The sequence below is a fragment of the Mycobacterium sp. pV006 genome (genome assembly GCF_041287115.1).
Lineage (GTDB): Bacteria > Actinomycetota > Actinomycetes > Mycobacteriales > Mycobacteriaceae > Mycobacterium.
On the sequence record NZ_JBGGKT010000011.1, the window covers coordinates 55,989 to 112,074 of the forward strand.

General features: G+C 69.1%; 51 protein-coding genes (2 of these 51 only partly in view). 21 read left to right on the plus strand and 30 right to left on the minus strand.

All coding sequences use genetic code 11. The features are described 5' to 3' along the window. The 3 genes in view from ACAG25_RS17575 to ACAG25_RS17585 are tightly spaced (at most 48 nt apart) and all read right to left on the minus strand, a layout consistent with a single transcriptional unit that may run on beyond the window. Positions 1-136 carry the beginning of a DUF899 domain-containing protein gene (locus ACAG25_RS17575; RefSeq protein WP_370489746.1) on the minus strand. The gene continues 533 nt to the left of window position 1, outside the view, so 136 of the gene's 669 nt are visible here — the first part of the coding sequence; it begins with the start codon at positions 134-136; its stop codon lies off the left edge, out of view. A 26-nt stretch (positions 137-162) separates the two neighbouring features. Continuing rightward, positions 163-1,044, minus strand: a complete 882-nt coding sequence (locus ACAG25_RS17580) for an LLM class flavin-dependent oxidoreductase (RefSeq protein WP_370489840.1) — start codon at positions 1,042-1,044, stop codon at positions 163-165. A gap of 48 nt (positions 1,045-1,092) precedes the next feature. Further along, positions 1,093-2,208, minus strand: coding sequence for a TDT family transporter (locus ACAG25_RS17585; protein WP_370489747.1), 1,116 nt, complete (start codon positions 2,206-2,208; stop codon positions 1,093-1,095). Between the two features lie 117 nt (positions 2,209-2,325). Here ACAG25_RS17585 and ACAG25_RS17590 point away from each other — a divergent pair, with 117 nt between their 5' ends. Genes ACAG25_RS17590 through ACAG25_RS17600 form a run of 3 tightly spaced genes read left to right on the plus strand, consistent with a single transcriptional unit; the run spans position 2,326 to position 5,181 of the window. Continuing rightward, a complete protein-coding gene (locus ACAG25_RS17590; RefSeq protein WP_370489748.1) occupies positions 2,326-3,651 on the plus strand; it encodes a sensor histidine kinase in 1,326 nt (441 codons plus the stop codon). Next, positions 3,639-4,283 carry a response regulator gene (locus ACAG25_RS17595; RefSeq protein ID WP_370489749.1) on the plus strand — a complete coding sequence of 215 codons (645 nt, stop codon included), beginning with the start codon at positions 3,639-3,641 and terminating at the stop codon, positions 4,281-4,283. The genes ACAG25_RS17590 and ACAG25_RS17595 overlap by 13 nt, the downstream gene beginning before the upstream one ends. A gap of 19 nt (positions 4,284-4,302) precedes the next feature. Continuing rightward, a complete protein-coding gene (locus ACAG25_RS17600) occupies positions 4,303-5,181 on the plus strand; it encodes a hypothetical protein (protein WP_370489750.1) in 879 nt (292 codons plus the stop codon). Here the strand turns inward: ACAG25_RS17600 and ACAG25_RS17605 are convergent. The 12 genes from ACAG25_RS17605 to ACAG25_RS17660 form a co-directional block, all read right to left on the minus strand. Then, positions 5,178-6,191, minus strand: a complete 1,014-nt coding sequence (locus tag ACAG25_RS17605) for a nitronate monooxygenase (protein WP_370489751.1) — start codon at positions 6,189-6,191, stop codon at positions 5,178-5,180. The genes ACAG25_RS17600 and ACAG25_RS17605 overlap by 4 nt on opposite strands. A 32-nt stretch (positions 6,192-6,223) precedes the next feature. Then, a complete protein-coding gene (locus tag ACAG25_RS17610) occupies positions 6,224-6,691 on the minus strand; it encodes an RrF2 family transcriptional regulator (RefSeq protein ID WP_370489752.1) in 468 nt (155 codons plus the stop codon). 13 nt (positions 6,692-6,704) lie between these two features. After that, the gene (locus tag ACAG25_RS17615) at positions 6,705-7,355 is read right to left on the minus strand and encodes a hypothetical protein (protein WP_370489753.1); all 651 of its coding nucleotides are present in this window, start codon (positions 7,353-7,355) and stop codon (positions 6,705-6,707) included. Positions 7,356-7,420: 65 nt separating this feature from the next. Then, positions 7,421-8,017 carry a cysteine hydrolase family protein gene (locus ACAG25_RS17620; RefSeq protein WP_370489754.1) on the minus strand — a complete coding sequence of 199 codons (597 nt, stop codon included), beginning with the start codon at positions 8,015-8,017 and terminating at the stop codon, positions 7,421-7,423. Positions 8,018-8,099: 82 nt separating this feature from the next. After that, positions 8,100-8,831, minus strand: coding sequence for a 3'(2'),5'-bisphosphate nucleotidase CysQ (locus ACAG25_RS17625; RefSeq protein ID WP_370489755.1), 732 nt, complete (start codon positions 8,829-8,831; stop codon positions 8,100-8,102). Next, positions 8,828-10,696 carry an adenylyl-sulfate kinase gene (gene cysC / locus ACAG25_RS17630; protein WP_370489841.1) on the minus strand — a complete coding sequence of 623 codons (1,869 nt, stop codon included), beginning with the start codon at positions 10,694-10,696 and terminating at the stop codon, positions 8,828-8,830. Before cysC ends, ACAG25_RS17625 begins: the two co-directional genes overlap by 4 nt. Positions 10,697-10,710: 14 nt before the next feature. Then, positions 10,711-11,640 (minus strand): sulfate adenylyltransferase subunit CysD, encoded by a 930-nt coding sequence (cysD, locus tag ACAG25_RS17635; RefSeq protein WP_370489756.1) that lies wholly within the window; start codon positions 11,638-11,640, stop codon positions 10,711-10,713. A 154-nt stretch (positions 11,641-11,794) separates the two neighbouring features. Then, complete coding sequence (locus tag ACAG25_RS17640) at positions 11,795-12,286, minus strand: beta-class carbonic anhydrase (RefSeq protein ID WP_370489757.1); 492 nt, start codon at positions 12,284-12,286, stop codon at positions 11,795-11,797. A 53-nt stretch (positions 12,287-12,339) separates the two neighbouring features. Next, positions 12,340-14,226: a glycosyltransferase family 39 protein gene (locus ACAG25_RS17645; RefSeq protein ID WP_370489758.1), complete on the minus strand. Its 1,887-nt coding sequence runs from the start codon at positions 14,224-14,226 to the stop codon at positions 12,340-12,342. Then, positions 14,223-15,479, minus strand: coding sequence for a glycosyltransferase (locus ACAG25_RS17650; RefSeq protein ID WP_370489759.1), 1,257 nt, complete (start codon positions 15,477-15,479; stop codon positions 14,223-14,225). Before ACAG25_RS17650 ends, ACAG25_RS17645 begins: the two co-directional genes overlap by 4 nt. A gap of 36 nt (positions 15,480-15,515) precedes the next feature. Further along, positions 15,516-17,063, minus strand: a complete 1,548-nt coding sequence (locus ACAG25_RS17655; protein ID WP_370489760.1) for a sensor histidine kinase — start codon at positions 17,061-17,063, stop codon at positions 15,516-15,518. Next, a complete protein-coding gene (locus ACAG25_RS17660; protein ID WP_370489842.1) occupies positions 17,041-17,745 on the minus strand; it encodes a response regulator transcription factor in 705 nt (234 codons plus the stop codon). Before ACAG25_RS17660 ends, ACAG25_RS17655 begins: the two co-directional genes overlap by 23 nt. 193 nt (positions 17,746-17,938) lie before the next feature. On the opposite strand from ACAG25_RS17660, the gene ACAG25_RS17665 reads away from it, so the two are divergent. From ACAG25_RS17665 to ACAG25_RS17680, 4 genes are read left to right on the plus strand one after another with little or no spacing between them, the layout of a single operon-like run. Continuing rightward, on the plus strand, positions 17,939-18,916 hold the full coding sequence (locus ACAG25_RS17665; protein WP_370489761.1) for an ABC transporter permease: 978 nt from the start codon (positions 17,939-17,941) through the stop codon (positions 18,914-18,916). After that, positions 18,913-19,809, plus strand: coding sequence for an ABC transporter permease (locus ACAG25_RS17670; protein WP_370489762.1), 897 nt, complete (start codon positions 18,913-18,915; stop codon positions 19,807-19,809). The genes ACAG25_RS17665 and ACAG25_RS17670 overlap by 4 nt, the downstream gene beginning before the upstream one ends. Then, positions 19,806-21,650 carry a dipeptide ABC transporter ATP-binding protein gene (locus ACAG25_RS17675; protein WP_370489843.1) on the plus strand — a complete coding sequence of 615 codons (1,845 nt, stop codon included), beginning with the start codon at positions 19,806-19,808 and terminating at the stop codon, positions 21,648-21,650. The genes ACAG25_RS17670 and ACAG25_RS17675 overlap by 4 nt, the downstream gene beginning before the upstream one ends. Positions 21,651-21,661: 11 nt before the next feature. Continuing rightward, positions 21,662-23,377 (plus strand): ABC transporter family substrate-binding protein, encoded by a 1,716-nt coding sequence (locus ACAG25_RS17680; RefSeq protein WP_370489763.1) that lies wholly within the window; start codon positions 21,662-21,664, stop codon positions 23,375-23,377. Here ACAG25_RS17680 and ACAG25_RS17685 read toward each other — a convergent pair. From ACAG25_RS17685 to ACAG25_RS17695, 3 genes are all read right to left on the minus strand, one after another. Next, entirely contained in the window at positions 23,367-24,596 is a 1,230-nt protein-coding gene (locus ACAG25_RS17685) for an alpha/beta fold hydrolase (RefSeq protein ID WP_370489764.1), read from the minus strand. The genes ACAG25_RS17680 and ACAG25_RS17685 overlap by 11 nt on opposite strands. A gap of 153 nt (positions 24,597-24,749) precedes the next feature. After that, the gene (locus tag ACAG25_RS17690; protein ID WP_370489765.1) at positions 24,750-27,389 is read right to left on the minus strand and encodes an AAA family ATPase; all 2,640 of its coding nucleotides are present in this window, start codon (positions 27,387-27,389) and stop codon (positions 24,750-24,752) included. Then, positions 27,386-28,534 carry an exonuclease SbcCD subunit D gene (locus ACAG25_RS17695; RefSeq protein WP_370489766.1) on the minus strand — a complete coding sequence of 383 codons (1,149 nt, stop codon included), beginning with the start codon at positions 28,532-28,534 and terminating at the stop codon, positions 27,386-27,388. The genes ACAG25_RS17690 and ACAG25_RS17695 overlap by 4 nt, the downstream gene beginning before the upstream one ends. 116 nt (positions 28,535-28,650) lie before the next feature. On the opposite strand from ACAG25_RS17695, the gene ACAG25_RS17700 reads away from it, so the two are divergent. Further along, the gene (locus ACAG25_RS17700; RefSeq protein WP_370489767.1) at positions 28,651-29,163 is read left to right on the plus strand and encodes a histidine phosphatase family protein; all 513 of its coding nucleotides are present in this window, start codon (positions 28,651-28,653) and stop codon (positions 29,161-29,163) included. Between the two features lie 88 nt (positions 29,164-29,251). On the opposite strand, the gene ACAG25_RS17705 is transcribed toward ACAG25_RS17700, so the two are convergent. Next, a complete protein-coding gene (locus ACAG25_RS17705) occupies positions 29,252-29,788 on the minus strand; it encodes a DUF3558 domain-containing protein (RefSeq protein WP_370489844.1) in 537 nt (178 codons plus the stop codon). Further along, the gene (locus ACAG25_RS17710; protein ID WP_370489768.1) at positions 29,788-30,387 is read right to left on the minus strand and encodes a DUF3558 domain-containing protein; all 600 of its coding nucleotides are present in this window, start codon (positions 30,385-30,387) and stop codon (positions 29,788-29,790) included. The genes ACAG25_RS17705 and ACAG25_RS17710 overlap by 1 nt, the downstream gene beginning before the upstream one ends. Before the next feature lie 118 nt (positions 30,388-30,505). Between ACAG25_RS17710 and ACAG25_RS17715 the strand changes: the two genes are divergently transcribed. From ACAG25_RS17715 to ACAG25_RS17725, 3 genes are read left to right on the plus strand one after another with little or no spacing between them, the layout of a single operon-like run. Continuing rightward, the gene (locus tag ACAG25_RS17715) at positions 30,506-32,233 is read left to right on the plus strand and encodes an ABC transporter ATP-binding protein (protein WP_370489769.1); all 1,728 of its coding nucleotides are present in this window, start codon (positions 30,506-30,508) and stop codon (positions 32,231-32,233) included. Beyond that, a complete protein-coding gene (locus tag ACAG25_RS17720; protein WP_370489770.1) occupies positions 32,230-34,128 on the plus strand; it encodes an ABC transporter ATP-binding protein in 1,899 nt (632 codons plus the stop codon). Before ACAG25_RS17715 ends, ACAG25_RS17720 begins: the two co-directional genes overlap by 4 nt. Before the next feature lie 59 nt (positions 34,129-34,187). Then, positions 34,188-36,353 (plus strand): molybdopterin-dependent oxidoreductase, encoded by a 2,166-nt coding sequence (locus ACAG25_RS17725; RefSeq protein WP_370489771.1) that lies wholly within the window; start codon positions 34,188-34,190, stop codon positions 36,351-36,353. Here ACAG25_RS17725 and ACAG25_RS17730 read toward each other — a convergent pair. Genes ACAG25_RS17730 through ACAG25_RS17740 form a run of 3 tightly spaced genes read right to left on the minus strand, consistent with a single transcriptional unit; the run spans position 36,350 to position 37,667 of the window. Continuing rightward, positions 36,350-36,550 (minus strand): hypothetical protein, encoded by a 201-nt coding sequence (locus ACAG25_RS17730; protein ID WP_370489772.1) that lies wholly within the window; start codon positions 36,548-36,550, stop codon positions 36,350-36,352. The genes ACAG25_RS17725 and ACAG25_RS17730 overlap by 4 nt on opposite strands. Before the next feature lie 29 nt (positions 36,551-36,579). Further along, positions 36,580-37,011: a D-aminoacyl-tRNA deacylase gene (gene dtd, locus ACAG25_RS17735; RefSeq protein WP_370489773.1), complete on the minus strand. Its 432-nt coding sequence runs from the start codon at positions 37,009-37,011 to the stop codon at positions 36,580-36,582. A 20-nt stretch (positions 37,012-37,031) separates the two neighbouring features. Next, positions 37,032-37,667, minus strand: a complete 636-nt coding sequence (locus ACAG25_RS17740; protein ID WP_370489845.1) for a DUF305 domain-containing protein — start codon at positions 37,665-37,667, stop codon at positions 37,032-37,034. 54 nt (positions 37,668-37,721) lie between these two features. Between ACAG25_RS17740 and ACAG25_RS17745 the strand changes: the two genes are divergently transcribed. Genes ACAG25_RS17745 through ACAG25_RS17755 form a run of 3 tightly spaced genes read left to right on the plus strand, consistent with a single transcriptional unit; the run spans position 37,722 to position 40,286 of the window. Then, positions 37,722-37,928 (plus strand): heavy-metal-associated domain-containing protein, encoded by a 207-nt coding sequence (locus ACAG25_RS17745; RefSeq protein ID WP_370489774.1) that lies wholly within the window; start codon positions 37,722-37,724, stop codon positions 37,926-37,928. Between the two features lie 4 nt (positions 37,929-37,932). Continuing rightward, the gene (locus ACAG25_RS17750; RefSeq protein ID WP_370489775.1) at positions 37,933-38,076 is read left to right on the plus strand and encodes a hypothetical protein; all 144 of its coding nucleotides are present in this window, start codon (positions 37,933-37,935) and stop codon (positions 38,074-38,076) included. After that, positions 38,073-40,286, plus strand: a complete 2,214-nt coding sequence (locus ACAG25_RS17755) for a heavy metal translocating P-type ATPase (RefSeq protein WP_370489776.1) — start codon at positions 38,073-38,075, stop codon at positions 40,284-40,286. Before ACAG25_RS17750 ends, ACAG25_RS17755 begins: the two co-directional genes overlap by 4 nt. On the opposite strand, the gene ACAG25_RS17760 is transcribed toward ACAG25_RS17755, so the two are convergent. Continuing rightward, the gene (locus ACAG25_RS17760) at positions 40,287-41,708 is read right to left on the minus strand and encodes a DUF222 domain-containing protein (protein ID WP_370489777.1); all 1,422 of its coding nucleotides are present in this window, start codon (positions 41,706-41,708) and stop codon (positions 40,287-40,289) included. Between the two features lie 76 nt (positions 41,709-41,784). Further along, a complete protein-coding gene (locus tag ACAG25_RS17765) occupies positions 41,785-42,942 on the minus strand; it encodes an adenylate/guanylate cyclase domain-containing protein (protein WP_370489778.1) in 1,158 nt (385 codons plus the stop codon). On the opposite strand from ACAG25_RS17765, the gene ACAG25_RS17770 reads away from it, so the two are divergent. From ACAG25_RS17770 to ACAG25_RS17780, 3 genes are read left to right on the plus strand one after another with little or no spacing between them, the layout of a single operon-like run. Next, positions 42,941-43,444 (plus strand): DNA-deoxyinosine glycosylase, encoded by a 504-nt coding sequence (locus ACAG25_RS17770; protein WP_370489779.1) that lies wholly within the window; start codon positions 42,941-42,943, stop codon positions 43,442-43,444. The two genes, ACAG25_RS17765 and ACAG25_RS17770, sit on opposite strands and share 2 nt — an antisense overlap. 4 nt (positions 43,445-43,448) lie before the next feature. Continuing rightward, on the plus strand, positions 43,449-43,886 hold the full coding sequence (locus ACAG25_RS17775) for an HIT family protein (protein WP_370489780.1): 438 nt from the start codon (positions 43,449-43,451) through the stop codon (positions 43,884-43,886). A 3-nt stretch (positions 43,887-43,889) separates the two neighbouring features. Continuing rightward, a complete protein-coding gene (locus tag ACAG25_RS17780; RefSeq protein WP_370489781.1) occupies positions 43,890-44,348 on the plus strand; it encodes a nitroreductase family deazaflavin-dependent oxidoreductase in 459 nt (152 codons plus the stop codon). On the opposite strand, the gene ACAG25_RS17785 is transcribed toward ACAG25_RS17780, so the two are convergent. Beyond that, positions 44,345-45,394, minus strand: coding sequence for an LLM class flavin-dependent oxidoreductase (locus tag ACAG25_RS17785; protein ID WP_370489782.1), 1,050 nt, complete (start codon positions 45,392-45,394; stop codon positions 44,345-44,347). The two genes, ACAG25_RS17780 and ACAG25_RS17785, sit on opposite strands and share 4 nt — an antisense overlap. A gap of 7 nt (positions 45,395-45,401) precedes the next feature. Further along, on the minus strand, positions 45,402-46,256 hold the full coding sequence (locus ACAG25_RS17790; protein ID WP_370489783.1) for a uracil-DNA glycosylase: 855 nt from the start codon (positions 46,254-46,256) through the stop codon (positions 45,402-45,404). Positions 46,257-46,328: 72 nt separating this feature from the next. Here ACAG25_RS17790 and ACAG25_RS17795 point away from each other — a divergent pair, with 72 nt between their 5' ends. Together ACAG25_RS17795 and ACAG25_RS17800 are read left to right on the plus strand one after the other, a co-directional pair. Continuing rightward, positions 46,329-47,564 (plus strand): MFS transporter, encoded by a 1,236-nt coding sequence (locus tag ACAG25_RS17795; protein WP_370489846.1) that lies wholly within the window; start codon positions 46,329-46,331, stop codon positions 47,562-47,564. Positions 47,565-47,574: 10 nt separating this feature from the next. After that, on the plus strand, positions 47,575-48,936 hold the full coding sequence (locus tag ACAG25_RS17800) for an FAD-binding oxidoreductase (RefSeq protein WP_370489784.1): 1,362 nt from the start codon (positions 47,575-47,577) through the stop codon (positions 48,934-48,936). A gap of 71 nt (positions 48,937-49,007) precedes the next feature. Here the strand turns inward: ACAG25_RS17800 and ACAG25_RS17805 are convergent, their stop codons facing one another. Together ACAG25_RS17805 and ACAG25_RS17810 are read right to left on the minus strand one after the other, a co-directional pair. Next, a complete protein-coding gene (locus ACAG25_RS17805) occupies positions 49,008-50,744 on the minus strand; it encodes an ABC transporter ATP-binding protein (RefSeq protein ID WP_370489785.1) in 1,737 nt (578 codons plus the stop codon). Next, complete coding sequence (locus ACAG25_RS17810) at positions 50,741-53,323, minus strand: ABC transporter ATP-binding protein/permease (RefSeq protein WP_370489786.1); 2,583 nt, start codon at positions 53,321-53,323, stop codon at positions 50,741-50,743. The genes ACAG25_RS17805 and ACAG25_RS17810 overlap by 4 nt, the downstream gene beginning before the upstream one ends. Positions 53,324-53,462: 139 nt before the next feature. On the opposite strand from ACAG25_RS17810, the gene ACAG25_RS17815 reads away from it, so the two are divergent. Together ACAG25_RS17815 and ACAG25_RS17820 are read left to right on the plus strand one after the other, a co-directional pair. Then, complete coding sequence (locus ACAG25_RS17815) at positions 53,463-54,704, plus strand: cytochrome P450 (protein WP_370489787.1); 1,242 nt, start codon at positions 53,463-53,465, stop codon at positions 54,702-54,704. After that, on the plus strand, positions 54,704-55,294 hold the full coding sequence (locus ACAG25_RS17820) for a TetR/AcrR family transcriptional regulator (RefSeq protein ID WP_370489788.1): 591 nt from the start codon (positions 54,704-54,706) through the stop codon (positions 55,292-55,294). The genes ACAG25_RS17815 and ACAG25_RS17820 overlap by 1 nt, the downstream gene beginning before the upstream one ends. Positions 55,295-55,301: 7 nt before the next feature. On the opposite strand, the gene ACAG25_RS17825 is transcribed toward ACAG25_RS17820, so the two are convergent. Continuing rightward, positions 55,302-56,086: the 3' portion of an acyltransferase family protein gene (locus ACAG25_RS17825; RefSeq protein ID WP_370489789.1), read on the minus strand. Its footprint extends 370 nt past the window's final position; only the last 785 of its 1,155 coding nucleotides appear in the window; its start codon lies off the right edge, out of view; its stop codon occupies positions 55,302-55,304.

Here is a 56,086-nt window from a genome sequence, read left to right on the forward strand (position 1 = left end):
CCACCATCGGCAGACGTCGCCGTGCCGCGCTGACGGCGTCTTTCAGCCGCGTGAGTTCCTTTTCCCGGACCAGCAGTTCGGCGCGGGCGTTTTCCCACTCGTCACGAGACACGATCGGCGGCAACGCGGTTCCCATGTCTGCGAGCTTGCCACCGTCCGTCGTCAATTGAGGTCGGAAACGACTTCCGCGACCTGCCGCACCTGGTCGAGGTCGGTGCTGGTCGGGATCAGGTGGATCTCGTCGGTGCCGACGGCGGCGAACTTGTCCAGCACCGCCCGCAACTCGTCGGCGGTTCCGGCCCAGCCGGTGGTCGGGGCCATCGCCTCGACGATCTCGGCGGGGATCCAGTTCATGTAGCGCAGCAGGTGCCGGCGCACCTGCTCGCGTGGGGCGTCGCCATCACCGACGGCGAACCAGAACGATGTCGCCAGATGCGGTCGTCCGCGCCGCTCGGCGCGCCAGGCCTCGCGCGCGACGTCGAACAGTTCGTTCTGCTTCACGACGTCGAGGTCGAGGGTGGTGCCGGCCAGCCCGTCGGCCCACGTGGCCGCGCTGCGCAGAGTCTTGGGTCCCATCGTGCCCACCACCAGGGACGGACCGCCCGGCTGCACGGGAGGCGGCCCGACCGGCAGCGTGGAATCGGTGACCTTCTCCCCCGCCCACACACGTTTCATGACCGCGACGCGGTCGGCCATCTGGCGCATGGTCTGGGTGGCCGGATCGGCGCCGGCGGCCCGGTAGTCCTCGTGGCGCCCGCCGACGCCCAGGCCGACCGTCAGCCGGCCGTCGCTGAGCACGTCGCCGGTCGCCAGCGCTTTCGCCAGCATCACCGGATCGTGCAACTGCGGGATCACGACGGTGGTGACCAGGCGGACCCGGTCGGTCCACGCCGCCAGCGCGCCCAGCAGGGTCAGGCTCTCCGGGTTGTCGAACGCCATGCGCTCGCCCCAGCACAGCGACGAGAACGGACCGTCGTCGACGACACGGGCCCACTGCCGCAGCGTCGCGCGGTCCAGGTCGGGCTCCATCACCGGCATCGTCATCCCGATACGCACGTCGGCGATTCTGACACGGGCACCGGGGAGTCAGGCTCAGCGCGGCGGATCCTTGCGGGCCCGGATCGGTTCGGTGGCCGGCGGCGTGAACAACGCCCCGCGCATTCCGCCGCCGAACGTGCGCACCGCCACCAGCAGCCAGGTGGCCAGCAACCCGACGTAGGCGACCGCTGCCGCCACCCGGAACGCGGGCAGCCCGGTGTGCAACGCCAACTGCGTCGTCCCGGTGACGAAGGTGCCGACCGGGAACGTCAGACTCCACCACGTCAGCGCGAACGGCATGCCCCGGCGCAGGGTCCGCACCGTCAGCGACGTCGCCAGGCTGATCCACAACACCGCGAAACCCCACACCGGAACGCCGTAGAGCACGGCGAAGACCTGCAACCCGTCGGCGATCTGCGGGTCGACCGCAGACGGCGCGTCGGCGGCGAGAAGTCCTGCCACGGTGATGGATTGGCCGAGCGGCCCCAGCACGATCCACAACGTCGGCACCCGCGCGGTGCCGGACGTACCGTAGTGCGCCAGCCGGCTCCACACCATCGTGATGATGATCAGCGACGCGATCAACGACAACCCGAACATCGCCAGACACCCGTAGAGCATCGTCGCCCGGCCCGGGCCCTCAGCCATGTGCGGGATGAGCATGGCGCCGGTGGCGGCCGACACCATGGGCGGGACGACCGGCATCAGCCAGCCGCCGAACGCCGAATCCGGTTCGACCCGGTATTGGGTGAACATCAGATGCGGGATGCTCATCGCGGTGAACAGGCCGCCCGCGGTGCCGGCGCCCCACAACCACCACGCCAGCTCCACTGCGACCTCGGCACCGATCAGATCAGGTCCGACCAGCAGCGACCCCGCGGCCACGGTCAGCAGCGCCATCGGGGCGGCGCCGTAGAAATGCGCCATCTGGGGATTGCGGACATGGCTACGCGCCACCGTCGGATTGCGGACCCAGTGCGCGATCATCGCGACGACGAGGACCACCAGCCACAGCGCGGAGATGGCCCACACCACCGACGCGAACCCGCGGAGTCCCGGCACCTGCACCGGTAACGTCGCTCCCGCCGTGGCCACGATCCCGGTGCCCATCACCGAGGCGAACCAGTTGGGCCCGAGGTAGCCGAGGAATGAGGGCCGATCGCTGGTCATCGGGACAGTATGGCCACCGCCGGCGGCGAACCCCGCAGACCCACCGGGGGTTATCCCCCGGGCAGATGTCCGGAAAACGTTGTTTCCGTGATGTCGCGGCATCCCTAGGTTGGGGACATGGCCGCAGTTTCCGACATGCACGCCGACACCGTCGAGTTCGCTCCACCCTCGCCCGTGCCCGAGGCGCCACCGCGCGTCCGCCGCATCGGGGTGGTGCCGAGCGCGTCGCTGCTCGTGGGAGGCGCGCTGGGCACCGTCTGGTTTTGGATTCCGCTGGGGATCTTCGTCCTCGGGATCTCCTCGATACCCAGCGTCGTCGGATTCGCTTTGGCCGCAGTCATCTTCGTGTATCTGATCCGCGGAATCGATCGTGCCGAGCGGGTGCGCAGCGAGGCGGTGTTCGGCATGGGGCTGGGGGCTCCGGTGCATCGTCCGTCGACGCATACCGGGTTTCAGGGTTGGGCCCACCAGCTGTGGATCGACGTCAGCAGTGCGTGGTTCTGGAAAGCCGCCGCGCACCACTACCTACGGATGCTCTACGACATCGCGGTCACGGCGCTGATCGCCGGGCTGCTGGTGTTCGCGTTCGTCGCGCCGGCGGCGGCCGTCGTGATCGGCAACAGCGACGCCGATGCCGGGTTGTCCTTCATCCCGACACCGGTGGCGGTCCTGCTCGCCGTGGTGGCGTTCGCGGCTGCGGCGGCCCTGCTGGTGTTCGGCCCCGAACTCGACGCGCGCATCGACCGCTGGCTGCTGACGCCCTCGCCGACAGCGGCGCTGCGCCACCAGGTCACTGCGCTGGCCGACGCGCGCGCGGGTGCGGTCACTTCGGCGCAGACCGAACGGCACCGCATCGAACGCGACCTGCACGACGAGGTCCAACCGCGCCTGGTCTCGCTGGCGATGACCATCGGCCTGGCCCGCACCAAACTCGACACCGATCTACCGAAAGCCAGGGAGCTGATCGCCGAGGCCCACGAGGACGCCAAGAGCGCCCTGGTGGAACTCCGTAACGTCGTGCGTGGCATCGCTCCCACCATCCTGGCCGACCGGGGCCTGGACGCGGCGCTGTCGGCTGTCGTCCAGCGCGCCACCAACGCCGGTGTCCCGACCACGTTGAGCGTGCATCTGCCGCATCGCCTGCCCGAGGAGGTGGAGGCGTGCGCGTATTTCGTTGTCGCCGAGGCACTGACGAACGTCACCCGACACTCGGGAGCGACACACGCGACGGTCACGGTGCGCCTGGACGAAGCGGCCGACGAACTGCATGTCACGGTGTTCGACGACGGCCGCGGCGGCGCGCAGATCAGTGACGACGGCTCCGAGGCCACCGGTCTGCGCGGGCTCGACGAACGCGTGCGGGCCGCCCGCGGCACGTTCTCGGTGTCCAGTCCCGTCACCGGACCCACGATCGTCACCGCGGTGCTGCCATGCGCATCGTGATCGCCGAGGATTCGGCGCTCTTGCGGGGCGGGATCGTGCGCATCCTGGCCGACGCCGGTCACGACGTCGTCGCGGAGGTCTCCGACGCCACCGACCTGCTGCGCCTGGTCAACGAACACCGGCCCGATCTGGTCATCGTCGACGTCCGGATGCCGCCGACCTTCACCGACGAAGGCATCCGCGCCGCGGCGCTGTTACGCACCCAGAACCCCGAATCGCCCGTGCTGGTGCTCTCCCACTACGTCGAAGAGCGCTACGCCGCCGATCTGATCGCCTCGGACACACGGGGATTCGGTTACCTGCTGAAGGACCGGGTCGCCGATGTGCCCGCGTTCCTCGACGCGGTGCAGACGGTCGGGTCGGGAGGCACCGTGCTCGACCCCGAGGTGGTGTCGCAGATCCTGGTGCGCTCGCGCAGCCGCGCGGCACTGGACGTACTGACACCGCGCGAGCGCGAAGTCCTGCAGTTGATGGCCGAGGGCAGGACCAACTCCGCCATCGCCGCAGAACTGCACATGTCGGTGGGCTCGGCGGAGAAGCACATCGCCTCCATCTTCGCCAAGTTCGACCTCGCACCCGACGACAGCGAGAACCGCCGCGTTCTGGCGGTTCTGCGCTACCTCGAATCGTGATGTGTTGAAAGGATTTCCCGTGACGAACACCATCACACCGGCTGACGCCGCTCCCCCGCCACAACTGTCCCCGGGTACGCGCACCACCGTGCGCGCCGGCCTCGTCGTGCTCGCCGCCATCCTGCTCGTCGGTGTCCTCGTCGCGCTCGCCGGTGTGGCCTTCGGACTCACCAGATTCCGCGTCGTCGCGCAGTCCTCGACGCTGCCGGCGTCGTTGCGCACGCTGGAGATCGACATCGACACCGCACCGGCGGCCGTCCGCATCACCTCGGACCGGTCGGCTCGCGAACCGCGGGTCGACATGCGGATGGTCAACTCGTCGCGCTCGGATGCCGAGCCGCTCAGCGTCAGCGCCGACGGGACCGCCGCCCGAGTCAGCATCACTCCCGCGTCCTCAGAATGGTTGCGCCAGGCCCGTGCCGGCGAGATCACCGTCGTGCTGCCCGACGAACTCGCTCGCCGGTTGGCCGTCACCGTCCGCCAAGACGTCGGGGTGGTGTTCGCCGAGGCCGACCTCGACCGGTTCACCGCGCAGACCCGCGAAGGTGCCGTGGTGCTCAACGGATCCGCCCGCCAGGTCGACATCGACAACGAACACGGCGAGATCGTCAGCCGCCGCCCGATCGCGGTGTCCGAATCGTTCCGGGCGTCCACCGCCACCGGCGAGGTGAGCGTCAAGTTCGGTGAGGTGCCCGAAACCGTCGACGCCGAAGCCGGGCGCGGCGATGTGGTGCTGTCGTTACCCGCACCCGGCCCGTACCTGGTCAACGTCAGCACCGGTCGCGACCGCGGGGACACCGTGGTGAAGGTCCCGCAGACCCGAAACGTCGACGAAGCAGTGGCAGTGGTGACGGCGCGGTCGGACACCGGCAACGTCGTCGTCGACGAAGTCGACTAGTGCAGGACCGCCATGATCGCGCGCACCGGGCCGGACTGGATCTGCGTAAATCCGGTGCCCGCCCAGATGTTGAGCGCCTGCGCGTCGTTCGCCCGGGCCGCGGCCGCCCGCAGCGGACTGGTCAGATAGTGCACCTCGGGATAGGCCAGCGGCGCGTGCACGTCGTGTTCGTCGATGAAGCGGTTGCGCAGGCCACGAGCGTAGCGGCCCGAGAATGCTTTCGTGACAGCTGTTTCGGTGAAGGCACCGTCTCGCAGCGCCGCCCGGTGCACCGGGGTGCTACCGGCCTCGTCGCTGCACAGAAACGCCGTGCCGAGCTGCGCGGCGATCGCCCCCGCCTGCCGCACACCGTCGATGTCGGCGGCGGTCATCAGACCCCCCGCGGCCACGACGGGCAGATCGAACTGCGCGGTCAATGCAGCCACCAGCTCGTGGAGCGACTGCTCCGAGGGTGACGCCGTGGGATCGAAGGTCCCGCGGTGACCGCCTGCTGAGGGCCCTTGTGCCGCAAGTACATCGACGCCACAGTCGACGGCCTGCCGCGCCTCGTCGATGGTGGTCACCGTCGCCACGGTGGTGATGCCGGCAGTAGACAGCCGGCGCCGCTCGTCCACGGTGGGCAGGCCGAACGTGAAGGACACCACGGCGGGTTTGGCGTCGAGCAGCACCTCGATCTTGGCGTCCCAGTCCTCGTCGAAGTAGTGGGGCGTGCCGAGTTCGACACCGTAACGCTGCGCCTCACCGGCCAGCCGGGCCGCGTAGGCCTCGACCTCGGCGGGCGGCGCGGACCCGGGCCGGGGCACGAAGAGGTTCGCCCCGATCGCACCGGAGGTGAGTCGCAGTGTGGCCTCCAGCCGCTGGGCGAACGCAGGTGCGGTCAGATAGCCGGCGGGGACGAACCCGAGACCGCCGGCCTCGGTGCCGGCCGCGGCGAGTTCGGGCGTCGACGGCCCACCGGCCATCGGCGCGACGGCGATGGGAACGGTCAGATCCCGGAAGTCGAACGCCACCTGCTCTTGCTACCACGACGGGCGTGTCGCGCCTAGTGTCCGCGGGCCTGTTGTTGTCGGCGGTAGTCGTCGGCGAGGGCGCCCACGTGATCAGGCAGCGTTCCGGACGCGACGTCAGCGAGGCTGGTCTGCTCGAGCACCGAGCGCATGCTGGCCCGCAGCGCCCGCCAGACATCGGTCAGGGCAGCGGTGGGCCCGGAATAGGGCAGATCGCCGAGGCCGATGTCGCGCACGCTGGCCAGCGGGCCGTCGATACACCGCAACACGTCGGCGAGGCTGATGTCGTGGGCAGGGCGCGCCAGTTCGTAGCCGCCGTCGCGACCGCGGTGACTGCGCACGAGCCGGTCGGTGCGCAGGTCCGAGAGGATGTCGACGAGAAACTGCGGCGGAATGCCTTGCGCCTTGGCCAGATCGTCCGTCTTGACCAGGATGCCGTCCTGCACGGTCGCCAGTTGGACCATCGCCCGCACGGCGTACTCCGCCTTGGCCGACATCCGCATGGCCTCAGGCTAGTCAACGCGGCGGCGGGGCCTCACCCTCCGGTTCGTCCGTGGCGCCGGTGCAATCCAGCCAACGGCCGTCCTCCCGCGCGAAGGGCATGACGTCGGTGCGGGTCTCGGGCGGCGCATCGCCCATGGAGCGGCTGCTGGTCACCTCCGCGGTCGCGCTGTCCCCGGTGACCTGGATGTTGTCCACCTTGTCGATGGTCAGCGTCGAGGACTCCCGGATCAGGTCCAGGATGCCGGCCTCGTAGGCGGCCTCGTCGTAGGCCACGAGCGCTTGCGCGACCCGGTCCAGGAGTTCCTTGGGCGCGTCCCTGCCGAACTGTTGGGTCAAGCCCTCCGAGACCTGCGGAACCGTCAGCGAACTGAGTTCCTGCTGCGAACCGAAAGCCGACATGGGGGGCGCGAGGTATTCGGCCGGGTTGCTGACCGCTTCCTGCTGGGCGGCGCAGGTCAGTCCCGGCAGCTCCGCCCAGGCGCCCTCCTCGAAGATGCGCGCCTGCTGGTAGACGACGTCGCGGATCTGGTCTTCGTCACTGCGCTCCTCCGGGGCCGCGGAGGCCGACCCCTGCGCAGGCGAAGTCTCCGGCGAGGTTTCCTGACCACTGCACCCCGCAAGGATCCCGGCGGTCGCTGTCACGGCGATCATCACGCGAAGCACGCATGCCCCCTTCATCTCCATGTCTCGTCCCGCCCGATTACCCCGACCGCGGGAGCCGAACCCGTTCAATCCGGGATCGCCGCGCCGTCACGGACCACCACGGCGAACAGATCGGCTACCGCAGCCAGACCGGCCGCGTGCACCGCCTCGGCGGGAACGTCGCCGTCGACGCCGGGCAGCGATCGGGTCGCCGTCGCGGCGGCGACCACGGTCGGCGCGTAGCCGAGATTGAACGCGCCGCGCGCGGTGGAATTCACACACATGTGCGTCATGAACCCGGCCAGCACCAGATTCGACGCGCCGACCGCCTTGAGTCGCTCGTCCAGATCGGTCTGCACGAAGGAATTCGGGAAGTTCTTCACCACCACTGCCTCGTCGTCGCGCGGTGCGACCGAGGAGTGGATGGCGCCGATCTCGGCGGTGATGTCATACGGCGAACCCGGTCCGGCGTCGTGCTGGATGTGGATGACCGGGATACCGGCGCTGCGGGCCCGGTCCAGCAGCGCGGCCGCCTCCTCGAGAGCAGATTGCACGCCGTCGAGCTCCAACGTCCCGTAGGTGTAGGTGTTCTGGCAGTCGATGAGCACCAGCGCTGAGTCGGCGAGCCGGACCGGTTCGAGCGGCAGACCTGTCAGTGAGCGCAGGGTGGGGAGATCGGACATGCCCGGAGACTACCGTCAGCGCGCTCGTCCAGATTGCTTCTCCGGAAGTCCGAGGAGACGTCGTACGGAAGGCAGCTGCGGCTCAGGGGGCGGTGACTGCCAGCACGGCGTCGGCGAACTCCGGCCGGCAGACGATCAGGTCCGGCAACTTGGAGTCACGCTGGTTGTACACCAGTTCCGAGCCGTCGATGCGAGAGGTGTGCAAACCCGCGGCGCGGGCCACCGCGACCGGCGCGGCGGAGTCCCACTCGTACTGGCCGCCGGCGTGGACGTAGACATCCGAGAGCCCCTGCACGACCGACGCGACCTTGGCGCCGGCCGACCCCATCTCCACGAGCGTCCCACCGAGCGCGTCGCGGACCTGCAGCGCGATCGCGGGCGGCCGGGTGCGGGACACCACCACCCGCGGCGACTCCGGCGCCGCCGGAGGCGTCGGCACCGTCGGCGTCGCCAGGGTGACGCCCTGCGCCGGCAGGGCAACCGCACCGGCGACCAGGTCCCCGGCCTGCCACAGCGCCACGTGCACGGCCCAGTCGGTGCGGCCCAACTCGGAGAACTCGCGGGTCCCGTCCAACGGGTCGACGATCCACACCCGCTCGGCGCGCAGCCGCACCGGATCGTCGACACCCTCTTCGGAGAGCACCGCGTCGCTGGGCCGCTCGGTCGCCAGGGCCGACATCAGGAACTCGTGAGAGCGCCTGTCCCCCTCGGCTTTCCGTTCCTGCGCATCGGCCTGGGCCAGCTCGCCGCGCACGGTGAGCAGGAGCTGGCCGGCCTCGGTGGCCAGCCGCCCGGCCAATTCGTGGTCGTTCACCCGCGGTCGCGCTCGAGCAATTCGATGACCGCCTCGGCGTGCGCGTCGGGACTCTGATCGGGCGTCAGGCGCAGATCAGGGTTCTTGGGACGCTGATACGGGCTGTCGATCCCCGTGAAATGGGTGATCTCACCGGCGCGCGCCTTGGCGTACAACCCCTTGGGGTCGCGTCGTTCGCAGTCCTCCAGCGGCGTGTCGCAGAACACCTCGTAGAACTCCAGGCCGGCTTCGGTGGTCACCTTGCGGGCCAGTTCCCGGTGTTCGGCCAGCGGGCTGATCGCCGGGACCAGCACCACCTGGCCCGCGTCGGCCAGGATCGAGGCGACGTGGGCCAGTCGCCGCAGGTTCTCGGAACGGTCGGCCATCGAGAACCCCAGGTCGGAGTTGAGTCCGTGGCGAAGGTTGTCGCCGTCGAGAACGTATGCGGGAACGCCCTTCTCGAGCAACTTCTGCTCCACCAGCATGGCCACCGAAGACTTGCCGGAACCGGACAACCCGGTGAACCACACGGTGCGCCCCTTGGTCAGCCGGTCGTCGGCCGAGCACAACGACTGGTGGCGCACGGTGTTCGGGCTCGCCGTGCCCGTCGAACTCTCGCGCAACACCATGCCGGCGGCGACGGTGCCGTTGGTGTTCGGATCGATCAGGATGAACGAGCCGGTCGCCGGATTGCGGCTGTACTCGTCGAGCAGCAGCGGCGCCTGAGACCGCAACGAAACCCGGCCCAGTTCATTGAGTTTCAATGCGGTGGCGGTCTTGTCGCGGTGCAGGGTGTTGACGTCCAGGCGGTAATCCAGCCCCGTCACCCGTACGCGGGTGGTGCGCGAGGTGTGCTTGATCAGGTAGTCACGGCCCGGCTCGAGCGCGCTCTCGTCGGCCATCCAGCACACGGTGGCGTCGAAGTCCTGCGCCACGCGCGGCCGGTTGTTCGGACGGGCGATCATGTCACCGCGGCTGATGTCGATGTCGTCGGCGAGGCTCACCGACACCGCCATCGGCGGGAACGCCGCGGCGACCGGACCACTCGGGTCTTCGATTGCGGTGATACGCGACGTCTTCCCGCTGGGCAGTACGACGATTTCGTCACCGGGACGCATCACACCGCTGGCCACGGTTCCGGCGTAGCTGCGGTGGTCCTGGTGCTCGCGGGTGTGCGGCCGGATCACGTACTGCACCGGGAAGCGCACGTCGATCAGGTTGCGGTCGCCGGCGACGTAGACGTCCTCGAGGTGGCTGAGCAGCGACGGTCCCTCGTACCACGGGGCGCGGTCGGACTTGGTGACGACGTTGTCGCCGTGCAACGCCGACAAGGGGATGGTGGTGACGTCGTGGATGTCCAGACGTGTCGCAAAAGCGTGGAACTCGTCGCGGATGGCTTCGAAACGCTCACGGCCCCAATCGATCAGGTCCATCTTGTTGACCGCCAGCACCACGTGCTGGACACCGAGCAGGGAGGCCAGGAACGCATGCCGACGCGACTGCTCGAGCAGGCCGTTGCGGGCGTCGACGAGCACGATCACCAGATGTGCGGTCGAGGCGCCGGTCACCATGTTGCGGGTGTACTGGATGTGGCCCGGGGTGTCGGCGATGATGAATTTCCGCTTGGCCGTGGCGAAGTAGCGGTAGGCGACATCGATGGTGATGCCCTGCTCCCGCTCGGCGCGCAGGCCGTCGGTCACCAACGCGAGGTCGGTGTAGTCGTGGCCGCGCTCCTTGGAGGTGCGCTCCACGGCCGCGAGCTGGTCCTCCATCACGGCCTTCGAGTCGAACAGCAACCGCCCGATCAGGGTGGACTTGCCGTCGTCGACCGACCCGGCCGTGGCCAGGCGCAGCAGCGTCGCGTCGAGGCTCGGAACCTCGGTCATCGTCGTCGTCATGGTCAGAAGTAGCCTTCGCGTTTGCGGTCTTCCATCCCGGCCTCGGAGATCCGGTCGTCTGCGCGCGTCGCGCCGCGCTCGGTCAGCCGCGAGATCGCGGTCTCGGCGATCACCTGCTCGACCGTGGCCGCGGTCGATTCGACGCAGCCGGTGCACGTGACGTCACCGACGGTTCGGAAGCGCACGCTGGTCTCGAAGACCTCTTCGTCGTCGCGCGGCTGCAGAAACGGATGCACGGCCAGCAACATCCCGTCCCGGCGGAACACCTTGCGCTGGTGCGCGTAGTAGATCGACGGCAGCGTGATGTTCTCTTCACCGATGTAGGACCAGATGTCGAACTCGGTCCAGTTCGACAACGGGAACGCACGGATGTGCTCGCCCTTGCGATGGCGCCCGTTGTACAGGTTCCACAGCTCCGGACGCTGCGCCTTGGGGTCCCACTGCCCGAACTCGTCGCGGAAGCTGAACACCCGCTCCTTGGCGCGCGCCTTCTCCTCGTCGCGGCGGGCCCCGCCGAACGCGGCGTCGAACTTGTTCTCCCGGATCGCGCGCAACAGCGTCACCGTCTGCAGCGGGTTGCGCGACGGGCCGTTGTCGACGACGCGGCCGGCGTCGATGTCGTCCTGCACCTTGGCGACCACCAGCCGAACCCCGGTGCTCTCGACGAGGTTGTCGCGGGCGGACAGCACCTCCTCGAAGTTGTGCCCGGTGTCGACGTGCATCACCGGGAACGGCGGACGCCCGGGCCGGAACGCCTTGACGGCCAGGTGCAGCATCACGATCGAGTCCTTGCCGCCGGAGAACAGCAGCACCGGCCGCTCGAACTCGGCCGCAACCTCGCGGATGATGTGGATCGCCTCGGCCTCCAGCGCACGGAGGTGGCTGAGTTCATAGGTCCCGGCAATCGGGGCGAGTTCCTCGGTCGCGGTCATCGCATCCTCGTAAAGTTGGTAGAACTGACCATATTTACGGCCATAATCCGCGAATGTAGCCGCCCCGGCCTGCGGGTGTCAAAGTTCTCCCCGCGAGCAGACGCGTAGGCCCCCGATTCGCAGCGTTTTCGGGGGCCTACGCGTCTGCTCGTCGTTACAAGGTGACCTCTTTCAGGCGGCCGGTGGCGACATCGAAGACGAAGCCGCGCAGCGACTCGTGCCGGGTGACGAACGGGTTGGCCTCGATCCGGCGCAGCGACTGTCGCACGTCCTCCTCCACGTCGATGAACGACTCGGCAGCCCACTCCGGCTTGATGCCCAACTCGTCCTGGATCTGCTGCTTCAAGCCGTCGTCGGTGAAGGTCAGCATCCCGCAGTCGGTGTGGTGGATCAGGATGATCTCCTTGGTGCCCAGCAGACGTTGGCTGATGGTCAGCGACCGGATCTCGTCGTCGGTGACGACACCACCGGCGTTGCGGATGACGTGGGCCTCCCCGTCTTTGAGCCCGAGGATCCGATACACGTCGAGACGCGCATCCATGCAGGCGACGACGGCGACGTGCTTGCTGGGCCGCAGCGGCAGCGGGCCCGAGAACGTCTTGGCGTACTCCTCGTTGTTCTTCAGGTACTCATCAGTGACCGACATGGCGCGAAGCTAACAGCGTCGGCACCGGAAGTCACGAGTCAGAATCACCGGGATCAGGTCGCTCCGTGCTGCAGGTCGAATACAGTCACACCGCCGACGTCGGCTGCGGTGAAGTGCTGCCGGACCCAGGCTTCGATCTCGGCCGCCGCCCCGGTGTCGCGGCGGGGGCCGGGGTTCGGCCCGGCGATGAAGTAACGCACCTCGTCGTCTTCGACGTACTCCTGGAACTGCGCAAGGGTCGGTGCGTCGTCGCTGCCGGTGAATCCGCCGATGGCCATCACCGGCGCGCCGGTCTGCAACTCGAGCCTGCCGGCGAGCATCGATCCCACCGTGGCTGCGGCCCATCGGTTGTCGGCCGTCTCGATCAGATGAGTGAGCAGCGTGTTGTCGGCGATGTCCATCCCGGGCGGGGGCCCCATCGGCGGGCCGCCCGGTCCCGACATACCCGGCTCCCCGACCGGGCCCGACATCATGCCCGGACCCGTGCCCACATGGGTCGCCGTCTCCACCGCGTAGGCCGCCGACCCCGCCGCGCCGAACACCAGCGCCGCCCCGGCGACGACCGCGGCGACCCGTCCCCCGCGGTGTCCGCCCAGCGCGACGGCCACCGCGCCGCCGACGGACCCGACCACCACCACCCAGCGCAGCCACGGGTGCCAGTCCGGGGTGCGGTCGAGCAGGACGAACGCCCACGCACCGGTGGCGGCACTCATCGCGGCCAGCACCAGTCGCGGACCCCACTGATCGCGCACCCGCCACAGGTGCGCGGCCGTCAGCCCGACCGACGCGGCGACCGCCGGCGCGAGAGCGACCGTGTAATAGGGGTGGATGATGCCGTCCATGAAGCTGAAGACGGCGGCGGTGATCAGCAGCCAGCCACCCCAGAGCAGCAGGCTCGCCCGCAGGGGCGCGGTGCGCGGCGTGCGGCGCGTGAACCAGAGACCGGCGGCCAGGCCGATCAGCGCGGCGGGCAACAACCAGGACACCTCGGCGCCCATCGACGCGCCGAACATCCGGGTGATCCCGGGCTCGCCACCGAAGAAGAGGTTCGCGCCGCGATCGGGACCATCCGGTCCTTCCGGGCCGCCGGGACCGTCACCGGGCATCCCGTCCATGCCCAGCACGCGCTGAATACCGTTGTAACCCAACGCCAGCTGCAGCAGGCTGTTGTCGGTTGACCCGCCGATGTACGGACGGGAATCCGCCGGCCAGATGCTGACCAGCGCGAGGAACGACCCCGCGGTCGCGATCATCGCCGCGCCGCCCGCCAGCAGCGCGCGCAGCCGCGGCCGCACGCCGATCGGCGCCGCAACCAGGAACGCGAGCGCCAGACCCGGGATCACCAGGAACGCCTGCAGCATCTTGGTCAGGAACGCGAACCCGAGGACCACCCCGACCAGCACCACCCACCGGGTCCGGCCGCTGTCGATCGCACGCACCATCAGGTACGCGGAGATCACGAGCAGCAGCACCAGCAGCGCGTCGGGGTTGTTGTACCGGAACATCGACGCCGCCACCGGCGTCGCCGCCAGTGCCGCACCGGCGATCAGGCCCGCACCCGGTCCGCCGACCCGGCGCACCGCCGCGTACAGCACGCCGACGGCCGCCACCCCCATCAGCGCCTGCGGAAGCAGCATCGTGAACGGGCTGAACCCGAACAGTCTGCCCGACAACGCCATCACCCACAGTGCGGCGGGCGGCTTGTCGACGGTGATCGCGTTGCCCGCGTCGAGCGAGCCGAACAGCCACGCCTTCCAGCTCTGCGTGCCGGCCTGCGCAGCAGCCGCGTAGTACTCGTTGGCCCACCCGACCGAACCCAGACCCCACAGGTACAGCAGTGCCGTGGCGCCGAGCAGCGCGGCGAGCGCGGGCCGCGCCCAACGGGGCCGGCCGCCCGGAATCGTCGGGTCGACCAACGCGGTGTCCATGGTCAGCGTCATCGCCGAACTCCTTCGGATCGGTTCCGCAGCGGGTGAAACACCCAGCCACGCAATAAGACAAAGCGAACGACGGTGGCAATCAGGTTGGCGGCGACCAGCACGGTGAGCTCTACGAGGTGGTGCGGGGAGTCGGCGGCGGCGTGCAGCAGCGCCAGGGCGCCGCTGGTGATCGTCAACGCGATGCCGAACACGATGAGCCCTTCGGCGTGGTGTCGGCCCAGACCGCTCCGACCCGCGACCCCGAACGTGAAGCGTCGGTTGACCGCGGTGTTGGCGATCGCGGTGAGCAGCAGGGCCACCAGATTGGCCCACTGGGCGCCGGCCCAGCCTTGCAGCAGCATGAACAGCGCGACATAGGCTGCGGTCGAGGCGACCCCGACGGCGCCGAACCGCGCAGCCTGCCGCAGTAGCGAAGCGGGCGGGCCCGCCGACCCGAGTTGAGCGGCGATGGTGTGGACCGGAATGGCACCGGAGGCGAATCCCCTGACCAGCCGCGCGATTCCGCGCAGGTCGGCAGCCGCTGTGGCCACGATGTCGACGCGGCTGTCCGGGTCGTCGACCCAGTCGACGGGGACCTCGTGGATGCGCAGACCGCTGCGTTCGGCGAGCACCAGGAGTTCGGTGTCGAAGAACCATCCGGTGTCCTCGACGTAGGGCAGCAACTCGGCTGCGACGTCTGTGCGAATTGCCTTGAAGCCGCACTGCGCATCGGAAAAGCGGGCGGCCAGAGTCGATTTCAGGAGCCCGTTGTAGCAGCGGGAGATGATCTCGCGTTTGGCGCCTCGGTGTACACGGGCGCCGCGGCCGAGCCGGGTGCCGATCGCGAGATCGGAGTGCCCGGAGATCAGCGGCGCCACCAGGGGGGCCAGTGCGGCGAGATCGGTCGACAGGTCGACATCCATGTACACCAGCACCGCGGCGTCGGAGCGGGACCAGACATGGTGCAGCGCGCGGCCGCGGCCCTTCTCCTCCAGACGCACCACGCGTACATCGGTCAGTTCGTCGGCGAGTTCGGCGGCGATGCGCGGGGTGTCGTCGATGCTGGCGTTGTCGGCGATGGTGATCCGCGACGGGAACGGCACGGCGTCGCGCAGGTAGCGATGCAGGCGATGCACCGATTCGGCGAGCACCGCCTGCTCGTTGAACACCGGGACCACCACATCGAGCACCGGCGCGCCCGCACCCCGTGCCGCGGATGCGGCGTCGGATCGGCGCCGGAAGGTCCGCTCGGCGATGTCTGTCATGGAGTTCATCGTCGGCCCGCCGCGTGTGCGGGCCGTTGGCCGCAGCTATGTGCCGGCTGTGAGAACCGCGCCGGGCAGTGTGACGACGAACGCGGTGCTGCCGGGGCCACTGTGCAGCGCGATCGTGCCGCCGTGGGCCCGCACCACCGCGGCGACGATGGCCAAGCCCAGACCGGTGCTGCTGCCGTCGCGGCGGGCTCGTGACGAGTCGCCGCGCGCGAACCGTTCGAACACCTCGGGCTGCAGTTGCTCGGGGATGCCGGGCCCGTCGTCAGCCACGCTGAGCACCGCCGTCGCGTCGGGAGCCACCGACAGCGAGACCGTGACGGTCGTGCCGGGTGGGGTGTGGATCCGCGCGTTGGCCAGCAGGTTGGCCAACACCTGGTGCAGTCGGGCCTCGTCCCCGGCAACCGTGACGGGTTCCTCAGGGAGGTCGAGCTGCCAGATGTGGTCTGTGCCGGCGACATGGGCGTCGCTGACGGCGTCGAGAACCAGGTGGCTGAGATCGACCGGATCGCGCTGCAGCGGCCGGCCGGTGTCGAGCCGGGCCAACAGCAGCATGTCCTCGACCAACTGGGTCATTCTCGCGGCCTCGGACTCGACGCGGTTCATCGCGTGCACCACTTCGTCGGGCATGTCGGCTCGGCGGCGTTGCGCCAACTCGGTATACCCGCGGATCGCGGCCAGCGGTGTGCGCAGTTCGTGGCTGGCGTCGGCGACGAACTGGCGCACCCGGGTCTCGCTGAGATGGCGGGCCTGCAGTGCCGTGGCGATGCGGTCGAGCATGCGGTTCAACGCCGCGCCGAGCTTGCCGACCTCGGTGCGCGTGGCAGCCGGATCAACGTCGATGATCGGTGTGGGAAGGTTCACATCGCCGCGGTCGAGGTCCAGCGCGGCGACCTGTTCGGCGGTGTCGGAAACCCTTGACAGCGGCTGTAATTGACGACCGATGATGTAGATGCCGGCGGCTGCGGCCACCATCACGGCGACCGCGGCCACCACGCAGAAGATGACCAGGGTGCGCAGCAGCGTGTCGTCGACAACCGTGGTGGGCAGACCGGTGATGACGGTGTCGCCGGTACGCAGGCTCGGCAACCCGACCACGCGGTAGCGCCCCAGCTCGTCCAGCTCGACCGTCTCGGGGGCCCGACCGGGCCGGGCGTCGGCCAGCTGCTGGGCGGCGGAGGCCGGTAACTCCGCACGCGCGCCGTCGCTGGTGATGACTCCCGCGTCGACCGGACGGCCGTCGGACACGACTGCGCCGACAGTGCGGATCGCCTGTCCAGGGGCGTTGAGGAACTCGGGTCCGGGCCCGTCGCGCACCTCCGGCGGTCGCATCGTCGGCTGCTGCCCCGGCGGCGGCGGTGGGCCGTAGTCGAAGATGACCGTCGAGCGCCGCCCGGCCTCGACGACCTGCGCGTCGAGTTGACCGGTCAGGAATCGTTGCAGCGCGAATTCGGTGCCGATGCCGATCCCCGCGCACACCGCGGCCAGCAGGAGCACCTGGGTGAGCACCAGTCGTCGGCGCAGCGACCACGACCGCGGCACCCGTAGCCGGGCGCCGACACTGTCACGGCGCGGGCTTGAGGACATACCCCGCACCGCGCAACGTGTGGATCATCGGGGTGCGTCCACTGTCGATTTTCTTACGCAGGTACGACACGTACAGCTCGACGATGTTCGACCGACCCCCGAAGTCGTAGTCCCACACCCGATCCAGGATCTGGGCTTTGCTCAGTACCCGCTTGGCGTTGCGCATCATGAAGCGCAGCAGCTCGAACTCCCTGGCGGTCAGCGCGATGACCTCACCGGCGCGGGTGACTTCGTGGCTGTCCTCGTCGAGCACCAGGTCGCCGACGACGAGCGTGCTGCCGCCGGTCTCGGTGGTCACTCCGGTGCGTCGCAGCAATGCGCGCAAGCGCAGCACCACCTCTTCGATGCTGAACGGCTTGGTCACGTAGTCGTCACCGCCCGCGGTGAGCCCCGCGATGCGGTCTTCGACCGAGTCCTTGGCGGTGAGGAGCAGCAACGGGAGCGACGGGTTGTGCTCGCGCAGCTTGCGCAGCACGTCCAGGCCGCTCATGTCAGGCAGCATCACGTCGAGCACCACCACGTCCGGCGGCGTCTGCCGGGCCCGCGTGATGGCGGTGGCGCCGTCGCCGGCGGTGGTGACCTCCCAACCTTCGTAACGCAGCGCCATCGACACCAGCTCGGCCAGTACCGGCTCGTCGTCGACGACGAGCACCTGGATCGGCTTGCCGTCCGCGCGCCGCATCACCACCCGGGCGGCTTCGACGTCGCTGCCGGCGGCGGTCGAGGGCGTGGTCACCGGCCCATTATGTGCCTGCACAGTGGGCAGTCCCTGTGTGGTTTCTGTGCGCGAGCTGTGAACACACGGCCCCACGCCGCGCGGGCCCGCGGCGTCGTCTCCTAACCTTGGAGCCCATGCGCCGCGGAGTCACGACCCGATGACCCGCTTCCTGACGCGCCGGATGCTGAACTACGTCCTGCTGCTGGTGCTCGCGTCGTTCCTGACGTTCACCCTGACCTCGCTGGCGTTCAACCCGCTGGAGAGCCTGCTGGAACGCAACCCGCGCCCACCGGACGCGATCATTGCCGCCAAAGCCGCCGAACTCGACCTCGACAAGCCGATCCCACTGCGGTACCTGCACTGGGTGTCGGGCGCGATCCGCGGCGACTTCGGCACGACGGTGGCGGGTCAGCCGGTGGCGGAGGAGCTGTGGCGCCGGGTCGGGGTCAGCCTGCGCCTCGTGGCCATCGGCTCGGTGGTGGGCACGGTCATCGGCGTGGTGATCGGAGCCTGGAGCGCCATCCGGCAGTACCGGCTGTCGGACCGCGTCATCACGCTGCTGTCGTTCCTGATCATCAGCGCGCCGACCTTCGTCATCGCCAACCTCCTGATTCTCGCGGCGCTGCAGGTCAACACCGCGGTGGGACTGCAGATCTTCGAGTACACCGGGGAGAGCTCCACCGACGCCACCGGCGGGGCCTGGCAACACTTCGTCGACCGACTGCAGCATCTGGTGCTGCCGACGCTGACCCTGGCACTGTCCTCCATCGCGGCGTTCAGCCGGTACCAGCGCAACGCGATGCTCGACGTACTCGGGCAGGACTTCATCCGCACGGCGCGCGCCAAGGGCCTGACCCGCCGCCAGGCGCTGTTCAAGCACGGGCTGCGCACCGCGCTAATCCCGATGGCGACCCTGTTCGCCTACGGGGTCAGCGCATTGGTCACCGGCGCGGTGTTCGTCGAGAAGATCTTCGGCTGGCACGGCATGGGTGAGTGGGTGGTCGAAGGCATCGCCAGCCAGGACACCAACATCATCGCCGCGATCACCGTGTTCTCCGGAGCCATGGTGCTGTTGGCCGGTCTGCTCTCGGATCTGATCTACGCCGCGCTCGATCCGCGGGTGCGTGTCCGATGACCGCCGGGCCCGGGTTCGCGTCGCGTCGCACGCTGGTGTGGCGACGTTTCCTGCGCAACAAACCGGCGGTGGTGTCGCTGGTGGTGCTGGTCCTGCTGTTCGTGGGCTGCTACGCGCTGCCGCCGTTCTTGCCCTACACCTACAGCGAATTGGACTACTACGCGCTGCAGCAACCGCCCAGCACCGACCACTGGTTCGGTACCAACGCGCTGGGACAGGACCTGCTGGCGCAGACCCTGCGGGGCATGCAGAAGTCGCTGCTGATCGGGTTCTTCGTGGCGTTGCTGTCGACGCTGCTGGCGGCCACCGTCGGGGCGGTCGCCGGCTACTTCGGCGGGTTCCGCGACCGTGCGCTGATGTGGGTGGTCGATCTGCTCCTGGTCGTGCCCGCGTTCATCCTGATCGCGATCGTCACCCCGTTGACCCAGCGCTCGAACACCGTGTTCTGGCTGATCCTGCTGTTGGCGGCGTTCAGCTGGATGATCAGCTCCCGGATGGTGCGCGGGCTGACCATGAGCCTGCGCGACCGGGAGTTCGTGGTGGCCGCCCGCTACATGGGGGTCAGCCACTGGCGCATCATCACCCGCCACATCATCCCGAACGTCGCGTCGATCCTGATCATCGACACCGCGCTCAACGTCGGCGTCGCGGTGCTGGCCGAGACCGGGCTCAGCTTCCTCGGCTTCGGTGTCCAGCCGCCGGACGTGTCGCTGGGCACCCTCATCGCCGACGGCACCCGCTCGGTCACGACGTTCCCGTGGGTGTTCCTGTTCCCGGCCGGGGTGCTGGTGCTGATCGTGCTGTGCGCCAACCTGATCGGAGACGGCCTGCGCGACGCGCTGGACCCGACCACCCGGCCGCGGGTGGCGCGATGGCGGTGGGGACGCCGATGAGCCTGCTCGAGGTGCGCGGCCTGACCCTGACGTTCCCGACCGACACCGAGCGCGTCGCCGCGGTCCGCGGCCTGGATTACGACGTGGACGCCGGCGAGGTGGTGGCCCTGGTCGGCGAGTCCGGGGCGGGCAAATCCGCGGGCGCCATGGCGGTGATCGGGTTGCTGCCCGAATACGCCGAGGTGTCCGGTTCGGTGCGGCTGGACGGCGAGGAACTCCTCGGGATGGGTGACCGTCAGCTGTCGCGCATCCGCGGCGCCCGGATCGGCACGGTGTTCCAGGATCCGATGTCGGCCCTGACGCCGGTCTACACCGTCGGCGACCAGATCGCCGAAACGCTGCGGGTGCACCGTCGCGACCTCGGCCGTCGTGAAGCGCGTACGCAGGCCGTCGAGTTGCTGGAGTTGGTGGGCATCGCCGCGCCGGAGAAGCGCGCCCGCGCCTTCCCGCACGAACTCTCCGGGGGCGAGCGGCAGCGGGTGGTGATCGCGATCGCGATCGCCAACGACCCCGACCTGTTGATCTGTGACGAGCCGACGACGGCGCTCGACGTCACGGTGCAGGCGCAGATCCTCGACGTGCTGCGCACCGCCCGCGACGTCACCGGCGCGGGCGTGCTGATCATCACCCACGACCTCGGTGTGGTCGCCGAGTTCGCCGACCGCGCGCTGGTGATGTACGCCGGCCGAGCCGTGGAGACGGCACCGGTCTCCGAGCTGTACCGCAACCGGAGGATGCCCTACACCGCAGGACTTCTCGGTTCCGTACCACGCCTGGACGCCCCTCAGGGCGCGCGTCTGGTACCGATCCCCGGCGCTCCCCCGTCGCTGGCCGCCCTGCCGGCGGGTTGCCCGTTCGTCCCGCGGTGCCCGCTGGCGATCGAGGCGTGCAGCGCCGAGGAACCCGCGCTGGAGCCCGTCGACGACCGGGGCGACCACCGCGTGGCGTGCATCCGGCACGAACACGTCGTCGGCCGTAGTGCCGCAGACCTGTACGCCGTGTCGACGTCCCCACCGGCGGCGCCGCCCGACACCGACGAACCGTCGGTGGTGCTGCGCGCCCGCGACCTCGTCAAGACCTACCCGCTGACCAAGGGTGCGGTGCTGCGCCGGCGGATCGGGGAGGTCCGCGCCGTCGACGGCATCTCCTTCGAGCTGCAGCAGGGCCGCACGTTGGCCATCGTCGGCGAGTCCGGTTCCGGTAAGTCCACGACCCTGCACCAGGTCCTCGAGCTCACGGCGCCGCAAGCGGGTTCGATCGAGGTGCTCGGCACCGACGTCGCCACGCTGGACCGACGCACGCGGCGGGACCTGCGCAAGGACCTGCAGGTGGTGTTCCAGGATCCGGTCGCCTCGGTGGATCCCCGCCTGCCGGTGTCCGACGTGCTCGCAGAACCCCTGCGCGCCAACGGTTTCAACTCCGCGGATGCGCAGAACCGGGTGGCCGAACTGCTCACGCTGGTGGGGCTGCGACACGAGGACGCGGCGCGGTATCCCGCAGAATTCTCCGGTGGCCAGAAACAACGCATCGGCATCGCTCGTGCGTTGGCGCTGCAGCCGCGCATTCTGGCGCTCGACGAGCCGGTCTCGGCACTCGACGTCTCCATCCAGGCGGGCATCATCAACCTGCTGCTCGACCTGCAGGACCGCTTCGGTCTGGCGTACCTGTTCGTCTCGCACGATCTCTCGGTGGTCAAGCACCTCGCCCACCGGGTCGCGGTGATGCATCGCGGGACCATCGTCGAGCAGGGCGACAGCGAGCAGGTGTTCACCGCGCCGGCCCACGAGTACACGCGCCGACTGCTGGCGGCGGTCCCTCAGCCGGAGCCCGATCGCGGTTAGAGTCTGTCCGCATGACCCACCTGACCTCGCGAGCAGACACCAAAACCCCCAATTGGTCGCTGAAAAGGGGGCTCACGCGTCTGCTCGCGGTGGGAACGGTGGCCGCGGTGGTGCTGGCGGGCTGCTCGCGCGCCGAGGAGAGCGTGCCGTCCCCCGGCGGCGATGCCGAACTCGGCATGACCGCCGACCTCAACCCGCAGGATCCGGCCACGCTGCGGCCGGGTGGCAACCTGCGGCTGGCGCTGACCGGCTTCATCCCGAACTTCAACTACCTGCACGTCGACGGGAACCTCGGTGAGCTCGGCGCGATGCTGCGCGCCACGCTGCCGCGTGCTTTCGTGATCGAGCCCGACGGTGAGATGTCGGTGAACTCGGACTTCTTCACCGATGTCGAGCTGACCACCACCGAACCGCAGGTGGTGACCTACACGATCAACCCGAAGGCCGTCTGGTCCGACGGCACGCCGGTCACGTGGGAAGACATCGCTGCGCAGATCAACGCGACCAGCGGCAAGGACGACCGATACCTGTTCGCCGCGCCGAACGGCAGCGACCGGGTCGCGTCGGTGACCCGCGGCGTCGACGACCGCCAGGCGGTGGTCACCTTCGATCGGCACTACGCCGACTGGCGCGGCATGTTCGCCGGCAACGCGATGCTGATGCCAAGGACCGTGACCGCCGACCCCGAGACATTCAACAAGGGGCTGCTCAACAGCGCGCCGCTGTCGGCGGGGCCGTTCATGATCACCACGATCGACCGCGGGGCGCAGCGGATCGTGCTGACCCGCAACCCGCGCTGGTGGGGTGCTGCGCCGGTCCTGGAGTCGATCACCTACACCGTGCTCGACGACGCAGCGCGGATGCCCGCACTGCAGAACAACGCGATCGACGCGGTCGGGCTGCAGAACCTCGACGACCTGACCATCGCCCGGCGCACCGAGGGGATATCGGTGCGCCGCGCACCGGCACCGAACTGGTACCACTTCACGTTCAACGGCGCGCCCGGCTCGATCCTGGCCGACCGCGCGCTGCGGTCGGCGATCATCAAGGGCATCGATCGCCAGGCCATCGCGTCGGTGTCGCAGCGCGGGCTGGTCGACAATCCGGTGCCGCTGAACAACCACATCTTCGTCGCCGGCCAGGAGGGCTACCAGGACAACAGCATCGGCTTCGACGCCGAGGCCGCCAAACGTGAACTCGACGAGCTGGGGTGGCGGCAGAACGGCCAGTTCCGCGAGAAGGACGGACGTCGCCTGACCATCCGCGACGTGTTCTACGACGCCAGCAGTACGCGCGCCATCGCCCAGATCGCGCAGAGCAATCTGGCCGAGATCGGCGTCAACCTCGAGCTGGTGCCGGCCGGTGGCGGGAAACTGTTCTCCGACTTCGTCATTCCCGGTAACTTCGACATGGCGCAGTTCGCCTGGGGCGGGGACGCGTTCCCGCTGTCCGGGCTGACGCAGATCTATGCCTCCGACGGCGAGAGCAACTACGCCAAGATCGGCAGCCCCGAAATCGACGCCAAGATCGAGGAGACGCTCTCCGAGCTCGACCCGGCCAAGGCCCGGGACCTGGCCAACGAAGTCGACAAGATGATCTGGGAAGAAGGGCACAGCCTGCCGTTGTTCCAAGCGCCGGGCAACGTGGCAGTCCGCAGCAACCTGGCCAACTACGGTCCCGCCGGCATCGGCGACCTGAACTACACGACGATCGGGTTCATGAACTAGCACCGGGCAGCAGCGACTCGGCGCGGGCGGCGACGCTGACGGCTCCGGTCAACAGCCGGATCGTCGCATTGGCCGGCAACGCGTCGAGCTCCGGACCGCGAAAGGCCAGCTGCGGCAGGCGGTCCCCTACCGCCGCAGCACACACCTGCAGCGCCGCGGGTTCCCGGGTGTCCAGGATGCTGTGTCCGGCGGTGGGCAGTTCGACCAGTGTGGCGCACGGAATCAGCTCGGCGACCCGGTGCGCGACCGCCGGCGGGGTGGTCAGATCACGTCCGCCGGACAGCACCGCGGTCGGCCAGTGGAATCCGGGAAGTGCCGCCCGCAGATCGAAGGGCTCGGCCACGAAACCCACGTCGCCGCGGGCTGTCTCGCGCATGACGACGGCCGGGTCCAGTGGCCCACCGTCGGGTTCGGCGCCGTAGTTGAGTTCACGAAACGCGATGCGCTCCACGAGATCCGGTTCGTGGTGAAACGGTGTCTGACGTTCCAGCAACATCCTCGTGCCGAACCCGACCGCCCGCCACACCAGCGGGTGACCCGACAGCAGCAGATCCAATTGGCGGCTCAGCACCTCCGGACCGCCGGTGCCGTACAGATCGGCGACCAACTGGACGTCGCGCCGTGTCAGCACCCCGCCCTCGACGAGGATGCGGATCTTGGTTGCCAGTTCGGCGGTGCCGGGCACCTCGCCGTCCCACAGCACCCGGCGGATCTGGGCACGGACTTCGTCGATGTCGTCGGCGCACAGCAGGGGTGAGTCGAGTGTCATCGCATACACCCGCTCCGGATGGCGCACACCCACGCCGGAGGCCAGGTAGGAGCCGTAGGACGCGCCGTAGATCACGGCTGTCTCGACGGCAGCGTCGTCGAGGACCGCCGCGATGTCATCGACGGCGGCCTCGACGCTCATCGCCTCGGCGGGCAGGTCCGCGCCGGTGTCGTCGTGTCGCGACAAGCCGACCCCGCGGTGCTCGATCATGATCACGTCGAGACCGGCGGCCGTGGCGTGGCGTCGGAACGTCCGGTAGAGCGCGACCGAGGCGGCCCCGGGCCCACCGGGGATGACGACCAACGGATGTGGAGATTTGGGCCCGGTGCGCACGTAGTAAAGATCGAAATGGTCGCTGCTGTCCGGCCCGACAGGTCGCCGGACCGCGCGGACCCCGGGGAGTGCCGCGAGCCTGCGGTGCAGTCGGCGGCGCCGGGCGGTCATCGTCATCGCCATCCATTGTGCCGCGCCGGTACGGCCGTTCGGCTCGTGCTGCTCCGACCTGGCGCCTCCTGAGCGACGGGCGGGGGTTTCAGGGCTCAGAACCTGTTGCCCGGCAGGGCGATCCAGTCGGCGTCTTCTTGAGCCGTCAGGACGCGCCGTTCACATCGCGCTCGTCAGCTCGATGTGACAGGCGCTGCGAATGTCGGCGTAGCGCTGCGGGCTGCAGGTCAAGATGATCACCTGACCGTCGCCGGCGACGGTGTCGAACACCTCGGCCATCTTGGCCAGGCGTTCGGGGTCGGTAAAACCCAGCGCGTCGTCGATGACGACGGGCACGCTGTCCTCGTGGGCGACGAGCGCGGCACCGGCCAATCGCGCGACGATGCCCAACTGCTCTTTGGCCCCACCGGACAGCGAGTCGTAGGGCACCGTGCGTCCCGACACGGTGCGGGTGCCGATCCGCAGATCGGAGTCCACGTCCACTTCGAAGGTCTCACCGAACACCAGCCGGCCCAACCGTTCCACCTCGGCGCGGAACGGGTCGACGTAGCGGCTGCGCATGGCGTCACGGTGTTCACTCATCACCGACTTCAGCAGCTTCGCGGCCCGGGCGCGGCGGTGCACCCGCTGGTATTCGCTGTCGGCGTGCTGCCGTTCGGAGCGTGCGGCGTCGAGCGCGCTGTGCCGGCCCTCCGAGCCGTACACCTTCAGAGCGGCGGCGACTTCCCGCAGCGCCTCGGTGGCGTCGGCGTGGCGCGCGGTAACGGCGGCCGCGGTCTGTTGGGTCCGGTCCAGGGTGGCGGCCACGGCGTCGGGCTGGTGGCCCGCCAGCTCCTCGGCCAAACGTGTCGCTGCGGCTTGGGCGGTTTGCGCCGCGTAAGTGTCCGCGTCGGCCTTGACGGCGAGCTCGTCGTCACCGACCTCGGCACGCTGGTCGGCCAATCGCTGCTGCGCGGAGGCCAGCTCGTCCACGGCGGCCTGCAGCTTCTCCTTGGCCCGCACGGCCCGCAGTCCGCGTTCGACGACCAGCTTGGCGGTCTCCTCGGCCAGCTTGCGCTGGGTCTCACAGCCCCGGCGGCTCTCCTGGTGCGCGGCGACGGCAGAGGTCAACTCGTTACGCAGCGTCGTGGCGTCGGTGTCGTCGGCGGCGCCGTCCTCCCCCAGGCGGGCCCGGAGCTCGATGATCTGACCGCGTACCTGCTCGGCATCACCTTCGACGGACAACGCGGACAAGATCGCCGTGTGCTCCTTGAGCGCCGCCTCCAGCTGCGTGCGACGCGCCTGTACCGCGCGCGCTTCGGCTGCGTCGCCCACGCCGGCTTCGGAAAGTGCCTGCTGCAGCGCGAGATTGGCCACGTCCAGACCGGCCTGTGTCGTGGCCGCCGGAGCTCCGGGGATCACCCGCAGCGATACCAGCCCGGGCAGATCCACACCGGTCGGGCCGGTGATCGAGGCGTCCCACGACTGCCCGCGCCGCAGCGCCACCGGCCGGCCGGCGATCAGCAATTCGACGTCGGCCTCGGCAGTCACCTCGACGTGGGCTGACGCGTGCTCGACGGCCGCCGCCGCCTGGGCGACCGCGGCGGTGGCCTCGTCGATGGCGATGACGTGTGCATCGGTCAGGGTGATCGCAGCGAGATCGCGGCGCGCCGCGTCGATCGCCTGCTGGTGTTGTTCGAGGCTGGCCGAGCGGGCGGTCAGCCTCGCCAGCGACTCGCGGTCGGTGAGACGCTGCACGGCCGCTTGTGCGCGGTCCAGCCGCTCCTGGGCGGACTCGAGAGTCGCCCGCGCCGCCTCCGCGGCGGCGTCGGCGACCCGCTGCATCTCGACGGCGGTGTCATGCTCCTCGGCGGCGACCTGGGCGGCGGTCTGCAACTCGGCGATGGTCGCGGCGCGCTGGTCGACATCGGCCCGGCAGCGCTGCCGCTCCTTGAGCGCGGCCGTCGACGCCGCCGCGGTGTCGGACGCAGCCCGGGCGAACACGCCGGCCTGCTCGGCCTCGACGCGCAGGGCCGCGATCTTCTGGGCGGCCGCCTGCGCTTCGGCGAGTTCGCGTGCGGCGTCGGACTTCTCGGTCTGCAACTCGGCCAGTTCCTCGGTGAGCGCCGCGTGACGCCGCACCGCGTCGTCGACCTCGGTGACCGCGGCTGCACACCGCGCGACCTCCTCATCGGCGGTCTTCAGGCGGGCGGTCGCCGCCGCCCACTCCCCGGTGGGCCGTCCGGTGGCGGTGAAGTAACGCCGGTACTCCTCCTCGATCCGGTCGACGAGCAGGGACTCGGTGGCGCCGGCCGGGGCGACGTCGTCGGCCACCTCGCCCGCCACCACATCCAGTGCGCGCGACAACGCGTCGCAGCCCGACAGATCCGCAGCCGTGGTCGAGGCCGACTGCAGCACACGCTGCGCCTGCCACAGATCGACATCCATGGTCTCGGCGAGAATGGCGCGCACGCGATCGTGGGCGTCGTCTCCGGTCAGTTGCTCGCGGCGCGGCGCCAGCAACGTCAATTCGGTTTCCGGCCGCTTGTGGAAGCGCTTGCGGTAGACGAATCGGTAAGGGCCGGTGGAGATCTCGGCGGTCACCTCGGCGCCGACATCCGCATGGGTCGGCTTGACCTGTTTGACCTCCTTCTTGGTCGACCGGTCTTTGGCTTCCAGGAGGAGGTCGAGCGCCTCGAGCATCGACGACTTGCCGGTTTCGTTGGGTCCGCTGACCACGACGATGCCGCTGTCGGGGAACTCGATGTCGCGGTGGGTGATTCCGCGATAGTTGGTCAGCGTGAGCCGGTGCAGTCTCATGCCGCGCCTCCTTCGGTCAGCCGCAGCAACAGGGCCAGCGCTGCGCGGGCGTCCTCGGCGTCCTCGCCGCTCGCGCGCGCGGTGGCGACCAGTTCGTCGACCGCGGCGGCAGCGAACCCGCCGATGTCGAGATCGTCGAACTCGCCGTCGGCGGGCAACACGGCGATGTCGGTTTCCCTGTCCCAGGTCACCAGCGCGGCGAAGAGACGTTCGTAGCGGAACAGACAGTCGTCGAGCTTGGCCTTGTCGGTGACGGTCAGGGTTCCGGTCAGGCCCAGACGGACCACCGTGCGGTCCTTGTCCGGCAGCAGATCGAGGTTGAGGTCGAGATCGGCGACGTCCCTGCTGTTGTCGACGCTGTGACGCAACGTCAGGAAGCGCCACTGTCCGACATGCCGCGCGTCGACCGTCACCGGTCGGCGGGGATCGTCGTCGTCGATGTCGACGACGAGGACCTGGCCGGGGTCGGCCTCGATGTCGTCGTAGTTGGTGACCTCCGGTGAGCCGGAGTACCAGATGCGTCCGCTGCCGCCGACCTGGAAACGGGAGTGCTTGTCGCCCAACGCCACATAGTGCACGGCTCCGCTGTCCAGAGCGGCTTCGAGGGTGTCGAGCGCGATCAGTGAGGGCCGGTCTTTGTCCGGGACCAGGATGTCGACCGCTCCGTGCCCGACGAGGACCCGTGTCACGCCGTCGGCTGTCAGCCCGTCGAGGACATCGGCGACCAGGTCGGTGGTGGGAGCCTTCGAATACCAGGGCGCGGCGACCAACTCCAGGCCGGGACGCACCGCGTGCACACCGGGACGATCGAGGACGGTGACGTTGTCCGGGCATTCGGACCGGAACAGCGGACCGGTGTACACCGAGGACGCGTCGAGTGGGTCGTGGTTGCCGGGCAGCAGGTACACCGGCACCCCGATGCTGCGCATCGCCTCCAGCGCCTGGCTGATCTCGCGCGGTGCGAGTTGGTTGTGTTCGAACACGTCGCCGGCCACCACGACGAACTCCGCGCCGGTCTCCTGCGCCAGCGCTCCCAGCCCTGCCACGGCGGCGCGGCGGGCAGCCGAATACCGGGGCTGCGCATCGGCGTTGAGGAAGTAGCGGGTCATGCCGAGCTGCCAGTCGGCAGTGTGCAGAAATCGCATGTCGGCCCCCGTTCTGTCGCGTGTCCGGTCGAGCTCTTCAACCGGGCATGGCGAGTGTAGGGCGACCCGCCGACAAGTCCGGGGATGCGCACCGGCATGCCCTAGGCTTGGTCGCCATGGAGGCGTCTCACCGCACGCTGGTCCTGCTGCGGCACGCCAAGTCGGGCTACCCGGACGGGGTCGCCGACCACGATCGCCCCCTGGCGCCGCGTGGGTTGCGCGAGGCCGTGCTGGCCGGCGACTGGATCAGGACCCATCTGCCGCCGGTGGAGGCCGTGTTGTGCTCGACGGCGCTGCGCACCCGGCAGACTCTCGAACGCACCGGCGTCGACGCGCCCGTGCGCTATGTGGCGCGTCTCTACGATGCGACGCCGGGCATGGTCCTCGACGAGATCAACTCAGCGGCGGGTCATTTCGATGCCGATCCCGCGACGCTGCTGGTGGTCGGGCACGAACCGGTGATGTCGGCGTTGTCGCTGAAGTTGGCTGAGAACACCGACACCGCGGCGGCACAACAGATCGCGGTCAAGTTCCCGACGTCGGCGTTGGCGGTGTTGCGCACACAGACCACGTGGGACGGGCTGGAGCTGGGGGGCGCGGAGCTCCGCGAGTTTCATATCGCGCGCTGAGCGCGCAATCAGGTCGAAGCGCGCTGAGCGCGCAGTCGGATCGAAGCGCGCTGAGCGCGTAGTCAGGGTGAAGCGCGCTGAGCGTGAATCAGGCGCGGGTGGCCAGCGTCAGCTCCATCAGCTTGGTCACCATGCCGCAGGCGTCCATACCCGGAGTCTGCGGGTTGACCCACCAGCCCACCACCCCGGCGGCGTCACTGGCCACGCCGCACGCGCCGTTGGGATCCTCGGGGCGCATGACGAATGACTGGATGCCCGCGATCGAGCGGTTCTCGATCTGGTAGCCCAGTTGCTCGGCGACCTGACGTTCGTTGTCGAGGCTGCCTTCTTCGAACCAGAAGCGGGTGATGTCGACGAGCCCGGACGGGTTGGCGGCCTGCCAGCGGCACACCGCGCCCACGAAGGTGCTCTGGATGTCCAGCGGATCGGCGCCGACGGTCTCGGCGAGGATGTCCTCGGTGAGGACCTCGCACTCCTTCAACAGGTTCGGATACTGCCGCTGGGAGTCGTTGTTGCGCGTCGGGTTCGTCGAGCCGGCCTTGGCGGCCGTGCCGTCGACGGTCTGGGTGCAGCCGGTCAGGGTGAGCAGTGCCGCGGCGGCCGCGAGCAGAGCGCGTCGTGCCATCATTTCGCGTTCACTATCGATTGCCGGGTCAATTCCTTGGCCACCTCGCAGGCATCCGGGAACGGCGGCTGGCCGTAGCTGATCGACCACTCGATGAAGTCGTCGTCGAACTGGATGCCGATCTCGCACAGGTTCACCCCGTACTGCGGGTCATCGTTGATGCCGATGAACCCGTCGTGACCTTCGATGTTGATGTCTTCGACGCTGGTGCGCGACAACTCCATCGTCTTGCGTTCACGTCCGATCGGGCTGCCGCGGAACCAGGTGAAAGAGAAGTGGGGGCCCAGAATGCTGCCGCCGGAGAGCCACTGGCAGCCCACCGACGTCTTCGCCGTGTTCACCAGCCCCGGCACGCGGGTCTGCTTGGAGATCTCCTCGTCACTGATCCCGCCGCACTGCGGGAAGAACGGGCCGTGAGAGACGTCCTGGGCCGGCGCCTCCGAGGCGGGCACCTGTGCGGGGTCGGACGACTGTCCGTCGTCGGAGCAACCGGCCAGCACCGGGAGCACGGCCGCCAACGCGACGGCCAGCGCGGAGCGCGTCCGGGCCACCCCGGCAGGCCGGTCGATGCGGCGCGGGCTGTGGTTCACGCCATGCACTGTAGCGGCAGCCTCGGCGCGCAACCACCGACATGCCGGGTGACCAGCATGTTTAACCAATTCTCAGGTGAGCCAGCCGAACACGTGGCGCGGTGCGCGGGTGTGCGAGAGTAGCGGGATGCTCTGGAGGCTGCTCCGACGGCATGTGCAGCCGTACCGCGGACTGTTGGCCGTGGTGGCAGTGCTCCAGGTGATCAGCACGCTGGCCACGCTGTATCTGCCGACGGTCAACGCCGCGATCATCGATGACGGTGTCGCGCGCGGGGATCTGCGTCGCATCGTCGAACTCGGGATGGTGATGCTGGTCGTCACCGGACTTCAGGTGGTGTGCGCGGTCGGCGCGGTCTACTTCGGTTCCCGGGCGTCGATGGGGTTCGGCCGGGACCTGCGGTCGGTGATGTTCCACCACGTGACCGGGTTCTCCGCCGAGGAGACCGCCCGCTTCGGCGCGCCGTCGCTGCTGACCCGAACCACCAACGACGTGCAGCAGATCCAGTTGTTGTTGCAGCTGACCTGCACGATGCTGATCACCGCCCCGATCATGTCGGTGGGCGGCATCTTCATGGCCATCCACCAGGACGCGGGGCTGTCCTGGTTGCTGCTGGTCAGCGTGCCGGTGCTCGCGGTGGCCAATTATTGGATCGTCTCGCATCTGCTGCCGATCTTCCGGCGGCTGCAGGGCCAGATCGACGGGCTCAACCGGGTGCTGCGCGAACAGCTGACCGGACTGCGCGTGGTGCGGGCGTTCGCTCGGGAGGCCCATGAGCGGGCCCGGTTCGGCGAGGCCAACCACGCGCTGGCCGGCACGGCGCTCGAGGCGGGCCGGTGGCAGGCGTTGATGCTGCCGGTGACGACACTGGTGATCAACGTCTCCAGTGTCGCGTTGATCTGGTTCGGCGGCCTGCGCATCGACGCCGGTCAGATGCAGGTCGGGTCGCTGATCGCGTTTCTGTCCTATTTCATGCAGATCCTGCTCGCCGTGCTGATGGCGACGTTCATCCTGGTGATCATCCCCCGCGCGTCGGTGTGTGCCGAGCGGATCACCGAGGTGCTCGACACCCGGCCGGCGGTCGTCAACGCCCCGGCCGCCGACGCGCCCGTCACCGTGACCGGTGAGATCCGTTTCGAGTCCGCGACTTTCAGCTACCCGGGCGCCGACCGACCCGTGTTGCAGCAGGTTTCACTGACCGTCGCGCCCGGGACCACCACGGCCGTCGTCGGCTCCACGGGGTCGGGCAAGTCGACGCTGATCTCGTTGATCTGCCGGCTCTACGACGTCACCGCCGGAGCGGTTCGCATCGACGGCACCGATGTGCGCGACCACGACATCGAACGCCTCTGGAACGCGATCGGTTTGGTGCCCCAGCGCGGATACCTGTTCTCCGGCACGGTCGCCGACAACCTGCGGTTCGGCGACGCCGACGCGACCGAGGACCAGATGTGGGCGGCCCTGCGTGTGGCGGCCGCCGACGAGTTCGTCGCCGCGCATCCCGACGGCCTGTCCATGCGGGTGGCCCAGGGCGGCATGAACTTCTCCGGAGGACAGCGGCAACGACTGGCGATCGCGCGCGCGGTGATCCGACGACCGGCGATCTACCTTTTCGACGACGCGTTCTCCGCACTTGACGTGCACACCGATGCGCGGGTCCGGCAGAACCTCCGGGAAGTCTCCTCCGACGCCACGGTTGTGCTGGTGTCGCAACGCATCTCCACCGTTGCCGGTGCCGACCAGATCGTCGTCGTCGACGACGGGCGGGTGGTCGGTCAGGGTCGGCACGACGATCTGCTGAGCACCTGTGCCACCTACCGCGAGTTCGCCGACTCCCAGGCCGTGCGGGCCACATGAGCGGACCCCTGGCCCGTCCGATGCGGATGGGTGAACCGCCGCAGGTGCGGTCGCGGAACTTCAAACAGTCCGCGATCCGCCTGCTGACGCTGCTCACCCCCAACCGCGGGATGACGATCGCGGTGATGCTGCTCGGTATCGGCGGCATCGCCATCGGGGTGATCGGCCCCCGCATCCTGGGGCATGCCACGGACCTGTTGTTCGACGGGGTGCTCGGACGACAGCTGCCGGCCGGGCTGACCAAGGAGCAGGCGGTCGAAGCCGCCCGCGCCCGCGGCGACAACACCTTCGCCGACCTGCTCTCGGGAACCTCGGTCGTACCGGGTCAGGGCGTCGACTTCGCTGCGGTGGCTCGCACCCTCGCTCTGGCGCTGGGCCTGTATCTGGTTGCCGCGCTGATGGTCTGGGTGCAGGCACGACTGCTCAACGTCGTGGTGCAACGCACCATCGCCGCGCTGCGCACCTCGGTCGAGGAGAAGGTGCACCGGCTGCCGTTGCGCTATTTCGACACCCGCCAGCGCGGCGAGGTGCTCAGCCGGGTCACCAACGACGTCGACAATCTGCAGCAGTCGCTGACCATGTCGATCACCCAGCTGCTGACGTCGACCCTGACCATGGTGGCGGTCCTGGTGATGATGCTGACGATCTCGCCGGTCCTGACGCTGCTGACGGTGGTGACCGTGCCGCTGTCGCTGTGGGTGACCCGCTCGATCGCGCGCCGGTCCCGTCGGCTGTTCGTCGCGCAGTGGACGAACACCGGAAAACTCAACGCGCACATCGAAGAGACCTACAGCGGCTTCACCGTCGTCAAGACCTTCGGCCACCGCGCCCACGCCGAGGAGCGGTTCCGTGAGCTCAACGGAGACGTCTACCGCGCCAGCTTCGGAGCCCAGTTCCTCTCAGGGCTGGTGTCGCCGGCGACGATCTTCGTCGGCAACATCAGCTACGTCGCGGTTGCGGTGGTCGGCGGACTGCAGGTGGCCACCGGCCAGATCACCCTCGGCAGCATCCAGGCGTTCATCCAGTACGTGCGGCAGTTCAACCAGCCGCTGACCCAGATCGCCGGCATGTACAACACGATGCAGTCCGGCGTCGCCAGCGCCGAGCGGGTGTTCGACCTGCTCGACGCCGAGGAAGAGGCGCCCGACCCCCCGCGTGCGCTGCCCGCGGCGGTCGGCGGCGGCAGAGTGGAATTCGAGCGTGTCAGCTTCGGCTATCAGCCCGAGGCCCCGGTCATCGAGAACCTCTCGCTGGTGGTCGATCCGGGAACCACCGTGGCGATCGTGGGACCGACCGGGGCCGGAAAGACGACGCTGGTCAATCTGCTGATGCGGTTCTATGACGTCAGCGCCGGACGGATCCTGCTCGACGGTGTCGACATCGCGACGGTCAGCCGTGAGTCCCTGCGGTCCCGGATCGGCATGGTGCTCCAGGACACGTGGTTGTTCGCCGGAACCATCTACGACAACATCGCTTACGGGCGCCCCGCCGCCACCCATGCCGACGTGATCGACGCCGCCCGCGCCGCGTACGTGGACCGGTTCGTCCACACGCTGCCGGACGGCTACGACACCCGCGTCAACGACGGCGGCACCAACATCAGCGCCGGCGAGAAGCAGCTCATCACCATCGCGCGGGCGATTCTCGCGCAGCCCCAGCTGCTGGTGCTCGACGAAGCGACCAGCTCGGTGGACACCCGCACCGAGGTGTTGATCCAGCGCGCGATGACCAGGCTGCGCAGGGACCGCACCAGTTTCATCATCGCCCACCGGCTTTCGACCATCCGCGAGGCGGACCTGATCCTCGTGCTCGACGCCGGGCGGATCGTCGAGCAGGGCAACCACGACGAGTTGGTGGCCCAGCGCGGCAGGTACTGGTCGATGACGCAGACCTGAGCGGACTGCTCAATTGCGTTCGGCGGACATGCCGCCGAGCCCTCGGGCAGCATGTGGGCATGACCCGGACTGTGCACACGTTCTGCCGGTACTGCCTGGCGTCCTGCGGGCTCGAGGTCACCGTCAGCGACAACCGCGTGCTCAAGATCTCGCCGGACAAGCAGAACCCGCACAGCTGGCAGGATTTCTGCGCCAAGGGGCGCACCGCGGCCCGGGTGGTGGAACACCCACGCCGGATCACCGCGCCGATGAAACGCGTCGGTGACCGCTACGTCGAGACCGGCTGGGACGAGGCGATCGGAGACATCGCCGCACGGATGAACGCGATCGTCGACACCGGCGGGCCCGACGCCGTTGCCGCGTACTACGGCAACCCGGCCGGATACTCGTCGTCGAACCTGATGTTCATGAACGCGTGGATGGATGCGGTCGGGACGTTCAACCGGTACGCGGTGGGATCGGTGGACCAGAACGCACTGCACGTCGTCGCCGAGAAGATGTACGGTTCGACACTGATGGTGCCGGTCTCCGACATCGACAATTGTGACTATTTCCTACTGGTCGGCACCAATCCTGCTGTGAGCGCCTGGAACTGGGTCGAGTCGGCGCCCGGTGGCTGGCGTCGCGCACTGGCCCGCCAGAGCCAGGGTGCGACGATCGCGGTCGTCGACCCGCTGCGCACCGAGACCGTCGATCACGCCGACGTGCACCTGCCGGTACGTCCCGGACAGGACTGGGCGCTGCTTCTGGCCATGGTCAAGGTGATCCTCGACGAGGGTCTCGAACACCAGGGTGACTGCCGCGATCTGGTCACCGGAATGGCCGCCCTGCGTGATCTCGTGGCCGCAGCGGACCTGGACGATCTCGCCGGTCGGTGCGACATCCCGACCCACCACATCGTCTCGGTCGCACGCGGATTCGCTTCTGCCGAGCGGGCCATGGTGGTGACCCGCACCGGGGTGTCGCTGCATCTGGCCGGCACGGTCGGCGAATGGCTGGGCCAGGTGCTCAACGTGATCACCGGGCGGATGGACCGGCCCGGCGGCCGGCGGTTCGAGCCGGGTTACGTCGATGCGCTGCGGCTGGCCGGTCTGGCCGGCGGCAAGCCGCACAAGAGTCGGTTGCGCGGACGCGACATGGTGGCGGGCGCGCACGCGCTGTCCGAACTGCCCGGCGAGATCACCACACCCGGCCACGGCCAGATCCGCGCGCTGGTGATCAACAGCGGCAACCCGGTGATCGCCGGCCCGGACGGCGCCAAGCTCGATCATGCTCTGGCACAACTGGATCTGTTGGTGGCCATCGACTTCGTGCAGCGCGAAAGCCATCGGCACGCACACTGGTTGCTGCCGGCGGTGCACTGGCTGGAACGCGACGACCTGCTGGCGTTCACGAGCAGCCTGCACGACGAGCCCTATCTGCACTACGGGGTCCGTGCGGTCGACCCGCCGGAAGGCGCCCGCGAGGAGTGGCGCATCTTCACCGACCTCGCGCTGGCGATGAACCGCCCGCTGTTCGGGGCGCCCGGGCTCAACGCGTTCGTCAAGGCCTCCCGCCGTCTGGCACGGGTCACGCGGAAACCCGGCATGGAATTCGGTCCGCACTGGGTGAACCGACTGCTGATCGCGACGAGCCGCAAGGTCGATGGACGCCGCATCCGCTGGCGCGACGTGCTGGCGCATCCGCACGGCTGGGTGCTGGGCCCACGCGAGTTCGGCCACTTCCGGGATGCGCTGCGCACACCGGACGGCCGCGTCCACGTCGCGCCGTCGGAGTTCGTCGAACGTGCCCGCGAGCTGCTCACCGAACCCGCGCCCCGCGGCCCCGCGGGCTATCCGTTCCAGCTGGCCAACCGACGCCACCGGCATTCGATGAACTCCTGGCTCAACGAGCTGCCGGGGTTGCATCCGGCGGGGAAAGGCAGCGACGTCGTCATCCACCCAGCCGACGCTGCGCGGCTCGGGATCACCGACGGCGACCGGGTACGGGTGCACTCCCCCGTCGGCGCCGTGGAGCTCACCGCGACGGTCGACGACCGGCCGCGCCCGGGCGTCGTCGTCATCGGCCATGGTTGGGGGTCACGGGTTTTCGATCCCAAGAACGGTTCGAACGCCATGGTCTACGGCGTCAACCGAAACCTGCTCGTCGACGGGGACCCGGTCGATCCGCTGTCTCAGACCCCGGCACTGAACTCCAGCTACGTGGCGGTCGAGCCCGTGCGTTAACGCTTCCGCAGCACCGCCATGCCGCCGGCGACGGCCAGCACCAACAACAGCACGATCGCCCACCCGGCGCCGGCCAGCCACCACACCAGGCCGAGTCCCACCAACACCGGGGACAACGCGAACAGCACCATCACCGGGTGCTGCCGCAGGACTGCGAGCGCACCCGAGGCGCGCTGCCGGTCGATCTCTTTTGCCATCACTCCAGGATGCCAGCCCGGCGGTGAGTTCACAGCTCCAACAGCAGCGTCACCGGACCGTCGTTGACCAGTTCGACGGCCATGTCCGCGCCGAAGACCCCGGTCTGGACATGGGCGCCCAACTCGGTCAGCGCCGCCGCGAACTCCTCGACCAGGGGTTCGGCGACCGGTCGCGGTGCAGCTGCGTTCCATGTGGGTCGCCGGCCCTTGGTGGTGTTGCCGTACAAGGTGAACTGACTGACCACCAGGATCGGTGCGTCCACCTCGTTCGCGGACTTCTCGTCGTCGAGAATCCGGAGCTTCCACAGCTTTTCGGCGAGCCTACGCGCGATCGCCGAATCGTCGGTGTGCGTGACGCCGACCAGCGCGAGCAGCCCCTGGCCCTGCGGGGTGATCTGCCCGACGATGTCACCGTCGACGATCACCCGCGCAGATGTGACACGCTGCACCAGGATCCGCATGACCGCGATCGTGCCATGCCTCAGAGCGAGTCGAGGATCTGCCTCATCTCGTCGATCTCGCGCTGCTGGCTGTCGATGATGTCGCGCGCCAGCTGCACCGCATCGGCGGACTTGCCGTTGTCGACCTCGGTCTGGGCCATCCGGACCGCGCCCTCGTGGTGGCGGATCATCCCGGTCAGGAACTGCCGGGCGGCGTCGACACCCTGCGCGTTGCGCAGCGCGTCGAGTTCGGCGTCGCTGAGCATGCCCATCTCGGCGTGGTCGGCTCCGTGGTGGGCGTGCGGGTCGGCCGGCGGCACCTGCCAGTCGGCGAGCCACTGCCGCATGGTCTCGATCTCCGGTCCCTGCGCGGCCTTGATCCGGGTGGCCAGGTCGAGCACCCGCGCGTCGACGCCGTCCTTGGCCAACACGATGTCGCTCATCACGACGGCCTGCTCGTGATGCGGGATCATGTCGCGGGCGAAAGTCGCATCGGCGTCGTTGTGCGCAGCGGCGCCGTCCGCGGCCGACGTGGTGGTGTCATGCTCCTGATGCGTTCCCTGGTGTGTGCCGGGGTCCTCGGCGGTCTCCCCGCTGTCGCTGCTGCAACCCGCCAGCACCAACGCCGTGGCAGCGATCGCCGCGCCCACCGTCGCGCGCGTCTTCCGATTGACCATCACTTCGTGACTCCTCTCTGGTCAGAGATACCCTAGGGGGGTATATTACGGGACATGGCCACATCCACCATCACCGTTGCCGGCATGACCTGTAGCGGATGCGCCAAGTCCGTGCGTGCCGAGCTGAAAGCCGTGCCCGGCGTCGTCGACGTCGACATCGACCTCTCCAACGGTACGGTCACCATCACCAGCGACGCCCCCGTCGACGACGCAGCGGTCAAAGCCGCGGTCGAAGAGGCCGGCTACCAGCTCGCGGGCTGACGCCATGACGGCCCCGGTACGGATCGCCGCGTTCACCGCTGCGCTGGCCGCGGTGTTCGTCGCCGCGTTCTGGGTGGGTCAGGTGTTCGGCCCCGAGCCTGCCCCGCCCGCGCCCCATCCGCACTCGCACGTCGGAGAGACGCCATGACGTCGGTGGAACTCTCCATCGGCGGCATGACGTGCGCGTCGTGCGCAGCGCGGGTGGAGAAGAAGCTCAACAAGCTCGACGGGGTCACCGCGACCGTCAACTTCGCGACGGAGAAGGCGCGCGTCGAGTTCGACGCCGACGTGACCCCCGAACAGCTGGTTGCCGCGGTCGAGGCCGCAGGTTACGAGGCGACTCTGCCCGCACAGTCGGTGGACGACGCACCGGCCGATGACGATCCGACCGCCGCACTGCGGCAACGTCTGCTGATCTGCCTCGCTCTGTCGGTGCCGGTGATCGCGATGGCGATGGTCCCGCCGCTGCAGTTCACGCACTGGCAGTGGCTGTCGCTGACGCTGGCGGCGCCGGTCGTGGTGTGGGGTGCGTGGCCGTTCCACCGCGCCGCCTGGACCAACCTGCGCCACGGCGCCGCGACCATGGACACGCTCATCTCGGTCGGTACCCTGGCCGCGTTCGGCTGGTCGGTGTACGCGCTGTTCTGGGGCACGGCCGGCATGCCCGGGCTGACGCATCCGTTCGAGTTCACGATCGCGCGCACCGACGGCAGCGCCCACATTTACCTAGAGGCCGCTGCCGGGGTCACGACGTTCATCCTGGCCGGCCGCTACTTCGAGGCGCGCGCCAAACGACAGGCCGGCTCCGCGCTGCGGGCACTGCTCGAGATGGGCGCGAAAGAGGTCATGGTACGGAGAGGCGGTGCCCAGCAACGTATTCCGATCGACCAGCTGGCCGTCGGTGACGAGTTCGTCGTGCGTCCGGGTGAGAAGATCGCCGCCGACGGTGTGGTGATCGAGGGGTACTCGACCATCGACGCCTCCATGCTGACCGGCGAGTCGGTGCCTGTGGAGGTCACCACCGGTGACCAGGTGGTCGGCGCCACAGTCAACGCGGACGGCCAGCTGGTGGTGCGCGCCGAGCGGGTCGGCGCCGACACACAGCTCGCCCAGATGGCCCGCCTGGTCGAGGACGCGCAAAACGGCAAGGCCCAGGCTCAGCGATTGGCCGACCGGATCTCGGGGATCTTCGTCCCAATCGTGATCGCTCTCGCGGTCGCCACGCTGGGCTTCTGGATCGGTGCCGGCTTCTCCTTGGTGGCGGCGTTCACCGCGGCGGTCTCGGTGCTGATCATCGCCTGCCCGTGCGCGCTGGGACTGGCCACGCCGACCGCGCTGATGGTCGGCACCGGCCGCGGTGCTCAACTGGGCATCCTGATCAAGGGCCCCGAGGTGCTGGAGTCCACCCGCGAGGTCGACACCGTGCTGGTCGACAAGACCGGGACGGTGACGACCGGGACGATGGAACTCGCCGCGGTGGTCGCGGCCGACGGCGAGGATGTCGACGACGTCCTCCGGGTCGCCGGGGCGCTGGAGGGTTCCTCCGAGCATCCGATCGCGCAGGCCATCAGCGCCGGCGCCGCGGCGAAGCTCGGAACCTTGCCTCCCGTAAGCGATTTCACCAACCTGCGCGGGCTTGGTGTGCGCGGAATCGTCGAGGACAAGACGGTGTGGGTCGGGCGCGCGCGTCTGCTCAGCGAGCAGGGCCTCGCGGTGGACCGACAGTTGCTCGACACGATGGCACGGGCCGAATCCGACGGTCACACCGTCGTCGTCGCCGGCTGGGACGGACGGGCGCGGGGACTGCTGGCGGTGGCCGACGCGATCAAACCGACGTCCGCAGAAGCGATCCGGACGCTGCGCGGCATGGGACTGCGACCGATCATGGTCACCGGCGACAACGAGGCGGTGGCCCGAACCGTCGCCGGCGCAGTCGGCATCGACGAGGTGATCGCCGGTGTGCTGCCCCAGGAGAAGGTCGACACCGTCAAACGTCTACAGGCCGAGGGCCGGGTCGTGGCCATGGTCGGCGACGGCGTGAACGACGCGGCCGCGCTGGCCCAAGCCGATCTCGGGCTGGCGATGGGCAGCGGCACCGACGTCGCGATCGAAGCCAGCGACCTCACGCTCATCAGCAACGATCTGCGTGCGGTGCCCGATGCGATTCGGTTGTCCCGCAAGACGTTGAGCACCATCAAGGGCAACCTGTTCTGGGCGTTCGGCTACAACGTCGCCGCACTGCCGCTCGCCGCCGCCGGCCTGCTGAACCCGATGATCGCCGGGGCTGCGATGGCGTTCAGCTCCGTGTTCGTGGTCAGCAACAGCTTGCGACTGCGCACGTTCAACCCGTCGCGGTAGCTACGGATCGTCGTCTTCCTCGGGCAGCAGGTAACGCTCGGGGTGGTGGTACCCGTTGGTACGGTGTCGGCCCTTGTCGAGGTCTGGGGGCGGGATCCATTCGGTCTGGTTCTTGGCGTTCTTGACGGTGCGCCAATCGGTGCAATCGAGCATGCGGTGATCACACGGGCACGCCAGGGTCAGGTCATCGATGTCGGTGAGCCCACCCTCGGACCAGGGGTTGCGGTGGTGGACCTGGCACCGGTAGCCCGGTACGGTGCACCCGGGCCTGGTGCAACCGCGATCGCGGGCGTGCAACACGATCCGCTGAGCGGCGTTGGCCAGACGTCGGGCCCGGCCCAGATACAGGCTTTGGCCGGTGTGCTGGTCGAACACATACAGATAGTGGTGTGCCTTGGCGGCCATGCGGATCAGATCACGCATCGGAAGCACGGACCCTCCGCCGGTGACTGCGACTCCGGCACCTCTCTCCAGCTCCCGCAAAGTTGTCGACACGATCACCGTCACGGGTAACCCGTTGTGGCTTCCGAGCTCCCCGGACTCCAAGACCCGTCGGCCCAGGGCGACGAACGCGTCGTGGTTGCGTTGGGCTTGGCTGCGCAGGTCGCGGTGCGGGGCGGGATCGGGTGTGCCGGCGGGTGTTTCGTCGCTGCCGGCGTCGTCGGCCGCTTGATCGTGTTCCGGCGGCCCGGCACTGGGCTGCTCGGGCTCGCGGTCCTGGTCGGGCAGGTTGGCGCCCGGGGCGGCTTCCTTGGCGAAGATCGCCTGCCAGATCGCCAGCGCTTCCGGGGACAGGGTTCCCGAGATCGTGGCGGTGCCATCGGCGCGCTGCTTGCCCACGGTGATGCCGCACTTGCGGGCGATTTCGGCCTCACTGGGCGGAACACCGTCGGGATCGATCATCACCAACAACATCGCCGCGGCCGCGTCGAGGTTCTCCGGGTCGAGGCCGACCGCGACATCGGCCAGATGCCGGTCTGCTTCGGCCCGGGTGGCGACATCGACGTGCGCAGGCAGCTTCTTGTGGAACTTCGCGATCACCGCGACATGCTCCTCGTCCAACAGGCCCCGCGCCTGCGCGGCCGCGGTGGACTCCCACACCGGAGCCAACGGTTCCCCGCTCATCGACCGACGCGGACCCAACATTGCCGCCCGCTTGAGCCGACGCTCGGCAGCAGCACCGCTGACCCGCAACGCCGTGGTCAGCACCTTCTTCCATGACTTCTCACCCAGCCGGAACGGCTCGGTCTCATCGGTGAGGCGGGCCAGGATCTGGTGTTCGAGCGCCGGGAGCGCACGCGCCAGCGTGGTGAGCCGACTCAACAAGTCGATCAGCTCACGATGCGACACCTCGTCGGCGGCCTTCGACAGGACCGCCACCTGCTCGGCGATCACCTCGAAAGATTCGACAACCGAATCCATGAATCGAACATTAGTGCGATCCACTGACAAGTCGCCGTGGTTTGTGACCGCAGAAACCAAAGTTACAGAAGGGGTTTCAGCTGTCCGCCGATGCCCGACGCGCCCGGAACAGCTTCACGTCGCTCTTGATGCCCTTGAGGTGCCGCGCACCGGCGAACGACCACCGGAACCGGTCGTCGTCGCCGATCGTCTCGCGCGCCGACTCCGACACCAGCACCGAGCCCGGCCGCGCCGCCCCGGTCACGCGCGCGGCGAGGTTCACCGGGCTGCCGAACCAGTCCCCCGCCCGGCTCACCGCCATCCCCGAGGCGACACCGACACGCAGCCGCGGGAAGTCGTCGTCGCCGTTGGTGTCGTCGACCAGCTGGAGCACCGCCTCCAGCAACGGCACCGGGTCGGTGCTGACCAGCATCACCTCGTCGCCGATCGTCTTGACGAACCGCACGGGTGGTTCGGCGACCTCTCGGGTCATGTCGGCCAGCCGCTGCGAGAGCCGCTCCAGGTCCTCGGGCGGGACGGCCTCTCCGAGCCGGGTGAAGCCGACCAGGTCGGCGAACGCGATGCTGACCTCGCGCGCCCCGGGCAGGTGCTGGCCTTCGGCACGCTCACTGGCGTTGACGGCCTCGGTCTCGATCGCGTGGCGTAGCTGCAGCAGCAACACGTCGTGGATCATCGGGCCGAGCAGCGGTGCGATGGCCGCGACCAGGGATTCCGAGGCCTTCGCGATCTCCAATTCGGTTGCCCCCGGCTGAATCACCGCTGCCAGCGCGGCGTAGCGCATCGCCTCGGCGGCGCGTGACAGACCGTCGCCGAGCAGGCGGGTGATCTGCACGAGTTCATCGGCATCGATACCGGCGTCGAGAAAGTCCCGGGTGAACCGCGCCGCGTCGGCGTCGGCGCGGAGGAACACCTCCGCGTCGGGATCTTCGACGCGGGGCAACCCCATCGCATGCTGGATACGCTCGAACAGTTCGAGTTCCACGCCCGCGTTCGCAGCTGCCTCGCGCGCCGAGATGTACCGGCCGTCGTCACCGATGACCCGCCGCGACGCCAGCAGCATCGGCGCGGAACTGGTGCGGATCTGCTCGGTGGTGACCCCACGCTCGAGCAGCCACGCGATCAGCTCCGCGCGTTCTTCGCGAGCGGCACCGTCGAGCCCGTCGAGCAACCTGGCGATCTCGGCGTCATGGGCCACGTCGACCAACGTATCCGACCGTGGGTACACAGGAGCCATGACGTCGCCGACCGTGTACAGCTTCCCGCCGATCGTCGCCGCCGGAGCCCGGCTGTTGATCCTGGGCAACATGCCCGGAGTCGCCTCACTGACGGCGCAGCGCTACTACGCCTATCGCCACAACGCGTTCTGGCGGATCACCGGCGCGTTGTTCGGGTTCGATCCCGAGGCGCCGTACGAGGAACGCGTCACCGGACTCACCGACGCCGGTGTCGCCGTGTGGGATGTGCTGCGGGAGTGTCGCCGGCCCGGCAGCCTCGACTCCAAGGTCGAACCGGCCAGCATGGTCGCCAACGACTTCACGTCGCTGTTCGCGGACCATCCGACCATCACCCACGTGTACTTCAACGGTGCCGCCGCGGAGAAGAACTACCACCGGCTGGTGATCGTGGACCATCCGCTGAAGTACCACCGCCTGCCCTCGACGAGCCCCGCGCAGACGATGCGCTTCGACGACAAGCTGGCGGCCTGGCGGTCCGGTATGAGCGAACAGCTAGCGTGACGAGATGTCCTGTGTGTTCTGCGCGATCGTCGCCGGCGACGCCCCGGCGATCCGGATCTGGGAAGACGACGACTTCCTGGCCCTGCTCGACATCCGTCCGTTCACCCGCGGTCACACCCTGGTGATCCCGAAGCGGCACACCGTCGACCTCACCGACACGCCGCCCTCGACGGTGGCCCGGATGACCGAGATCGGTCAGCGTGTCGCGCTGGCGGCCCGGTCGTCCGGACTGCATGCCGACGGCAACAACATCGCCATCAACGACGGCAAGGCCGCGTTCCAGACGGTGTTCCATATCCATCTGCACGTGGTCCCGCGCCGTGACGGCGACAAGTTGTCCTTCGCCAAGGGGGTGCTGCTTCGTCGCGACTCCGACCGCGAGGAAACCGGCCGCATTCTGCGGGAGGCACTGGCGCGACTGGGTGCTGCGGAGAAGGATTGACCCATGAGCCTGGCGCAATGGGTCGAACGCAACGTCGGATACCGGCTGTTGATGATGCACGATGCGATCTACAAGCGCACCAACGGCCGTGTCGGGCATCGGATTCCGTTGCCAGGGGTGGCGCCGAGCCTGCTGCTGCACACCGTCGGCGCCAAGACCGGTAAGGCGCGGACCACCACGCTGTCCTACTTTCCGGACGGCGGCGACTACCTCGTCGTCGCGTCCAAGGGTGGCGACCCGAAAGCCCCCGGCTGGTACCACAACCTCAAGGCGAACCCGGACATCGAGATCAACCTGGGTCCGCGCCGACTCGCCGTGACAGCCACGCGCGTGCTACCCGACGATCCGGACTACTCGCGCATGTGGGACCTGGTGAACAAGCAGAACGCGAACCGCTACAACGGATATCAGAAGCGGACCAGCCGCCCGATCCCGATCGTGCGGCTGACGCCGAAGTCCTAGAGGAGTTCCTTGGCCAGCAGTTCGAGCGTGACCTCCCGCGCGGGCGAGGTCGCCGGATCGTCATCCCGGTAGGCCGACGCCACGGGATGGACCATCACCTCGTCGACGTCGAACTTCTCCGCCAGAGCGTGTACTTGTTCGGCCGCCTCGGCCGGGGACCCCACCACCGCCTGGCGCAGCCCGGCCTCCACGACCGCACGCGCCTGCGGGCTGAGTTGGTTGGCTTCGGCGTCCTCGACGAGGTCGACGGGTCCGAGCGGCTGACCGGTACGCAGCTTGGCCATCATCTGCAGGTTCGGCAGCATCAGCCGCATCGCCTCGTCGTGCGTCGGCGCCACGACCGCGTTGACAGTCAGGAAGGTCACCGGTTCAGGCGTCAGCTCGCTGGGCTTGAAGTCGTTGCGGTACAGACGCAGCGCCTCCTCGGTGCCCTGACCGGAGAAATGGTGGGCGAACACGTACGGCAGCCCCTTGGCCGCGGCCAGTCTCGCCGAGTACATCGACGAGCCGAGCAGCCAGAGTCGGGGCTCGCTCACCGCTGCCGGCGTCGCCTTGAGCACGTAGTTGTCGCGCATCAGATCGCGCGGCAGCGCCACCCGCACACCGTTGCGACTCATCAGGGCTCTGACGTCGTCGAGGTAGTCCGGGAAATTCTCGATGTCGCGATCGTCGCGGCCGGCGGCGCCCCGCAACGCCATGGAGGTCACCGGGTCGGAGCCGGGCGCGCGTCCGATGCCCAGGTCGATACGACCGGGGTGCGCGGCTTCCAGCAGGGCGAACTGCTCGGCGACGGCGAGCGGCGCATGGTTGGGCAGCATCACGCCACCGGAGCCGAGGCGCATCGCCGACGTGTGCGCGGCCAGGTGGGCGATCAGGACGGGCGGGCTGGTCGCCGCGACCGAGGGCATGTTGTGGTGCTCGGCCACCCAGTAGCGGGTGTAACCGAGGCTGTCGGCGACCTGGGCCAGACGCGTCGTGGCAGCGAGCGCGTCGGCGGTGCTCTGGTCGGACCGGACGGGGACGAGGTCGAGTACTGAGAGACGCATTACCGGATCAACGTCCCGGGCGCGGGTTCCGTTCCCCGGCGAACTCACGGGCGGTGGTGAAGACGTCATCCATCATCTGCGGCGTCAGGCGGCCGGTGAAGGTGTTCTGCTGGCTGGGGTGGAAACAGCCCAACAACGTCACCGGGCCGTCGGGAGTCGTCAGCGTGGCCGTGGCGCCGTGCCCGAACTTCGGCGCGGGCACCTGCACCGTCCCGCCGGCGCGGCGGATCATCGCCAATGCGACCTGCCAGGCGAAGCCGCCGAGCGCGACGATCACCCGCACGTCTGCCTTGGTCAGACGCCATTCGGCGTCCAGCCACGGCGCACACGTGCTGCGCTCGGCCGGGGTGGGCGCGTTGGCCGGTGGCGCGCACCGCACCGAGGCGGCAACCCGAACATCGTTGAGCTGCAACCCGTCTGCGCTGTCCACGCACAGCTCCTGGTTGGCCAGCCCACTGCGGTACAGCGACGCGAACAAGAAGTCGCCGGAGCGGTCCCCGGTGAAGACGCGACCGGTGCGGTTGGCGCCGTGGGCGGCTGGGGCCAGCCCGACGATCCAGATCCGCGGCCGGGCCGCGCCGAAACCCGGCGCCGGCCGCCCCCAGTACGGCTGCTCGGCATAGGAGCGGCGCTTGTCCACGGCTACCTGCTCGCGCCACGCGACCAGGCGTGGGCAGGCCCGGCAGACCGAGATCGCCGCGTCGATCTGCTTCAGCCGGCGGGCACCCTCGGCGATCGCCGTCACCTCCGCGGGCGTGGTGGCCACTGCGGTGCGTGAGGTCGCCGGGTCACCTGGCCAACCCGAGCCCGGCCGCACCGGCGACGGAAACGCGCCCCCGACGCGTGGATGGGGCAGAGTCACCCGCCCAGTGTGCCCGGTCACCGAAAAAGGATCGCCGTGGCCGCCACCGCGGCGGTACATTCACCGCGAATCATGATCACCGGCAAGCGCGGGTCCATCCTGCTGATCCTGTCCGCGGCGCTGATGGCCGGTGCGGGCAACGGCATCTCGATCATCGCGTTCCCGTGGCTGGTGCTGCAGCGCAACGGGTCCGCGATGGAGGCGTCGGTGGTGGCGATGGCCGCGACGCTGCCGCTGCTGGTGGCCACCCTGTTTGCCGGGGCCGCCGTGGACTACCTGGGCCGGCGGCGGGTGTCGATCATCTCCGACCTGCTCTCGGCGCTCTCGGTAGCAGCGGTTCCGGTGATCGCGCTGCTCTTCGGTGTCGACGCGGTCAACGTCGCGGTGCTGGCCACCCTGGCCGCACTGGGCGCGTTCTTCGACCCGGCGGGCATGACCGCGCGCGAGACCATGCTGCCCGAAGCCGCGGTACGGGCCGGGTGGACGCTGGACAAGGCCAACAGCTACTTCGAGGCCGTCTTCAACCTGGCCTACATCGTCGGACCCGGTATCGGCGGCCTGCTGATCGCCACGGTCGGCGGGATCAACACCATGTGGATCACCGCAGGTGCGTTCGCGGTCTCGATGGGGCTGGTCGCAGCGGTCCGGTTGGAGGGCGCCGGGGTGCCCGACCGCACCGAGCTGCCCGACCGGGTGTGGGTGGGCATCGTCGAAGGACTGCGGTTCGTGTGGAACCTGCGGGTTCTGCGCGTGCTGGCGTTGATCGACCTGGTGGTGGTCGGGCTGTACATGCCGATGGAAGCCGTGCTGTTCCCGAAGTACTTCACCGACCGCGACGAACCTGCGCAGCTGGGCTGGGTGCTGATGGCGCTGTCGCTGGGCGGCCTGGTCGGCGCGTTGAGTTACGCGGTGACCTCGCGGTACCTCAGCCGACGCGCCACGATGGTGGCCGCAGTCCTCACGCTGGGCGCGACGATGACCGTGATCGCGTTCCTGCCGCCGCTGCCCTGGATCCTGGCGATGGCCGCCATCGGTGGCTTCGCCTACGGTCCCATCCAACCGATCTACAACTTCGTGATGCAGACACGGGCGCCCCAGCACCTGCGCGGACGCGTCGTCGGGGTGATGGGGTCGTTGGCCTATGCCGCCGGTCCGGTGGGGCTGATCATCGCGGGGCCCCTGGCCGACACGGCCGGCCTGCAGACGACGTTCCTGGCGTTGTCCATCCCGATGCTGGTGGTCGGGATGGTCGCGGTGTTCCTGCCGGCGCTGCGTGATCTCGACGAACCCACCGCGCCCGCAGCCTAGGATCGACGGCGTGCAACCGCTGGCGGCGCTGATCGCCGACCTCCCCGACGGCACCGTCGTCACCGACCCCGACATCGTGGCCTCCTACCGGCAGGACCGGGCCGCCGATCCCGGCGCCGGCACCGCGTTGGCGGTGGTGCGGCCGCGGAGCACCGAGGAGGTCCAGACCGTCCTGCGTTGGGCCACCGCGCACCGGATCGCCGTGGTGCCCCGCGGCATGGGCACCGGGCTGTCCGGCGGTGCCACCGCGCTCGACGGCGGGATCGTGCTGTCCACGGAGAAGATGCGCGACATCCGCGTCGACCCGGTGACACGGACGGCGGTGGTGCAGCCCGGCCTGCTCAACGCCGAGGTCAAACAGGCCGTCGCCGAGCACGGGCTGTGGTATCCACCGGATCCGTCGTCGTTCGAGATCTGCAGTATCGGCGGCAACGTCGCGACCAATGCCGGCGGGCTGTGCTGCGTCAAGTACGGCGTCACCACCGATTACGTCCTCGGCCTGCAGGTGGTGCTGGCCGACGGCACCGCGGTGCGCCTCGGCGGACCGCGCCTGAAGGATGTCGCCGGTCTGTCACTGACCAAACTGTTCGTCGGTAGCGAGGGCACGCTGGGCGTCGTCACCGAGATCACGCTGAAACTGCTTCCGGCGCAACGAGGTGCGGCCACCGTGGTCGCCAGCTTCGCGTCGGTGGATGCCGCCGCCCGGGCCGTCGTCGAGATCACCGGCAAGATCCGGCCGTCGATGCTGGAGTTCATGGACGCCGTCGCGATCAACGCCGTCGAGGATCACCTGAAGATGGGGCTCGATCGCACCGCGGCGGCGATGCTGGTCGCCGCGTCCGACGACCGCGGGGCCGCCTGCGCCGAGGATGCCGAGTACATGGCGTCGGTGTTCACCGATCACGGTGCCGCCGAGGTGTTTTCGACCTCCGACCCGGACGAGGGCGAGGCGTTCGTGGCGGCCCGCCGGTACGCGATCCCGGCGGTGGAGGCCAAGGGCTCGTTGCTGCTCGAGGACGTCGGAGTGCCGCTGCCGAAGTTGGCCGAACTGGTCAGCGGCGTGGAGAAGATCGCCGCCGATCACGACCTGGTGATCTCGGTGATCGCGCACGCCGGCGACGGCAACACCCATCCGCTCATCGTCTACGACCCCGCCGACGCCGCGATGGAGCAGCGCGCGCAGCAGGCGTTCGGCGAGATCATGGATCTGGCCGTCGGGCTGGGTGGGACCATCACCGGCGAGCACGGGGTCGGCCGACTCAAGCGGCCGTGGCTGGCCGGCCAGCTCGGCCCTGAGGCGATGGAGCTCAACCGCCGCATCAAGACCGCGCTGGACCCCGACGGCATCCTGAATCCGGGCGCCGGTCTCTAGCGCGAGCAGACGCCCAGACCCCCAAATTGCCGCCGAATAGGGGCCTACGCGTCTGCTCGCGGGACAAACGGTCAGGCGCGGGCGGCGATCTGCCAGGTCGCGGCGGCCTGCTGCTGACGCCAGAACTGGTCGAACCGCCCACCGGCAGCCTGCAATTCGTCGATCGGGCCGTCCTCGATCACCCGACCGCCCTCGACGAACAACACCCGGTCGGCGTGCCGGATGCTGGCCAGCCGGTGCGCCACGATGACGCGCGTGCGCTCGCGCGGATCGGCGGTCAACGCATCGACCACCGCGGCCTCGTTCTCGGTGTCCAGCGCGCTGGTGGCCTCGTCGACGAGCAGTACCGGCGCCGGCTTGAGCAGAGCCCGCGCGATGCTGACCCGTTGGCGTTCCCCACCCGAGAGCGCCGCGCCGCCTTCGCCCACGCGGGTGGCGTCCCCGTCGGGCAGCCGCCCGGTGAGTTCGTCGACGCGCGCGAGTCGCATCGCCGCGGCCACCGCGTCGGCGTCGGCAGCCGGGTCGCCGGCGAGCACGTTGTCGCGCACGGCTCCGTCGAACAGGTACGGATGCTGGAACACCACGCTGACGGCCGCCCGCCGCGACTCGGGATCCATGTCGGTGACGTCGACGCCGTCGATGAGCACCCGCCCGGTCCGCGGGTGATGCAGACCGGCGATCAACGCCAGGATGGTGCTCTTACCCGACCCCGAGGGGCCGACGATCGCGGTGGTCGACCCCGGCTGCAGGGCGAAGCTGACCCGGTCGAGGACCAGGTCGTCGCCGTATCCGAAGCTCACGTCGTCAAAGGTGATGGTGGGCGCGGCGGTCCCGGCCGGCAGCGGGCGGGTTCCCGAGGTCAGTTTCGGCGCATCCAGCACGCCGCGGATCCGCCCGAGTGTGGCGCGGGTCGTCTCGATCGCCGGCCCGAGTTCGCTGACCACGGTGAACGGTTCCAGGTAGCGGGCCAGCACGACGATCAGCGCCACGGCCTCGGCCACGCCCAGATCCCCGCGCACCGTCAGCCACGCCGTCATCCCGGCGAACAGGATCAGCGCGACCTGGGAGGCCAGGCTGAACAACAACTGACCCGGGATCTGCATGGTCAGCAGCCGCAGGCTCGCCCCGTGCTGCGCCTCGAGAGCGGTGCCCACCAGGCTGCGCTCCGGTTCGACGCGCCGCGCCGAACGCAGCGCCTGCTGAGTGCGTGCGAACTCGATGATGCGTTCCGTGAACGCGGTGTTGGTCGCCGCGGCCACCCGGTCGGCGCCGCGACTCAACCGTCCGGACAACCAGAGCGCGCCGAACAGGACCGCCACCCCCGCCAACGCGGCCAACCCGAGCGGCACCGAGACGAACAGCAGTGCCGTCCCGATCGCGGCCGGCAGCAGCATCGCCCCGATCAGCGGGGTCAGCAGGTTGACCACCAGGCCGACCAACTCGGGGCCGGTCGCCGCGATCGCCTGGCGTGTGGTGGCGGTGTTGTCCTGGTCGAACCAGTCCAGCCTGATGTCGGGAAGCGTGTCGGCCATGTCGTGCTGAGCACGGTCCAGCACGGCGAACCCCAACGCGAAACCCAGTCGCGCCGTGGCGGTGTCGACGACCCAACCGATCACGGTGACCGCGGTCAACCAGCCCAGCCACCGCCAGGCGTCGGCCGGGGTGTCACCGAACAGCGCCGCCAGCAACGGGATCAGCAGCACGGTGGCCGCAGCGCGCAGCAGAACCGACGTCAGCGTCAGCACCGTGTAGAGACTGACCGTCGCGCGCCGTACCTGCGGGATCAGCGCCAGCAGTGTCCGGATCATCGGTGCGCCTCCAAACTGGTCGCCTCGGCACCGCGGCCGGAATCCCACAGCGTGCGGTAGCGACCGCCCGCAGCCAGCAGTTCGTCATGGGTGCCGATCTCGGCGATGCGGCCGTGGTCGAGGACGACGATCTGGTCGGCGTGGGTGACGGTGTGCAGCCGGTGGGCGATGACCAGGACGGTGCGGTCCCGGGTGAGCCGGTTGAGTGCCTGCTGCACCAGGTATTCCGACTCCGGGTCGGCGAATGCGGTGGCCTCGTCGAGGATCAACACCGGGGTGTCGGCCAGGATCGCCCGGGCGATCGTCAACCGTTGGCGCTCCCCGCCTGACAACGTCGCCCCGGCGCCCAGCATGGTGTCGTAGCCCTCGGGCATCCGCAGGATCCGTTCGTGGATCTGCGCGTCGCGCGCCGCGGACTGGATCCGATCGAGACCGGCATCCGGGTCGGCCAGCGCGATGTTCTCGGCGACGGTGCCATGCACCAGCTGGGTGTCCTGCAGGACGAAACCGATGCGCCGGTACAGCTCGTCGGCCGACAAGGTGCGGATGTCGCGGCCGTCGACCCTGATCGCGCCGTCGGCGACCTCATGGAAGCGCGCGGCCAGCGCAGCCAATGTCGACTTGCCCGACCCGGACGGGCCGACGAGCGCGGTCACCGTGCCGGGGCGCAGCGTCAGTGTCACGTCCTCGATGACCGGTACGCCCGGCCGGTAGGCAAAGCTGACGCGATCGAATTCGACGGTGCCGGGCGGGGTCTGGGTGGAGATCTGAGCGGCCGGGTCCGCGACCGTCAACTCCGGTTCGTCCAGCGTGCTCTGGATCCTCCTCGCCGCCTGCATCCCGGTCTGGATACCGCCCAGGCCGTACGCGATGCCCAGCAGCCGCGCCCCGAACGTCGTCCCCAGCAGCAGGAACGGCAACAGGTCGACCGGGTCCATCCGTCCCGAGACCACCAGCGGCACACCGGCGACCAGGATCAGCCACAGGAACGTCGACGGGCGGGTGACGATGTCCATCGACGTCTTCTTGCCGACGAACGGCCGCTGCCAGCTGACCAGGAACTCGATGTACTCGTCGAGCCGTCGCCGGAAACTCGACGCGGCGACACCCCCGAACATCCGGATCACCGGCTGGCCTTCGAGATAGGCGTCGGCCTCGCCGCTCATCCGCTCGGCCCAGCGCGGGGCCTGGGTGATCTTGGATCCGGACTGGATCGTCATCACCGACATCAGCACCAGGTAGATCAGCACGGGGATGAACAGCACCAGCGCGATGCGCCAGTCGGTGACGAACAGATAGACCAGCACCGCCACCGGAGCCACCACCGCGGCCACGGCGTCCGGGATGGCGTGGGTGATCAGGTAGTGCAGCGCCATCGCATCGTCCTGGACCACCTGCTTGACCGATGCCGATCCGCGGGAGGTGAACCAGCCCAAGGGAAGTCGGGCCAGTTTGGTCAGGAGCCGGCCGCGCACGCCGTGCGCGAAGCGGGCGTCGAGTCGGTGCAGCCACCACGTCAGCGCGGCGGCAAGGGCGGCCCCGGTGCCGATCAGGGTCAGTGCCGCCAGCCCGAGCTCCCAGAGGCGGTCGGCGTCGGCCCCCGTCAGCAGCAAGCGGGCCAGCTCGACGAGCAGCACGAAGGGTGCGAGCTCGACGAGGGTGATCACGGCCTGCAGCACGCCCGCGATGATCAGCGGCTTCTTCAGCGGCGCCAACAGGCGGCCGCCGGCGGCTGCGCGCCACCGCCCCGGCGTCGCCTCCGGCACGGGCGCCGGTTCGGCCGTGGTGGTCGGCGGCGGCGTCTCGGCGGGGTCCTGCCGCTCGCCGTCGCGGTGGGAACCCATGGCGCGGCCCTGCGTCCAGTAGGCCTGGGCATGGACTTCCTGTTTGGGGAAGCCGAATTCGTCGCGCAGCCGGGCGCGCAGTGGCTTCAGCGAGGCGGCTTCCGGCCCGACCCAGGCGTACCAGTTCGACCAGTCGCGCGCCTGCACGGCCGCGGCCAGCGAGCCGGTGTCCACGCGGGGCACCCGGTGCAGCGTCAGGCGGGGGTGGTCGGCGAGCGGGATGAGCGCGTCGTCGTCATGGTGCTGTTCGAGGTAGAGCTCGATGGGGATGTCGTGCGGGACGGCGCCGATGATGCCGTTGATGGCCGGCGTGGACGCCGAGTCACCGATCAGCAGATAGCCCGCCGGCCGGTCGAGAGGGTCGTCGGCGACGGCGAACCCGCGCGAGCCCAACGACATCACCGCGATCGTCGCGCCCGGTTCGACATCTCGGGCCCACGTGGAGGCCGGTCCGGACGGCTCGTGCAGCACCATGTCGACGGCGAACCGCCCGGTGTCCGGATCGGCTTCGGTGATCGTGTACGCGCGCTGGAACTCGGTGTCCGAGCCGTCGGGGTCGGGAAACCAGAACCGCAGCCACGACGTGGGTTCGGCGACGACCTCCTCGAACAGCGTCGGCGAGATCAGACGGACCCGGACGAAGTGCGGAGCCAGGTAGTGCTTCTCGAGCACGGTGGCCTCGTGGTCACGGGCACCGAACCCGCGCAGCATCACGCCCTGGAAACCGCGTGCCATCGCCTCTCCCTTCGTGCGTCCGGCTGCCGCGCACGACATGACGGATCGGTACTGAGGGTAGCCTTACCGAGCCGGTGCGCGGGTGGCCCAGTCCACAGAAATGATTGACATCAGTGCGCGATTGTCGTACGAACAAGACATGAATGCGGTTCTGTCTCACGATTCGGCGGCGCGGTTCGAACTGCGCGACGCGACGACCTGGGCAGCGCCGTGGCCGATGTACCGGGCTTTGCGCGATCACGACCCGGTCCACCATGTCGTCCCATCCGACAAACCGCACCACGGCTACTACGTGCTGTCCCGGCACGCCGACATCTGGGCGGCCGCCCGTGACCACCAGACGTTCTCGTCGGCGCAGGGTCTGACGGTCAACTACGGCGAACTCGACCTGATCGGACTGGCCGACAATCCGCCGATGGTGATGCAGGACCCACCGGCGCACACCGAGTTCCGGCGCCTGGTGTCGCGCGGGTTCACGCCGCGCCAAGTGGAAGCCGTCGAGCCTGCGGTGCGGGCGTTCGTCCGTGCACGCGTCCAGCGCCTGCGCGACAACGGCGGTGGCGACATCGTCGCCGAACTGTTCAAACCGCTGCCGTCGATGGTGGTGGCGCACTACCTCGGGGTGCCGGAGGCCGACCGTGGGCAGTTCGACCGTTGGACCGACGCGATCGTCGCCGCCAACACCGCCGACGGCGGCATCGGCGGGGCCTTGGCCACGCTCGGTGACGCGCTGGGCGAGATGATGAGCTACTTCACCGCGTTGATCGAGCGCCGACGCACCGATCCGGGCGACGACACGGTCTCCCATCTGGTGGCCGCGGGCGTCGGCGCCGACGGCGACGTCTCCGGGGTGCTGTCGATCCTGGCGTTCACCTTCACCATGGTCACCGGAGGCAACGACACCACCACGGGCATGCTGGGCGGTTCGGTGCAACTGCTGCACCAACGTCCCGACCAGCGTTCCCTGCTCGTGCACGACCCCGCGCTCATCCCCGACGCGGTCGACGAGCTGCTGCGGCTGACCTCGCCCGTGCAGATGCTCGGCCGTACCGTCACCCGCGATGTCACCATCGGGGGCGTCACGATCCCCGAAGGTCGTCGCGCGATGCTGCTCTACGGTTCCGGCAACCGGGACGAACGCCAGTACGGGCCCGACGCCGCCGAATTGGATGTCCGACGCCGGCCGCGCAACATCCTGACGTTCAGTCACGGCGCCCATCACTGTCTCGGCGCGGCCGCGGCCCGGATGCAGTCACGGGTGGCGTTGTCCGAACTGCTGGCGCACATCCCCGATTTCGAGGTCGACGAGTCCAGGATCGTCTGGTCCGGCGGTCACTACGTGCGCAGACCGCTGTCGGTGCCGTTCACGGTGCGCCGCTGATGGCCGGCGACTGGCTGGCCGGCCGCCGCACCGAGGTGGCCGCCGACCGCATCCTCGACGCCGCCGGTGAGCTCTTCGCCAAGAAGGAGGCCGCCACCGTGGGCATGCACGAGATCGCCTCGGCCGCCGGATGTTCACGGGCGACCCTGTACCGCTACTTCGAGAACCGCGACGCGCTCTACACCGCGTTCGTCAACCGCGAGAGCTACCGGCTCTACCGGGAGATGACCGACCAGATCACCGCGATCCAGGATCCGGCTCAGCGGCTGATCGAAGGCATGATGGCCTCGCTGCGCAACGTCCGGCAGAGCCCGACGCTGGCGTCCTGGTTCGCCACCACCCAGCGTCCGATCGGCGGTGAGATGGCCGAGCAATCCCAGGTGATCAGTGCGCTGACCGAGGCGTTCGTGATCTCGCTGGGATCCGACGACCCGGAGGTCGTTGCCCACCGAGCCCGCTGGCTGGTTCGGGTGATGACGTCGTTCCTGGTTTTTCCTGGCCGCGACGAGGACGACGAACGCAGCATGCTCGAGGAGTTCCTGGTGCCCACCGTGCTCCCGGCGCGTCAGCCCGGTCCGTCCACACCCTGACCGGAGGTCACCGCACGCGGGTGAACCGGTGGAGCAGCCACGCCAGCGGAATCGTGACCACCATCGTCCCGACGAACAACCAGAACACCGAGCCGGTGTAGATCGGGTAACGCACGATCTCCACCATCACCAACTCCATCGTGATGAGGTGGATCAAGAAGATCTCGTAGGAGATCTCGCCCAGGAACACCATCGGGCGACTCGCCAGAAACCGTTGGTACAAACCGGTTTCCCCGGTACCCGGAATCCCGCGCAACGCCAGCGGCGCCACCACCAGCGTGGCGATCACGGCGTAGAACGCCATCTTCGCCACCGCCTCCCACAGCTGCGCCGGTGACGTGGTGGGTTCGCCGCCGATCGGTGTCGACACGATGAAGTAGCAGATCACCGCCAGCGGCAGACACACCACCGCATAGGCCCGCAGCCCCAGCGGTTGCAGCGCCGCCAGCATCATGCCGCCGACGAACCACGCCAGATATCCGGGCAGCCACAGGCGAGCCCCGTCGGGAAGCCAATCGACGGCGTGCACCAACGCCAGCCATGCCGGTGAGACCAGCGCCAACACCACCAGTCCCGCCATCAGCAGCCGCGGACGCCACTGCCGCCGGCACAGCACCACCAGCAGCAGGTAGGCCAGCACCGGCAGCACCGCGTAGAACGCCACCTCCACCGCCAGGCTCCACATCTGTGTGAGCCCCTGGTGCAGATACGAGTACAGGTAGTTGTCTGTGTAGATCTGGGTGTGGGTCAGGTTGCGCAGCAAGCCTTCCCACGTGTGACCGGGGTTCGGGC

What these genes read in the sequence shown, in the direction of transcription:
- ACAG25_RS17580 (WP_370489840.1), bottom strand. Translation starts at nt 1,044, where the DNA reads ATGACGATGCCGGTGATGGAGCCCGACCTGGACCGCGCGACGCTGCGG.
- ACAG25_RS17585 (WP_370489747.1), bottom strand. Translation starts at nt 2,208, where the DNA reads ATGACCAGCGATCGGCCCTCATTCCTCGGCTACCTCGGGCCCAACTGG.
- ACAG25_RS17590 (WP_370489748.1), top strand. Translation starts at nt 2,326, where the DNA reads ATGGCCGCAGTTTCCGACATGCACGCCGACACCGTCGAGTTCGCTCCA.
- ACAG25_RS17595 (WP_370489749.1), top strand. Translation starts at nt 3,639, where the DNA reads ATGCGCATCGTGATCGCCGAGGATTCGGCGCTCTTGCGGGGCGGGATC.
- ACAG25_RS17610 (WP_370489752.1), bottom strand. Translation starts at nt 6,691, where the DNA reads ATGCGGATGTCGGCCAAGGCGGAGTACGCCGTGCGGGCGATGGTCCAA.
- ACAG25_RS17620 (WP_370489754.1), bottom strand. Translation starts at nt 8,017, where the DNA reads ATGTCCGATCTCCCCACCCTGCGCTCACTGACAGGTCTGCCGCTCGAA.
- cysC (WP_370489841.1), bottom strand. Translation starts at nt 10,696, where the DNA reads ATGACCGAGGTTCCGAGCCTCGACGCGACGCTGCTGCGCCTGGCCACG.
- cysD (WP_370489756.1), bottom strand. Translation starts at nt 11,640, where the DNA reads ATGACCGCGACCGAGGAACTCGCCCCGATTGCCGGGACCTATGAACTC.
- ACAG25_RS17640 (WP_370489757.1), bottom strand. Translation starts at nt 12,286, where the DNA reads ATGTCGGTCACTGATGAGTACCTGAAGAACAACGAGGAGTACGCCAAG.
- ACAG25_RS17645 (WP_370489758.1), bottom strand. Translation starts at nt 14,226, where the DNA reads ATGACGCTGACCATGGACACCGCGTTGGTCGACCCGACGATTCCGGGC.
- ACAG25_RS17650 (WP_370489759.1), bottom strand. Translation starts at nt 15,479, where the DNA reads ATGAACTCCATGACAGACATCGCCGAGCGGACCTTCCGGCGCCGATCC.
- ACAG25_RS17655 (WP_370489760.1), bottom strand. Translation starts at nt 17,063, where the DNA reads ATGTCCTCAAGCCCGCGCCGTGACAGTGTCGGCGCCCGGCTACGGGTG.
- ACAG25_RS17660 (WP_370489842.1), bottom strand. Translation starts at nt 17,745, where the DNA reads ATGCGGCGCGCGGACGGCAAGCCGATCCAGGTGCTCGTCGTCGACGAC.
- ACAG25_RS17665 (WP_370489761.1), top strand. Translation starts at nt 17,939, where the DNA reads ATGACCCGCTTCCTGACGCGCCGGATGCTGAACTACGTCCTGCTGCTG.
- ACAG25_RS17670 (WP_370489762.1), top strand. Translation starts at nt 18,913, where the DNA reads ATGACCGCCGGGCCCGGGTTCGCGTCGCGTCGCACGCTGGTGTGGCGA.
- ACAG25_RS17675 (WP_370489843.1), top strand. Translation starts at nt 19,806, where the DNA reads ATGAGCCTGCTCGAGGTGCGCGGCCTGACCCTGACGTTCCCGACCGAC.
- ACAG25_RS17680 (WP_370489763.1), top strand. Translation starts at nt 21,662, where the DNA reads ATGACCCACCTGACCTCGCGAGCAGACACCAAAACCCCCAATTGGTCG.
- ACAG25_RS17685 (WP_370489764.1), bottom strand. Translation starts at nt 24,596, where the DNA reads ATGACGATGACCGCCCGGCGCCGCCGACTGCACCGCAGGCTCGCGGCA.
- ACAG25_RS17690 (WP_370489765.1), bottom strand. Translation starts at nt 27,389, where the DNA reads ATGAGACTGCACCGGCTCACGCTGACCAACTATCGCGGAATCACCCAC.
- ACAG25_RS17695 (WP_370489766.1), bottom strand. Translation starts at nt 28,534, where the DNA reads ATGCGATTTCTGCACACTGCCGACTGGCAGCTCGGCATGACCCGCTAC.
- ACAG25_RS17700 (WP_370489767.1), top strand. Translation starts at nt 28,651, where the DNA reads ATGGAGGCGTCTCACCGCACGCTGGTCCTGCTGCGGCACGCCAAGTCG.
- ACAG25_RS17705 (WP_370489844.1), bottom strand. Translation starts at nt 29,788, where the DNA reads ATGGCACGACGCGCTCTGCTCGCGGCCGCCGCGGCACTGCTCACCCTG.
- ACAG25_RS17715 (WP_370489769.1), top strand. Translation starts at nt 30,506, where the DNA reads ATGCTCTGGAGGCTGCTCCGACGGCATGTGCAGCCGTACCGCGGACTG.
- ACAG25_RS17720 (WP_370489770.1), top strand. Translation starts at nt 32,230, where the DNA reads ATGAGCGGACCCCTGGCCCGTCCGATGCGGATGGGTGAACCGCCGCAG.
- ACAG25_RS17725 (WP_370489771.1), top strand. Translation starts at nt 34,188, where the DNA reads ATGACCCGGACTGTGCACACGTTCTGCCGGTACTGCCTGGCGTCCTGC.
- ACAG25_RS17730 (WP_370489772.1), bottom strand. Translation starts at nt 36,550, where the DNA reads ATGGCAAAAGAGATCGACCGGCAGCGCGCCTCGGGTGCGCTCGCAGTC.
- dtd (WP_370489773.1), bottom strand. Translation starts at nt 37,011, where the DNA reads ATGCGGATCCTGGTGCAGCGTGTCACATCTGCGCGGGTGATCGTCGAC.
- ACAG25_RS17740 (WP_370489845.1), bottom strand. Translation starts at nt 37,667, where the DNA reads ATGGTCAATCGGAAGACGCGCGCGACGGTGGGCGCGGCGATCGCTGCC.
- ACAG25_RS17745 (WP_370489774.1), top strand. Translation starts at nt 37,722, where the DNA reads ATGGCCACATCCACCATCACCGTTGCCGGCATGACCTGTAGCGGATGC.
- ACAG25_RS17750 (WP_370489775.1), top strand. Translation starts at nt 37,933, where the DNA reads ATGACGGCCCCGGTACGGATCGCCGCGTTCACCGCTGCGCTGGCCGCG.
- ACAG25_RS17755 (WP_370489776.1), top strand. Translation starts at nt 38,073, where the DNA reads ATGACGTCGGTGGAACTCTCCATCGGCGGCATGACGTGCGCGTCGTGC.
- ACAG25_RS17760 (WP_370489777.1), bottom strand. Translation starts at nt 41,708, where the DNA reads ATGGATTCGGTTGTCGAATCTTTCGAGGTGATCGCCGAGCAGGTGGCG.
- ACAG25_RS17770 (WP_370489779.1), top strand. Translation starts at nt 42,941, where the DNA reads ATGACGTCGCCGACCGTGTACAGCTTCCCGCCGATCGTCGCCGCCGGA.
- ACAG25_RS17765 (WP_370489778.1), bottom strand. Translation starts at nt 42,942, where the DNA reads ATGGCTCCTGTGTACCCACGGTCGGATACGTTGGTCGACGTGGCCCAT.
- ACAG25_RS17775 (WP_370489780.1), top strand. Translation starts at nt 43,449, where the DNA reads ATGTCCTGTGTGTTCTGCGCGATCGTCGCCGGCGACGCCCCGGCGATC.
- ACAG25_RS17780 (WP_370489781.1), top strand. Translation starts at nt 43,890, where the DNA reads ATGAGCCTGGCGCAATGGGTCGAACGCAACGTCGGATACCGGCTGTTG.
- ACAG25_RS17785 (WP_370489782.1), bottom strand. Translation starts at nt 45,394, where the DNA reads ATGCGTCTCTCAGTACTCGACCTCGTCCCCGTCCGGTCCGACCAGAGC.
- ACAG25_RS17795 (WP_370489846.1), top strand. Translation starts at nt 46,329, where the DNA reads ATGATCACCGGCAAGCGCGGGTCCATCCTGCTGATCCTGTCCGCGGCG.
- ACAG25_RS17805 (WP_370489785.1), bottom strand. Translation starts at nt 50,744, where the DNA reads ATGATCCGGACACTGCTGGCGCTGATCCCGCAGGTACGGCGCGCGACG.
- ACAG25_RS17810 (WP_370489786.1), bottom strand. Translation starts at nt 53,323, where the DNA reads ATGGCACGCGGTTTCCAGGGCGTGATGCTGCGCGGGTTCGGTGCCCGT.
- ACAG25_RS17815 (WP_370489787.1), top strand. Translation starts at nt 53,463, where the DNA reads ATGAATGCGGTTCTGTCTCACGATTCGGCGGCGCGGTTCGAACTGCGC.
- ACAG25_RS17820 (WP_370489788.1), top strand. Translation starts at nt 54,704, where the DNA reads ATGGCCGGCGACTGGCTGGCCGGCCGCCGCACCGAGGTGGCCGCCGAC.